59 protein-coding genes and 1 pseudogene (1 of these 60 only partly in view) are annotated in these 55,839 nt (G+C 70.1%); 24 read left to right on the top strand and 36 right to left on the bottom strand.

The genetic code is table 11. From position 1 onward, the window contains the following. Positions 1-313 precede the first annotated feature (313 nt). Entirely contained in the window at positions 314-1,105 is a 792-nt protein-coding gene (locus tag ACIBJH_RS33855) for a phosphatase PAP2 family protein (RefSeq protein ID WP_399120725.1), read from the bottom strand. 276 nt (positions 1,106-1,381) lie between these two features. Between ACIBJH_RS33855 and ACIBJH_RS33860 the strand changes: the two genes are divergently transcribed. The 6 genes from ACIBJH_RS33860 (at position 1,382) to ACIBJH_RS33885 (ending at position 6,259) form a co-directional block, all read left to right on the top strand. Continuing rightward, complete coding sequence (locus ACIBJH_RS33860) at positions 1,382-1,639, top strand: hypothetical protein (protein ID WP_399120726.1); 258 nt, start codon at positions 1,382-1,384, stop codon at positions 1,637-1,639. Between the two features lie 115 nt (positions 1,640-1,754). Further along, entirely contained in the window at positions 1,755-2,672 is a 918-nt protein-coding gene (locus ACIBJH_RS33865; RefSeq protein WP_399120727.1) for a TIGR03619 family F420-dependent LLM class oxidoreductase, read from the top strand. A gap of 8 nt (positions 2,673-2,680) precedes the next feature. Beyond that, positions 2,681-3,349 carry a hemerythrin domain-containing protein gene (locus tag ACIBJH_RS33870; RefSeq protein ID WP_399120728.1) on the top strand — a complete coding sequence of 223 codons (669 nt, stop codon included), beginning with the start codon at positions 2,681-2,683 and terminating at the stop codon, positions 3,347-3,349. A gap of 174 nt (positions 3,350-3,523) precedes the next feature. Continuing rightward, positions 3,524-3,886, top strand: coding sequence for a bifunctional 3-phenylpropionate/cinnamic acid dioxygenase ferredoxin subunit (locus ACIBJH_RS33875; RefSeq protein WP_019069625.1), 363 nt, complete (start codon positions 3,524-3,526; stop codon positions 3,884-3,886). Further along, positions 3,883-5,052, top strand: a complete 1,170-nt coding sequence (locus ACIBJH_RS33880; protein WP_399120729.1) for an NAD(P)/FAD-dependent oxidoreductase — start codon at positions 3,883-3,885, stop codon at positions 5,050-5,052. The genes ACIBJH_RS33875 and ACIBJH_RS33880 overlap by 4 nt, the downstream gene beginning before the upstream one ends. Positions 5,053-5,128: 76 nt before the next feature. Further along, the gene (locus tag ACIBJH_RS33885) at positions 5,129-6,259 is read left to right on the top strand and encodes an aromatic ring-hydroxylating dioxygenase subunit alpha (protein WP_399120730.1); all 1,131 of its coding nucleotides are present in this window, start codon (positions 5,129-5,131) and stop codon (positions 6,257-6,259) included. A 37-nt stretch (positions 6,260-6,296) separates the two neighbouring features. On the opposite strand, the gene ACIBJH_RS33890 is transcribed toward ACIBJH_RS33885, so the two are convergent. From ACIBJH_RS33890 to ACIBJH_RS33920, 7 genes are all read right to left on the bottom strand, one after another. Beyond that, positions 6,297-7,043, bottom strand: a complete 747-nt coding sequence (locus ACIBJH_RS33890; RefSeq protein WP_399120990.1) for an IclR family transcriptional regulator — start codon at positions 7,041-7,043, stop codon at positions 6,297-6,299. A 265-nt stretch (positions 7,044-7,308) separates the two neighbouring features. Then, positions 7,309-8,334, bottom strand: a complete 1,026-nt coding sequence (locus ACIBJH_RS33895; protein ID WP_399120732.1) for an amidohydrolase family protein — start codon at positions 8,332-8,334, stop codon at positions 7,309-7,311. Between the two features lie 302 nt (positions 8,335-8,636). Beyond that, a complete protein-coding gene (dctA, locus tag ACIBJH_RS33900; RefSeq protein WP_399120733.1) occupies positions 8,637-9,941 on the bottom strand; it encodes a C4-dicarboxylate transporter DctA in 1,305 nt (434 codons plus the stop codon). 80 nt (positions 9,942-10,021) lie between these two features. Further along, the gene (locus tag ACIBJH_RS33905) at positions 10,022-10,918 is read right to left on the bottom strand and encodes a hypothetical protein (protein ID WP_399120734.1); all 897 of its coding nucleotides are present in this window, start codon (positions 10,916-10,918) and stop codon (positions 10,022-10,024) included. Continuing rightward, entirely contained in the window at positions 10,911-11,777 is an 867-nt protein-coding gene (locus ACIBJH_RS33910) for an amidohydrolase family protein (protein WP_399120735.1), read from the bottom strand. The genes ACIBJH_RS33905 and ACIBJH_RS33910 overlap by 8 nt, the downstream gene beginning before the upstream one ends. Positions 11,778-12,115: 338 nt before the next feature. Further along, complete coding sequence (locus tag ACIBJH_RS33915; protein WP_399120736.1) at positions 12,116-12,745, bottom strand: GntR family transcriptional regulator; 630 nt, start codon at positions 12,743-12,745, stop codon at positions 12,116-12,118. 248 nt (positions 12,746-12,993) lie between these two features. Continuing rightward, on the bottom strand, positions 12,994-13,602 hold the full coding sequence (locus ACIBJH_RS33920) for a TetR/AcrR family transcriptional regulator (RefSeq protein WP_399120738.1): 609 nt from the start codon (positions 13,600-13,602) through the stop codon (positions 12,994-12,996). A gap of 103 nt (positions 13,603-13,705) precedes the next feature. Between ACIBJH_RS33920 and ACIBJH_RS33925 the strand changes: the two are divergent. Both ACIBJH_RS33925 and ACIBJH_RS33930 read left to right on the top strand, forming a co-directional pair. Beyond that, positions 13,706-14,452 (top strand): annotated as a pseudogene (locus ACIBJH_RS33925) (SDR family NAD(P)-dependent oxidoreductase). Positions 14,453-15,147: 695 nt separating this feature from the next. Next, positions 15,148-15,912 carry a hypothetical protein gene (locus ACIBJH_RS33930; protein WP_399120739.1) on the top strand — a complete coding sequence of 255 codons (765 nt, stop codon included), beginning with the start codon at positions 15,148-15,150 and terminating at the stop codon, positions 15,910-15,912. A gap of 21 nt (positions 15,913-15,933) precedes the next feature. On the opposite strand, the gene ACIBJH_RS33935 is transcribed toward ACIBJH_RS33930, so the two are convergent. The 3 genes from ACIBJH_RS33935 to ACIBJH_RS33945 all read right to left on the bottom strand — a co-directional run bounded on the left by ACIBJH_RS33935 (position 15,934) and on the right by ACIBJH_RS33945 (position 20,281). Next, the gene (locus ACIBJH_RS33935) at positions 15,934-18,993 is read right to left on the bottom strand and encodes a M48 family metalloprotease (protein ID WP_399120740.1); all 3,060 of its coding nucleotides are present in this window, start codon (positions 18,991-18,993) and stop codon (positions 15,934-15,936) included. Further along, positions 18,990-19,541: a hypothetical protein gene (locus ACIBJH_RS33940; protein ID WP_399120741.1), complete on the bottom strand. Its 552-nt coding sequence runs from the start codon at positions 19,539-19,541 to the stop codon at positions 18,990-18,992. The genes ACIBJH_RS33935 and ACIBJH_RS33940 overlap by 4 nt, the downstream gene beginning before the upstream one ends. A 164-nt stretch (positions 19,542-19,705) precedes the next feature. Continuing rightward, positions 19,706-20,281 carry an EF-hand domain-containing protein gene (locus tag ACIBJH_RS33945; RefSeq protein WP_399120742.1) on the bottom strand — a complete coding sequence of 192 codons (576 nt, stop codon included), beginning with the start codon at positions 20,279-20,281 and terminating at the stop codon, positions 19,706-19,708. A 184-nt stretch (positions 20,282-20,465) separates the two neighbouring features. On the opposite strand from ACIBJH_RS33945, the gene ACIBJH_RS33950 reads away from it, so the two are divergent. Next, the gene (locus ACIBJH_RS33950) at positions 20,466-21,365 is read left to right on the top strand and encodes an NAD-dependent protein deacetylase (protein ID WP_399120743.1); all 900 of its coding nucleotides are present in this window, start codon (positions 20,466-20,468) and stop codon (positions 21,363-21,365) included. A gap of 64 nt (positions 21,366-21,429) precedes the next feature. On the opposite strand, the gene ACIBJH_RS33955 is transcribed toward ACIBJH_RS33950, so the two are convergent. The 3 genes from ACIBJH_RS33955 to ACIBJH_RS33965 all read right to left on the bottom strand — a co-directional run bounded on the left by ACIBJH_RS33955 (position 21,430) and on the right by ACIBJH_RS33965 (position 23,421). Further along, complete coding sequence (locus ACIBJH_RS33955; protein WP_399120744.1) at positions 21,430-22,245, bottom strand: SAM-dependent methyltransferase; 816 nt, start codon at positions 22,243-22,245, stop codon at positions 21,430-21,432. A gap of 62 nt (positions 22,246-22,307) precedes the next feature. After that, a complete protein-coding gene (locus ACIBJH_RS33960; protein ID WP_399120745.1) occupies positions 22,308-22,544 on the bottom strand; it encodes a DUF397 domain-containing protein in 237 nt (78 codons plus the stop codon). Between the two features lies 1 nt (position 22,545). Next, the gene (locus ACIBJH_RS33965; RefSeq protein WP_399120746.1) at positions 22,546-23,421 is read right to left on the bottom strand and encodes a helix-turn-helix domain-containing protein; all 876 of its coding nucleotides are present in this window, start codon (positions 23,419-23,421) and stop codon (positions 22,546-22,548) included. Between the two features lie 488 nt (positions 23,422-23,909). On the opposite strand from ACIBJH_RS33965, the gene ACIBJH_RS33970 reads away from it, so the two are divergent. From ACIBJH_RS33970 to ACIBJH_RS34010, 9 genes are all read left to right on the top strand, one after another. Continuing rightward, positions 23,910-24,272, top strand: a complete 363-nt coding sequence (locus tag ACIBJH_RS33970) for an ATP-binding protein (RefSeq protein ID WP_399120747.1) — start codon at positions 23,910-23,912, stop codon at positions 24,270-24,272. A gap of 56 nt (positions 24,273-24,328) precedes the next feature. Next, on the top strand, positions 24,329-24,814 hold the full coding sequence (locus ACIBJH_RS33975) for a hypothetical protein (protein ID WP_399120748.1): 486 nt from the start codon (positions 24,329-24,331) through the stop codon (positions 24,812-24,814). A 22-nt stretch (positions 24,815-24,836) separates the two neighbouring features. Further along, on the top strand, positions 24,837-25,130 hold the full coding sequence (locus ACIBJH_RS33980; RefSeq protein WP_399120749.1) for a hypothetical protein: 294 nt from the start codon (positions 24,837-24,839) through the stop codon (positions 25,128-25,130). A 41-nt stretch (positions 25,131-25,171) separates the two neighbouring features. Next, complete coding sequence (locus ACIBJH_RS33985) at positions 25,172-25,510, top strand: hypothetical protein (RefSeq protein ID WP_399120750.1); 339 nt, start codon at positions 25,172-25,174, stop codon at positions 25,508-25,510. A gap of 87 nt (positions 25,511-25,597) precedes the next feature. Continuing rightward, the gene (locus tag ACIBJH_RS33990) at positions 25,598-26,272 is read left to right on the top strand and encodes a hypothetical protein (RefSeq protein ID WP_399120751.1); all 675 of its coding nucleotides are present in this window, start codon (positions 25,598-25,600) and stop codon (positions 26,270-26,272) included. Between the two features lie 27 nt (positions 26,273-26,299). Beyond that, complete coding sequence (locus tag ACIBJH_RS33995; RefSeq protein ID WP_399120752.1) at positions 26,300-26,785, top strand: acyl-CoA dehydrogenase family protein; 486 nt, start codon at positions 26,300-26,302, stop codon at positions 26,783-26,785. After that, positions 26,778-27,524: a phosphotransferase family protein gene (locus ACIBJH_RS34000; protein WP_399120753.1), complete on the top strand. Its 747-nt coding sequence runs from the start codon at positions 26,778-26,780 to the stop codon at positions 27,522-27,524. Before ACIBJH_RS33995 ends, ACIBJH_RS34000 begins: the two co-directional genes overlap by 8 nt. Positions 27,525-27,669: 145 nt before the next feature. Further along, positions 27,670-28,056: a hypothetical protein gene (locus ACIBJH_RS34005; RefSeq protein ID WP_399120754.1), complete on the top strand. Its 387-nt coding sequence runs from the start codon at positions 27,670-27,672 to the stop codon at positions 28,054-28,056. A gap of 51 nt (positions 28,057-28,107) precedes the next feature. Next, positions 28,108-28,713, top strand: coding sequence for a dihydrofolate reductase family protein (locus ACIBJH_RS34010; protein WP_399120755.1), 606 nt, complete (start codon positions 28,108-28,110; stop codon positions 28,711-28,713). Here the strand turns inward: ACIBJH_RS34010 and ACIBJH_RS34015 are convergent. Beyond that, positions 28,710-29,021: a hypothetical protein gene (locus ACIBJH_RS34015; protein ID WP_399120756.1), complete on the bottom strand. Its 312-nt coding sequence runs from the start codon at positions 29,019-29,021 to the stop codon at positions 28,710-28,712. The genes ACIBJH_RS34010 and ACIBJH_RS34015 overlap by 4 nt on opposite strands. A 9-nt stretch (positions 29,022-29,030) precedes the next feature. Here ACIBJH_RS34015 and ACIBJH_RS34020 point away from each other — a divergent pair, with 9 nt between their 5' ends. Both ACIBJH_RS34020 and ACIBJH_RS34025 read left to right on the top strand, forming a co-directional pair. After that, entirely contained in the window at positions 29,031-29,459 is a 429-nt protein-coding gene (locus ACIBJH_RS34020; protein ID WP_399120757.1) for a hypothetical protein, read from the top strand. Between the two features lie 78 nt (positions 29,460-29,537). Further along, on the top strand, positions 29,538-31,490 hold the full coding sequence (locus ACIBJH_RS34025; RefSeq protein ID WP_399120758.1) for a potassium transporter Kup: 1,953 nt from the start codon (positions 29,538-29,540) through the stop codon (positions 31,488-31,490). A gap of 8 nt (positions 31,491-31,498) precedes the next feature. On the opposite strand, the gene ACIBJH_RS34030 is transcribed toward ACIBJH_RS34025, so the two are convergent. After that, on the bottom strand, positions 31,499-32,119 hold the full coding sequence (locus ACIBJH_RS34030) for an FHA domain-containing protein (RefSeq protein WP_399120759.1): 621 nt from the start codon (positions 32,117-32,119) through the stop codon (positions 31,499-31,501). 351 nt (positions 32,120-32,470) lie between these two features. On the opposite strand from ACIBJH_RS34030, the gene ACIBJH_RS34035 reads away from it, so the two are divergent. Continuing rightward, on the top strand, positions 32,471-33,883 hold the full coding sequence (locus tag ACIBJH_RS34035; protein ID WP_399120760.1) for a hypothetical protein: 1,413 nt from the start codon (positions 32,471-32,473) through the stop codon (positions 33,881-33,883). Positions 33,884-33,920: 37 nt separating this feature from the next. On the opposite strand, the gene ACIBJH_RS34040 is transcribed toward ACIBJH_RS34035, so the two are convergent. After that, positions 33,921-34,754, bottom strand: coding sequence for an alpha/beta fold hydrolase (locus tag ACIBJH_RS34040; RefSeq protein WP_399120761.1), 834 nt, complete (start codon positions 34,752-34,754; stop codon positions 33,921-33,923). A gap of 57 nt (positions 34,755-34,811) precedes the next feature. After that, positions 34,812-35,477, bottom strand: coding sequence for a DUF4097 family beta strand repeat-containing protein (locus ACIBJH_RS34045; protein ID WP_399120762.1), 666 nt, complete (start codon positions 35,475-35,477; stop codon positions 34,812-34,814). Between the two features lie 245 nt (positions 35,478-35,722). Between ACIBJH_RS34045 and ACIBJH_RS34050 the strand changes: the two genes are divergently transcribed. Beyond that, positions 35,723-36,484, top strand: coding sequence for a MarR family transcriptional regulator (locus ACIBJH_RS34050; RefSeq protein ID WP_399120763.1), 762 nt, complete (start codon positions 35,723-35,725; stop codon positions 36,482-36,484). Positions 36,485-36,506: 22 nt separating this feature from the next. On the opposite strand, the gene ACIBJH_RS34055 is transcribed toward ACIBJH_RS34050, so the two are convergent. The 11 genes from ACIBJH_RS34055 to ACIBJH_RS34105 form a co-directional block, all read right to left on the bottom strand. After that, on the bottom strand, positions 36,507-37,457 hold the full coding sequence (locus ACIBJH_RS34055; RefSeq protein WP_399120764.1) for an alpha/beta hydrolase: 951 nt from the start codon (positions 37,455-37,457) through the stop codon (positions 36,507-36,509). A 73-nt stretch (positions 37,458-37,530) separates the two neighbouring features. Then, positions 37,531-38,253 (bottom strand): cation transporter, encoded by a 723-nt coding sequence (locus tag ACIBJH_RS34060; RefSeq protein ID WP_399120765.1) that lies wholly within the window; start codon positions 38,251-38,253, stop codon positions 37,531-37,533. Continuing rightward, positions 38,253-38,588 carry an ArsR/SmtB family transcription factor gene (locus tag ACIBJH_RS34065; protein WP_399120766.1) on the bottom strand — a complete coding sequence of 112 codons (336 nt, stop codon included), beginning with the start codon at positions 38,586-38,588 and terminating at the stop codon, positions 38,253-38,255. The genes ACIBJH_RS34060 and ACIBJH_RS34065 overlap by 1 nt, the downstream gene beginning before the upstream one ends. A gap of 76 nt (positions 38,589-38,664) precedes the next feature. Beyond that, positions 38,665-39,693, bottom strand: coding sequence for a cation diffusion facilitator family transporter (locus ACIBJH_RS34070; RefSeq protein ID WP_399120767.1), 1,029 nt, complete (start codon positions 39,691-39,693; stop codon positions 38,665-38,667). Positions 39,694-39,865: 172 nt separating this feature from the next. After that, on the bottom strand, positions 39,866-40,510 hold the full coding sequence (locus tag ACIBJH_RS34075) for a hypothetical protein (RefSeq protein ID WP_399120768.1): 645 nt from the start codon (positions 40,508-40,510) through the stop codon (positions 39,866-39,868). Between the two features lie 60 nt (positions 40,511-40,570). Beyond that, positions 40,571-41,269, bottom strand: a complete 699-nt coding sequence (locus ACIBJH_RS34080) for a maleylpyruvate isomerase family mycothiol-dependent enzyme (protein ID WP_399120770.1) — start codon at positions 41,267-41,269, stop codon at positions 40,571-40,573. A gap of 5 nt (positions 41,270-41,274) precedes the next feature. Beyond that, complete coding sequence (locus ACIBJH_RS34085) at positions 41,275-42,105, bottom strand: fumarylacetoacetate hydrolase family protein (RefSeq protein WP_399120771.1); 831 nt, start codon at positions 42,103-42,105, stop codon at positions 41,275-41,277. Continuing rightward, positions 42,102-43,217: a cupin domain-containing protein gene (locus ACIBJH_RS34090; protein ID WP_399120772.1), complete on the bottom strand. Its 1,116-nt coding sequence runs from the start codon at positions 43,215-43,217 to the stop codon at positions 42,102-42,104. Before ACIBJH_RS34090 ends, ACIBJH_RS34085 begins: the two co-directional genes overlap by 4 nt. Positions 43,218-43,330: 113 nt before the next feature. Then, positions 43,331-43,765, bottom strand: coding sequence for an ester cyclase (locus ACIBJH_RS34095; RefSeq protein ID WP_399120773.1), 435 nt, complete (start codon positions 43,763-43,765; stop codon positions 43,331-43,333). A gap of 59 nt (positions 43,766-43,824) precedes the next feature. Continuing rightward, a complete protein-coding gene (locus ACIBJH_RS34100; protein ID WP_399120775.1) occupies positions 43,825-44,595 on the bottom strand; it encodes an SDR family NAD(P)-dependent oxidoreductase in 771 nt (256 codons plus the stop codon). A gap of 674 nt (positions 44,596-45,269) precedes the next feature. Continuing rightward, complete coding sequence (locus ACIBJH_RS34105) at positions 45,270-45,728, bottom strand: MarR family winged helix-turn-helix transcriptional regulator (RefSeq protein WP_399120776.1); 459 nt, start codon at positions 45,726-45,728, stop codon at positions 45,270-45,272. A gap of 313 nt (positions 45,729-46,041) precedes the next feature. Here ACIBJH_RS34105 and ACIBJH_RS34110 point away from each other — a divergent pair, with 313 nt between their 5' ends. Together ACIBJH_RS34110 and ACIBJH_RS34115 are read left to right on the top strand one after the other, a co-directional pair. Beyond that, the gene (locus ACIBJH_RS34110) at positions 46,042-46,974 is read left to right on the top strand and encodes an NADP-dependent oxidoreductase (RefSeq protein ID WP_399120777.1); all 933 of its coding nucleotides are present in this window, start codon (positions 46,042-46,044) and stop codon (positions 46,972-46,974) included. A gap of 51 nt (positions 46,975-47,025) precedes the next feature. Beyond that, positions 47,026-47,790, top strand: a complete 765-nt coding sequence (locus tag ACIBJH_RS34115) for an SDR family NAD(P)-dependent oxidoreductase (RefSeq protein ID WP_399120779.1) — start codon at positions 47,026-47,028, stop codon at positions 47,788-47,790. 125 nt (positions 47,791-47,915) lie between these two features. Here ACIBJH_RS34115 and ACIBJH_RS34120 read toward each other — a convergent pair whose 3' ends face one another. The 7 genes from ACIBJH_RS34120 to xylB all read right to left on the bottom strand — a co-directional run. Next, a complete protein-coding gene (locus ACIBJH_RS34120) occupies positions 47,916-49,439 on the bottom strand; it encodes an aldehyde dehydrogenase family protein (RefSeq protein WP_399120780.1) in 1,524 nt (507 codons plus the stop codon). Between the two features lie 134 nt (positions 49,440-49,573). Further along, positions 49,574-50,851: a GAF domain-containing protein gene (locus tag ACIBJH_RS34125; protein ID WP_399120991.1), complete on the bottom strand. Its 1,278-nt coding sequence runs from the start codon at positions 50,849-50,851 to the stop codon at positions 49,574-49,576. Between the two features lie 162 nt (positions 50,852-51,013). Next, positions 51,014-51,613, bottom strand: coding sequence for an N-acetylmuramoyl-L-alanine amidase (locus ACIBJH_RS34130; RefSeq protein WP_399120781.1), 600 nt, complete (start codon positions 51,611-51,613; stop codon positions 51,014-51,016). Positions 51,614-51,632: 19 nt separating this feature from the next. Next, complete coding sequence (locus ACIBJH_RS34135) at positions 51,633-52,646, bottom strand: acetamidase/formamidase family protein (RefSeq protein WP_399120782.1); 1,014 nt, start codon at positions 52,644-52,646, stop codon at positions 51,633-51,635. After that, on the bottom strand, positions 52,643-54,127 hold the full coding sequence (locus ACIBJH_RS34140) for an APC family permease (RefSeq protein WP_399120783.1): 1,485 nt from the start codon (positions 54,125-54,127) through the stop codon (positions 52,643-52,645). Before ACIBJH_RS34140 ends, ACIBJH_RS34135 begins: the two co-directional genes overlap by 4 nt. A 187-nt stretch (positions 54,128-54,314) precedes the next feature. Further along, entirely contained in the window at positions 54,315-55,565 is a 1,251-nt protein-coding gene (locus ACIBJH_RS34145) for an ROK family protein (RefSeq protein ID WP_399120784.1), read from the bottom strand. A 42-nt stretch (positions 55,566-55,607) separates the two neighbouring features. Next, positions 55,608-55,839, bottom strand: the 3' portion of a protein-coding gene (gene xylB, locus ACIBJH_RS34150) for a xylulokinase (protein ID WP_399120785.1). Its footprint extends 1,214 nt past the window's final position; 232 of the gene's 1,446 nt are visible here — the last part of the coding sequence; its start codon lies off the right edge, out of view — the gene reads right to left on this strand; it ends in the stop codon at positions 55,608-55,610.

Consider the following 55,839-nt stretch of genomic DNA (forward strand, 5'->3'; position numbering starts at 1 on the left):
GGTGGGGCGGTTGTTGTGCTGCCGGGCGGGGGTGAGCCGGTGTGCTGTCGCCTGGCGGTCGGTGAAGCTGGTGTGCTGCCGCTTGGTGTGAGGTGGGGCGGTTGTTGTGCTGCCGGGCGGGGGTGAGCCGGTGTGCTGTCGCCTGGCGGTCGGTGAAGCTGGTGTGCTGCCGCTTGGTGTGAGGTGAGGCTGCTGTTCCGCTGCCGGGCGGTCGGTGAAGCCGGTGTCCTGCCGCCCGGCGTAGGGCGAACCTGCTGTTCCGCCGCCCGGCGTGGGGCGGAGCCGCTGTGGTGCCGCCTGGCGTGAGGTGACGTCAGCGGGGTGTGCGCCGACCGGCGGCGGCCGTCCGGCCGGGTGACCGACGGCCTGGCCGTCCGGTCGACCGATCGCCCAGCCGGTCGGCCGTCCGGTCGACCAGCCACGCGGACGCCGGGATCACCGCCAGCGCGGTGCACCAGCCGCCGAGGGCGTCGGTCGGATAGTGCGCGCCCAGCCCGACCTCCGCCCAGCCCATGATCGTGCCGGCCAGCAGCCCCGCCGCGAGCACGAGTGACGTACCGGCCGTCCTGCCGAGGCCGAGCCGGTCCGTCGCCAACAGCGCCGCCATCAGCGCGAGCGCGGTGGCGAAGGCGGTGTGCCCGCTCGGGTAGGACAGGTTGCCGGGGCCGTGAATGGTCCGCCCCACCACATGCTTGAGCAACGTGGTCGTCCCCACGGTCGCACCGGCGCCGACCAGGACGAGCACCGCCGCACGGCGTTGCCGCACCAGCAGGCAGCCCGCCACGCAGGCCACGATCACCATCGCCGATCCCGCCGGTTCGCCCAAGAAGTCCAGAACCAGGGCGACTTGGCGCCACGGCGGACCCACACTGTCCGACGTCGGAGGGAAGATCCAGCTGTCCACCGCGCCGGGCGCGCTGTGCCCGGCGTACAGGATCCCGAGCGCGCCGACCACCAGCGCGGCGAGGACCGCGATCACGGCGAGCGGGGGGCGCAGCGACGGGGGCAGCACCCCACGCGCCGCGAACTCGCCCGGGCCGGCTTCCAGGTCCTCTCCTGCCGCACGATCCAACGCGAGCCCCCTCGTGTCCCCTTTGCGAGCCATCAGCACCCTAACTCCTGGGCATCGAGGACGCGCAGATGAGGGGGTGCGGGCCGCTAGAATCCGCCAGGTGGCAACGGCGGTGGAGGGGTACGAGTTCGGGCTGCTGGGGTCGTTGAGCGGTCGCCATGACGGGCGTCCACTGGATCTGGGGAGTCCGCTGCAGCGCGCGGTCCTGGTCCGGCTTCTGCTCGCGGAAGGGCGGCAGTGCGGTCTCGACGACCTCATCGACGCGCTGTGGGAGGAGTCGCCCGGCAACGCGGTGCGCTCGGTGCAGACGTGCTCTTCGTGTCCACCCGGCTGCTGTCGGTCGTGCTCGTGGACCAGGGGCGCGGCGCGGAGGCCGTCGAGTTCTTCGCCGAGTCGGAGGCCGTCGGCGGCGCGCCGGACGACCCGAACAGCCCGGCCCACTTCCTTGACGAGGTGGCCCGCCTGTTCACCGCGCTGAGTTCGGACCGGGCCGAGGTCGACATCTCCGCGGCAGAGCATGTGTACGAGGTGAGCGTCCGGCTGCGGAAGGAAGCGGCGGGGCGCTGAGCCTGTTCGCCCGCCGGGTCGACGCCGCTTTCACCCGCCGTCGACCGGACGTCGATCCGTGTTCGGCACGGTGATCGAGAACGGATCGCACCAGCTTCTCGAACAGGTGACACATATGCTCAAGATCGGACTGGGAGCTCCCCAGTACGGGTTGTTCACGGACCCGGCCACCCTCTCCGGGTTCGCCGCCGCCGTCGAAGAGATCGGCTTCGACAGCCTGTGGGTGGGCGACCGGGCCCTCGTACCGACGCGGCCCAAGGACGCGTATCCCGGCGGGGGCCCCGTACCGGAGGAGTACCGCACCTTCCTCGACCCCGTCGTGACTCTGTCCTTCCTGGCCCACGCCACCCGACGGCTGCGCCTGGGGACCAGCACGCTCAACGCACCCTTCTACTCCCCGCTTCTCCTGGCCCGCGCACTGGTGTCCGTCGACATCCTCAGCGGGGGACGGCTCGACGTCGGGTTCGGGCTCGGCTGGTCGTCCGACGAGTACGGGGCCATCGGGGTGCCGTGGCCGGGACGCGGAGCCCGGCTGGAGGAGATCCTGGACGTCCTGGAACACGTCTGGTCCGGCTCCCCGGCCGAGTACAAGGGGAAGCTGTGGACGATCCCGAGCGCGCACATCGAGACCCTCCCGGTGCAGCGCCCCCGCCCGCCGGTCCTCCTGGGCGGTTTCACCCCGGCCACGCTGGAACGCATCGGCCGGCGTGCGGACGGCTGGGCCGGAGTCGCCCTCCCGGTGCCCCAACTCGCCTACGTCATCAGCCAGATCCGGGGGATCGCGGAGGCGGCCGGACGTGATCCCGACGCCCTGCGCACCGTCGTCCGGGTCAACCCCGTGGTGACGGCCAAGGCCGCACCGGACGACGCCGTTCCGCGCCGGGGAACGGTCGTCCAGGTCTCGGACTACCTGCTCGCCGCCCACGCGGCGGGCGCCGACGAGGTCCTCGTCGACCTGCAGCAGACCGCGCGGAGCGCCGAAGAGCTGACGGACCTGGCACACCGTTTCCACGAGCAGCTGAGCAAGGGTTAGGGAGCACCATGTCCGACACAGTCACCTCGAAACCGGATGTCCACGACATGGTCGTGGTGCACCGCACGTTCCGGCAGCCCTGCGCGGAGCTGCCGGACCTGGTGCGCGGGCTGCGGCCCGGTGACACCGGGCGGGCCGCGCTGGTCGTCGACGCGGTGCGGTTCATGCTCATGGGCCTGGAAGCCCACCACACCAGCGAGGACGAGTACCTCTGGCCCCTGCTCACGGCCCGGACGGGGGTGCGGGCCGAGGCGGTCGCCCGCATGGAGGAACAGCACCACCGCCTCGAAGAACTGGTCACGGACGTGCGGGGCGCGCTGGACGCACTGGCCGCCGACCCCCGGCCGTCCCTCGCCGAGCAGGTGGCGGATCAACTCACCGAACTGGGCGCGGTGTTGACCGCGCACATGGACGAGGAGGAGAACACCATCCTGCCGTTGGCGGCCGAGTATCTGAGCGTCGCCGAATGGGAGGAACTCGGCGAGATCAGCCTGGCGAAGCTGGACAAGAAGCATCTGCTGCGATCCTTCAGCGCGCTGATGGCCGTGGCGACCCCCGAAGAGCAGCGAACGCTCCTCACCAAGGCCCCGGCACCCGCCCCTCTCCTCTGGCGCCTGTCCGGCCGCCGCTCCCACGCCCGCTGGGAGGCCCGCCTGCGCGCAGGGAACGGGGGCTGAGCGGCCGGGGACCGATGTCGGTGCGGAGTTTCTTATTGTGCGGCGTGTTGCGTGAGAGGCAACGTCGGATCCGGGGTTCACCTGTCCTCTGGATGCCTTGACAAGGGTTTGGGGGCGCCCTCAAACTGACGTTGCGCTTACCGCAATCCGTTTCGCTATACGCACCGAGGTGTCATGATGATTCCCGCGTGCCTTCTCGTGGATCTGCCGCGAGGCGAGGCCTACCGGCTCGACATCGATCCGCCGGTTTCGGTGTTCCACACCGACGACGGCGAGGTCTTCGCCATCGACGACACGTGCACTCACCAGGACGCCTCGCTCGCCGACGGCTGGCTGGAGGGCTGCGAGGTGGAATGCCCGCTGCACGCATCGAAGTTCGATCTGCGGACCGGCGCGGTGGACGCCCCGCCGGCCAAGCGCCCGGTGCGTACCCACGAGGTTCTCGTCCAGGACGGCATGATCTACGTCGTGCCGTCCACGGACGCCCCGAACCTGCCGCCCTGCGTCGCGTCCCGGCTCGCCGGCGGACCCGCGTGAGGACCGTGGCCGTGGTCGGCGCCTCGCTGGCCGGGCTGTCGGCGGCACGCTCGCTGCGCAAACAGGGCTACGACGGACGGCTCGTCGTCATCGGCGACGAACCCCATCGCCCGTACGACAGGCCGCCGTTGTCCAAGGAGTTCCTCGCGGGCACCCTCGGCGAGGCCGATCTCGCGCTGGAGTCGGACGACGAGGACCTGCGCGCCGAGTGGCTGCTCGGCGCCCGTGCCGTCGCCCTCCGAGTCGACGGCGCGGAACGGGTGTTGACCCTCGACGACGGCCGGGAGGTCCGGGCCGACGGCGTCGTCCTCGCGACCGGCGCGGTGGCGCGGAACCTGCCGGGCACCGACGGCCTGGCCGGCGTGCACACCCTGCGCACCCTGGACGACGCCCGCGCCCTGCGCGACGAACTCGCCCTGGGCGGACGGCTGGTGGTGATCGGCGGCGGCTTCATCGGCGCCGAGGTCGCCTCCACCGCGTACGCCCTCGGACTCGACGTCACGGTGATCGAAGCGGCACCGACCCCCCTCGCGGGACCCCTCGGCGAGACCATGGGCGGCGTCGTCTCCGCCCTCCACGAGGCCCACGGCGTACGGCTGTTGTGCGGTGTCGGGGTGAAAGGGCTGAGCGGCGAGGCCCGCGTCGACGCGGTGCTGCTGGCGGACGGGCGCACCGTCCCCGCCGACATCGTCGTCGTGGGTGTCGGTGCCCGCCCGTGCGTCGACTGGCTCGAAGGCTCCGGCGTCGAGCTGGACAACGGCGTCAAGTGCGGCGCGGACGGCCGTACCAGCCTCGCCGGCGTGGTCGCCGTAGGAGACTGTGCCAACTGGTACGACCCGCGGGCGGGTTCGCACCGTCGGGTCGAGCACTGGACCGGGGCGCGGGAGCGGCCCGACGCGGCGGTGGCCGCGCTGCTGTCATGGGGGGCGGCGGAGCCCGGGGTGCCCCGGCCGCCGTACTTCTGGTCGGACCAGTACGGCGTGAAGATCCAGTTCGCCGGTCACGCCGCCGGTGCCGACAGTGTGACCGTCGAGGAGGGCGCCCCGGGCGACCGGAGTTTCCTCGCCGTCTACCGGTGTGCCGGGCAGCCGGTCGCCGTGCTCGCGATGGACCAGCCGCGACTGTTCATGCGGTGGCGCAAACAGCTTGCCGCCACGGTGAGTTGACCGTAACTACGCCGTCCGGAGTCGTTCGTCCCGGCGCGTGACCGACCGATCCACGACGTTCTCCGAGGAGTGCACTGTGACCTCGACCAGCCTGCCGGACAGCCTGATCGCCACCCTGCCCGGCTCCTCCTACACGGACCCGGCAGTCTTCGCCCAGGAACAGGAACGCATCTTCGAGACGATGTGGTTCTGCGCCGTGCGCTCCTCCGAACTCGCCAGACCGGGCGCCTTCCGGACCGTGGACGTGGGCCGCGAGAGCATCCTGATCACCCGGGCCCGCGACAACTCCATACGCGCCTACTTCAACGTCTGCCGGCACCGCGGCGCCAAGCTCTGCACCGAGGAGACCGGCGAGGTCAAGCGCGCCTTCCAATGCCCGTACCACGCCTGGACGTACGACCTGAACGGCAAGCTGGTCGCGGCGCCGAACCTGACGAAGATGCCCGATGTCGGCCGTACCGAATTCGGACTGGTGAGCGTCGCCGTCCGCGAATGGCTCGGCTATGTGTGGGTCAACCTGGCGGAGAACCCGCCGTCCTTCGACGAGGACGTCATCGGCGAGGTCGTCACCCGGCTCGGCGACGTGGAGTCGCTTGAGCACTACGACACCGACCACCTCTCGGTGGGCCGGCGCATCGTCTACGACGTCAAGGCCAACTGGAAGCTCATCATCGAGAACTTCATGGAGTGCTACCACTGCGCCACGATCCACCCCGAACTCACCGAAGTACTCCCGGAGTTCGCCGACGGCTACGCCGCCCAGTACTACGTCGGCCACGGCGCGGAGTTCGGCGAGGAGGTGCAGGGCTTCACCGTGGACGGGTCGGAAGGGCTCGACCGCATACCCGGCGTGAGCGAGGACCAGGACCGCCGCTACTACGCGATCACCATCAAGCCGCAGGTGTTCATCAACCTCGTCCCCGACCATGTGATCTTCCACCGGATGTACCCGGTGGCCGTCGACCGCACGATCGTCGAGTGCGACTGGCTCTACCTCCCGCACGTCGTCGAGAGCGGCAAGGACGTCAGCCGGTCCGTGGAACTCTTCGACCGCGTCAACCGCCAGGACTTCGAGGCGTGTGAGCGCACGCAGCCCGGAATGAGCTCACGGATGTACGCCAAGGGCGGGGTGCTGGTGCCCAGCGAGCATCACATCGGCGCGTTCCACGACTGGGTGAACGAGCGCCTGGGGGGTCCGCAGGGGTGAGGCAGCCCGTGGGGCCGGCCGGGGTGACCTGGGCTGCTCAGCCCAGGTAGCCCATGCGGTGGCTGATCTCCTCGGCGCCCTTGACCAGGATCGGGGCGAGTTCGTGCAGCCGCTCCTCGGTGAACCGGTAGGCCGGTCCCGAGGCGCTGACCGCCGCGATGACCTCGCCGTCCCGGTTGCGCACCGGAGCGGCCACGGCGTGCAGCCCGACCTCCAACTCCTCCAGCGTCCAGGCGTATCCGCGCTCCCGGGCCTCGGCGAGGTTCTTCTCCAGCTTCGTCTTCGAGGTGATGGTCTGTGGGGTCACCTTCTTCAGACCGGCCTCCGACAGCAGCGCGGCGCGCTCCTTCGCGGGCAGGTGCGCCAGCAGGACCTTGCCGCTGGACGTGGCGTGCAACGGGGTGAGTTCACCGACCCAGTTGTGCGCGGTGACGGCGCCTGGGCCGCGGACCTCGTACAGATTGATCGCGTACTGCTCCTGCATCACCGCGATGTTGACCGTCTCGCCGATGTCCTCGGCGAGCCGCTCGCAGACCGGGCGGCCCTGCTGGGTGATGTCGATCCGCCCGGTGACCGCACCGGCCAGCCGCACGATCCCGAAGCCGAGCCGGTACTTGCCGCGCTCACCCGCCTGCTCCACGAGCCCCCGCGCCTCCAGCGCGCCGAGCAGCCGGAACGCGGTCGACTTGTGCACGTCGATCTCACCGGCGACCTCGCTCACCCCGGCCTCGCCGCGCTGGGCGAGAATCTCCAGCACGCTGATCGCACGGTCCACGGACTGCACCCCGCCGGACTGCGAACCTGTCGTTTCAGTATCTGGACTGTAGTTGCTCACAGCGAAACTATACGCGTAGTACGCTACAAGGTGTTTACTGTGGGGACTCTGACCAGGTCTTTTGGGTTGGTAGTTGCTGATTCGAGGGCCGCAGGGCGCACCCGTTTCCACCTGCGAGTTCCCGGAAGTTCCGGCGAAAATGTGCACTGATTGTGCGCTGGGCCCGGGTGGAGGGCCTTCGATCCCGACGCCTGGATGCGACGACTGCGACCGCTCAGCGCCCCTGGATTCCGAGGAGCGTGTCGAGGCGGGGGTAGACGGTGCGCGCGTTGTGCTCCTGCACGGCGGCCAATTCGTCGGCGGGCAACTTGGCTGCGTGTGTGTAGCGGCGGGTGTCGTCGAAGTGGTGGCCGGTGCAGGGGTCGATGTCCCGGACCGCGCCGATCATCTCCGAGGCGAAGAGGATGTTCTTCGTGGGGATGACGTCGAGGAGGAGATCGATGCCGGGCTGGTGGTAGACGCAGGTGTCGAAGTAGACGTTGTCGAGGAGGTGTTCTTCGAGTGGGGGTTTGCCGAGGGCCATGGCCAGTCCGCGGAAGCGGCCCCAGTGGTAGGGGACGGCGCCGCCGCCGTGCGGGATGATCAGGCGGAGGGTGGGGAAGTCCGTGAAGAGGTCGCCCTGGAGGAGTTGCATGAACGCCGTGGTGTCGGCGTTGAGGTAGTGGGCGCCGGTGGTGTGGAAGGCGGGGTTGACGCTGGTGCTGACGTGGACCATCGCCGGGATGTCGTACTCGACCATCTTTTCGTAGAGCGGGTACCAGGAGCGATCGGTGAGGGGTGGGGCGTTCCAGTGGCCGCCTGAGGGGTCCGGGTTGAGGTTGAGGGCGATGGCGCCGAACTCCTCCACGCAGCGGGTCAGTTCGGGTATGCAGGTGACGGGGTCGATGCCCGGGGACTGCGGGAGCATGGCGGCGGGGACGAAGCGCTCGGGGTAGAGGGCGGCCACCCGGTGACAGAGCTCGTTGCAGATCGCGGCCCATGCGGCGGAGGTCTGGAAATCCCCGACGTGGTGGGCCATGAAGGACGCGCGGGGTGAGAAGACCGTGACGTCGATGCCGCGCTCGTCCATGAGGCGCAGCTGGTTGGACTCGACGCTCTCGCGCAGCTCGTCGTCGGAGACGCGGAGGTCGGCGGGGGAGGGGGCGGCCGCGGGGTCGGTGAGCGAGGCGATCTGCCGGTTGCGCCAACTCTCCAGCGCGGGCGGGGCGGTGGTGTAGTGCCCGTGACAGTCGATGATCATGGTTTTCCCTCTCGCGGAAGCCTCGTCGGTGCCGACGGGCGTTCGGTCGTCATTGCCGGAAATATCGTCAAGGGTTTGTGGCCGGGGGTGTGCGCCGCCCATCTCCTCCGTCGCCGGGGCGCCCGGCGCCGGTGATGTGCGGGCCCAGGAATCCGTCTCGCCACATGCGCCATCAGGTGGTTGTGGCTACGGGCGACGGTGTGTGGCCGGACACCCGTGTCTGTCCCGCGCCTGACGTCCCCGCCCGGCACCGAGGTTGCCCCGGCCGCCTCGGCTTGGTCCCTTTCGTTCGCGGGGGCAGGTCAGGCAGCTGTCTGGTAACCGGCATCCAGCTCCGCGTGCAGCCGATCCCGGTCGATGGCGTTCTCCCATTTCCCGACCACGAGTGTCGCCACGCAGTTGCCGGCGACGTTGGTGAAGACGAAGGCGGCCGACAGGATGCTGTGGATACCCAGCACCAGGGCGATGCTGTCCACCGGGATCTTGTGTGTCGTGCTCAGGGTCAGTGCGAGCACGGCGATCGCGGATCCCGACACCCCCGCACCGCCCTTGGACGTGAGCAGCAGGACGAGCAGGAGACCGACCTGTGCCTGCCATCCCAGATCACTGCCGGTGGCTTGGGCCAGGAAGACGCTGACCGAGGCGAAGTACAGACACGTTCCGTCGTGATTGAAGCTGTACGCGGTGGGAAGCACCAGACCCACCACGGGCTCGTCCACTCCAAGTCTCTTGAGCTTGGAGGTGAGTTGTGGGAAGACGCTCTCCGACGAACTGGTACCGAGCACGAGGAACAGCTCCGCGCGGAAGTACCGCAACAGCTTGAACAGGCTGATGCCCGCGTACCGCGACACCGGCCACAGCACCAGGACGAAGAAGAGCAGGACGATCAGGTAGAAGACGCCGATCAGTTTCCCGAGCGAGGTCAGTGTGCCCAGTCCGTACTTGGACACGGTGAAGGCGATGGCGCCGAAAGCCGCGAGCGGTGCGATGCGCATGACCTTGCGGATGATCCAGAACAGCGTCTGCTGGACGTTGCCGACGATGTCCAGCACAGGTTGCGCCCGATCGCCGAGAGAGGCCAGACCGCAGGCGAACAGGACGGAGAACACCAGGACTTGAAGGATGTCTCCCTCGGCGAACGCCTGCACCGCGGAGGTCGGCACCAGGCTGACGAGGAAGTCGTCGAAGCCCTCCGACTTCGCGGGTGCGGTGTCGGCCGCCGCGTGCAGTGACGACGGGTCTATGTGCATACCCGCACCAGGGCGGAGCACGTTGACCACGACGAGCCCGATGACGAGGGCGATCGTCGTGATCACCTCGAAGTACACGAGCGCACGCACCGCGATACGGCCGACCTTGCCGAGATCACGGACACTGGCGATGCCGTGGGTGACCGTGCAGAAGATGATGAGGCCGACCACCATCTGGATGAGGTGGATGAAGATGTCGCCGAGGAACTGGAGGTGGTGTCCGACGGACGGGGCGAAATTGCCCACCACGACGCCCAGCGCGACTCCGGCGAGCACTTGGAAGGCGAGGTCCTGGTAGAAGCGGCGGGGCGGCTCGACCGGTTGTACAGGCACGGCCGTGGATGTTGCTTCACTCATCGTCGATTCCAGTTTCGTCGTTGAAAGACTGGCGGGAAGACCACTCAGGGAGAAACGGTCGGAGAGTCAGGGACTCGGGCTCAGACGGCGTCGCTGCCGAGAACGCTCCTTGCCGGTTCGAAGATCTCCTCCGGCGTGAGATTTCTGCGGAGCAGCCCCTGTTCCAGACAGGCCCCCACGATGTGTTCGATCGGCTCACGCAGGAGGTCGAAGCCGAAGAGGGCCGGGGAAGGTCCGGCATCGGGGCGCTCGACGGCCGCATCGGCCCTGAGCAGAAGGCGATAGGCCTCTCGGACCGCCTGCGGGTCCCGACGGCAGACCGACGCACCGGCGACGACCATGTGGTTGACGGGCAGGTAGCCGTGTTGGTGCCACCACCGCTCGTCACGCGCGTCGGCGTCGGGGACGACGCGGACGAACTCCTCACTCTCGGGGAGGTCGTTGCCGAGCACTGCGGCGTCGATCCGGCCCTCGCGCAACAGGTCGGGCAGGCCGGCCCGACCGCTCTCGCGCCTGACGAAGCCGGGGTCCGTGTACTGGGCCACGTGGGGTTCGTCGTGGGTGATCCAGCGGATGTCGCGTGCCGCCAGACCGAAGTCCTCGGCGAGGTGTGCGCGTACCCACATTCCGGTGGTCTGGGTGTACGAACGCACACCGACCCGCGTGCCCGCCAGCTGTGCCGGTGTGACCGGTCGTGCGGCGTGGGCGATGAGACACCCCCGCTGGAAGCGCGCGGCCACCACGGCCGGCAACAGGACCACGGGACGGCCGTAGGCGATGGCCTGCAAGGCGGTCACGACGGCCAACTCGCAGAGGTCGTAGGCCTCTTCGCGCACCATGGGCGCGAAGGCCCGGTGGACCGGTACGACGTCGCTGAACGACAGAGTGACCCGCTCGCCACGGATTTCGCCGCTCTTCAGCTTCGCGGTATGAGGATGATCGGCGAGAACGGTGCGCAGGACGGAGGGCTCAGGCATGTGCTTCGCCCGTCGTCGCCAGGGCGGGATAGAACGCGAGGGCCGTGCCGCCGAAGATCGACCTCAGGTCGTCGTCGCAGAGGCCGGTCAGCGCGCCCCGGGCTTTGGCGAGGATGCCGGAGAGACTCCCTTCCGCCGCAGGGAAGTTGGAGCCCCACGCGATACGTCCGGCGCCGTACGAAGCCAGCAGGTTCGCCAGGAAGGCCTCGCTCGTGGACTTGCCGACCTCGGCGGCGTCCAAGGCGCGATGGGTGAGTTTCAGGTGGACGCCGGGGTGGTGCGCCAACTCGAACAGTTCCCTCGACAGGCGGTAGGGGGGACCGTCGGACAGATCGGGGCGCGCGCAGTGGTCGAGCAGTACCCGCACACGGGGAAAACGCTCCAGCAGGTTCCGGAGTGCAGGCAGACCCTGGATCGTCATCTGCAGACACACGGGAATGTCGTTCTTCTCCGCATAGGCCCATGTGGGATACGAGCGTTCATCGCCCAGCCAGTCCGCCTGGCCAGGCATCGTGGTCCCGGTGGTGAACAGGCGGAAGCCGGACAGCCCCTGCTCCTGGCACTTCTCCATCTCCGCTGTGGCGTCGTCGGCCAGGGCGTCGATCGAGTAGACCCCGACGAACCGGTCCGGGTGGGTCCGCACGGCTTCGGCGACGTATCGGTTGTCGTGCCCGTAGACCGTCGAGGCCTGTACCACCACGGCTCTTGAGACACCCGCCTCGTCAAGTGCGCGCACCAGACCGTCGATGTCCACGGGGTGGGCCTGTGACCACGCGGACTGTCGCCCCCCGACAGGGGCGTGGGGATAGCGCGTGCTGTCCGACGAGATGACGTGCGTGTGCGTGTCCACGATCTGCACCAGGTCTCCCAAGGGTTCTCGGATGGACGCCGGTCGCTCGGCACGTTGGCCGGAACCTGCACACCGACTGAAGTCCAGGCGGACAAGATTGTCAACAATTTTATCCCATCATTTTTGCAGTGATCGGAAATGGGCGCTGTCGACCGGGTGTTGGGCAGGGGGCGTCGGGGAGAGGCGAAGCGGGTGGCCGCGCTTCGGGGGTGGTCGGCCGCGTTCTTTTCGTGCGATGACTCCGCAGGGCGCATCCCCGCGTGAGCCCCGCCGGTCAGGGGCGGCGCCCGCTGCCCGGCCGGAGGCGGCCGTCCGACCGGACAGGACCGCTTCCCCTACGCGTCAGCTCACAGGGGCGACGGATCGCGCGGCCCAGTCGTGCGCAACTCGTCGATTACGCTGGCCAGTTGGGCCTCGGCGGCGGCGTCGGCGGCGTCGGCGTCACCGGCGACGACGGCGTCGATGATGGACAGGAGCTGGGGCAGCGACTGCTGCGGACGCCCGGGCCGCATCGCGAGGCGGAACTGGAAGCGCACCATCTGTGTGTTGAGGCGCTCCAGTTGACGCTTGGCGACCACCTGGCCGCTGAACTCGATGATGAGGTCGTGCAGTCTTCGGTTGAGCGCCGAGTAGGTCTCGGGGAGGTTCTCGGCGACCGCCGCACGCAACTGCGTGCCGACCTCGGTGAGTTCGGCACGCTGTGCCTCGCTCGCACGCTCGGCCGCCCTGCGGGCGCACACCCGCTCCAGCGCGGAGCGGCACTCGGTGATCTGGATGGCCTCCTCGACCGAGATCATCCTGACCCGCGCCCCACGGTTGCGCACGATCTCCACCAGGTCGTCGGAGGCGAGGTCGAGCAGCGCTTCCCGTACGGAGCTCCGGGTCACCCCGAGTTCGTCGGCCAGGTCCTGCACGACAAGCCGCTGCCCCGGCACAAGGTCACCGACCCGCAAGGCGTGGCGGACGTGCGTGCTCACATGGCTCCGAGCGGCCGCCCCTTGGATGCGCGTGCTGGTCACCGGCTGTCGCTCTCTCCCGCGCGCGGACGTGCGCCGCCCTGTGCTCACAGGTTTCGGATCAGATCGCTGATTTTATCACCGGAGATATTGTCGGCGATCATGGGTGGTGGTGGAGCGGGTTCGTGGATGTCGCCACCCGTCGAACGCTCCGAGACCCTCAAGACCATCGGTGGGCCTGGAGGATCCTGGTGGGTCACAGGGCAGGTTCAGGCGGGTGGCCAGTTGTGGAGGGCGGCGTCCGCGACCCGTTGGAGTTCGTCGCGGGTGGCGCCCGTGGCCGCCTGGACCGCGATGCCGTTCGCCATCGTCATGAGGTAGTGGGCGAGGGCGTCCGGATCGGTGCCGGCGGGCAGGTCGTCTTCGTCGATGGCTCGCTGGAAGCGGTCGCGAAGCCGCGCTCGGCCGTCGTTGCGCCACGCGGCGAGCTCGTCGGCCACGCTCTGTCCGAGGTGGCCCGCGGCCAGGAAGCCCTGGACGCCGAGGCATCCGGCCGGACAGCCGGCCAGGGTGGAGGCGTGAACGGAGCCGGTGAGGTGGGCGGCGGCCACCTCACGGGCGGTGGGCTCCTGCAGTGCGCGGATGCTGTAGGAGGCGGGCCCCTCGGCGTAGTGGTGCAGGGCCTTTCGGAAGAGGTCTTCTTTGTTGCCGAAGGCCGCGTACAGGCTGGTCTTGGTGATTCCCATGGCCCGGGTCAGGTCGGTGAGGCTGACGCCGGCGTAGCCGTGTTCCCAGAAGACGACCATGGCCCGTCGCAGTGCCTCATCGATGTCGAACCCTCGCGGCCGGCCGATCGGTGCCCTGCTCGTTGCTTCCACGCTCCGGATCGTACCCCTTCTGTTCCGACCGGACCAGAAGTGCTACGGTCCCGTTCCGTTCTGTTCCGTTCGGAACAGAACAGAAATGTGGAGAGGTCACGTCATGGGAACGCTCGAAGGCAAGACGGCTGTCGTCACAGGCGGAGGCACACGGGGGATCGGCCGGGACCGCCGCACGGCCGGCGGCCGAGGGGGCGCACGTGTTCATCACCGGCCGACGCGAGGCGGAACTGAAGGACGCGGTCGAGTCCATCGGCTCCGCGGTCACCGCGGTGCCGGGCGACATCACCGACTCGGCCGATCTGGACCGGCTGTACGACACGGTGCGCGAGCAGGGGCGGGGCCTGGACGTACTGTTCGCCAACGCGGCCACGGCCTCGTTCGCGACGCTGGAGCAGACCACTTCCGAGGATTTCGACCGCATCTTCGCGGTGAACGTCAAGGGCACGCTCCTCACCGTGCAGAAGGCTCTCCCTCTTCTCAACGACGGCGCCTCGGTCATCCTGAACGCCTCCACGGCCGCCGACCACGGCGCACCGGCTTCGGTGCCTACGCGGCGTCCAAGGCCGCCGTCCGGTCCTTCGCGCGGACCTGGGCCAACGAACTCAGCAGCCGGGGAATTCGTGTCAACGCGATCTCACCCGGGCCCATCGACACCTCCGGTATCACCGAACTCGTCGGCGAGGAGAACTCGGCCGCCTTCAAGGCGGGCATCGGTTCGAAGCTCGCCATCGGCCGGATCGGACGCCCGGAGGAGGTCGCCGCCGCGGTCGCCTTCCTCGCCTCTGCGGACAGCAGCTACATGATGGGCGCCAACCTGTACGTGGACGGCGGCGAGAACCAGATCTGACGCGACTACGCGACTACGCGACTACGCGACTACGCGACTACGCGACTGGGTGGCGCCGGTGCCGGAGTCGACGAGCCCGTGATGGTTCGTCTTGCCGACGTCCAGGCCCAGGAAGACGTCTATCCCGTCGTTGTCGTTCAAGCCGTCCTCCCGAACGGGGGTGTGCGGTGCTGGCCGGGGCGTTGGCGTCGTGCGCGCATCCACGTTATGCAGACCTGCCGCCCGCGTACTGCCGGGCGTTGCGCCAGGCCGGGCGGTAGTCGCACCTCTCATCAGCGTCTCCAACGGCGCCTCTCGGACCCGGTGACACCACCCCCCAGGTCATCGGTTCGACAGGGGGGAACAGTCATGCCGGGCCCGGAGGCCAGCGGCCCTGTTGCAGGACCGCAGAAAACATAACGGGGGAATCCTGGCAGGGGTCCGCAGCCTGGAGCCGAGCACGCGAGAATCGCCGCGGGCGCGCTCGCGGCCCTGGGGGACAGCGGGCTCCCGGTGCTGGTCGTGCAACTCAACACAACCAGGAACCCTCCTACGACCCCGCACGACCCGACACAACGAAATCCCGGGACGGCGTTCAACTCCGCCCCGGGATTCTCTGTCCCCGGCGTCATCAAGATCCCAGTTGACGATCTCCGTGCCGTGGGTAGCGGAAAAGCGCTCGCCCTGCGGGGTCGGGGCGGCAATGATCCGCACTTGTGACGACCCCGAAGCATCCTCTGATCCGGGCAGCTGCCCTCAACAACGCCGAGTGGTGCGCGGTGATGTGCCGATCGCACGGTGTGGCGGGTGAGTTCGGGCTGCAGGCCTGGGTCGCCCCGGAACGCACTCCGTTGTACTACCCCGACGCCGTGACGCTGGAGCCGGGCGCCGATCCAGACGCGCTGCTGAACCGGATCGACACCACCGCGCCCGGCGCTTCCGTCAAGGACAGCTTCGCCGACCTCGACCTGATCGAGGCCGGCTTTCACGTGCTGTTCGAGGCGCAGTGGATCCACCGCCCGGCGAGTGCGCCCGCCATCGCCTCGGATCTGACCTGGGCCGTGGTGGGTGATCCGGAGGCGCTGGGCGCCTGGGCACTCGCCTGGGACAACGGGAACGGCAACGCCGCCCTCTTCCGCCCCGAACTGCTCGACGACCCGACCACCTTCGTCCTCGCCGGTCGGGCCCCCGGCGGTCGGCTGGTCGCCGGGGCCGTGGCCGGCCGCAGCGACCAGGTGGTCGGAATCTCCAACGTCTTCGCCGTGGACGGCGACCCGGACGTGGCCTGGCCTGTCGTCCTGGACGCCGTGCGCCGGTTGTTTCCCGCTCTGCCCGTCGTCGGCTATGAGCACGGCGACGGCCTGGCGGTCGCCGTGCGTCATGGCTTCGAGCCGATCGGTCCGCTGCGGATCTGGCTGCGTGGCGATGCTCCCGCCGTAAGAAGGACAGTGGATCCACAACTCAACTGTTCCAGTGGGTGAGTGGCCGACGTTCGGCCGTGGTCAGTTCGGTTCCGAGGGCAGTCGGGTGAGTGTCAACTCGTAGGGGAAGTCGGTCGTTTGGGACGCCGGCGTCAGATGAACGGCTCTGCCTGCGCAGCGGTAGCGATCGGGGGAGAAGGACGCGGTGCGCTTCTCGCGGACGACGTAGGTCTCGCCCACGCGGAGACTGAGTTCGCCGGGGCGGCGTAGGGCCGAACCGTAGTAGCCGATCTTGCCGTTTGCCGTGCGGTACCGGGTGGTGACGCTGCCGCTCGTTCGAAGAACCACGGGGCGGCCGTGGAGAGTCGCCGTCTCCGAGACGCCCTTGCCGTCGTCGATGATCAGGGTGCCGTCGGGCCGGAACGTCCAGGTGCCGCCCTCGCCGGTCAGCCACACGTTGCTTCCGTCGACGCGTATACGTTGCCTGGCCGGAGACGCACGCCAGCTTCCGAGGAGACAGGGGTCGTTCCTCCGGACTGATGAGCCTGAGGTGTCCTGGCCATTCAAGGGGGGCTGTGCGACAACCGCGGGGGCTGCAGGTCGCCAGAGGAGGTAGTCCTGGGGGATCCCCGCAGCCGCGCCCGCGAGCGGAAGCGCCGCCAGGAGTCCGAGCATCGGCGGCAGGAGCGTCGGGCGGCGGGTGTTCCCGCGTGCCGTGTCCGTCCCACCCTCCGACGGTCCTCGACGGTGTCCGGACAGTGCCGCGACCGCCGCGCCGAGCAGCCCGGCGGGTACCGCGGCGACCACTCCCCAGGCGACGACCTCGTGCAGATGGAAGGCCGCGTCGGCATCGGGCAGGAACTCCCTCGCGCCGCAGACGTCCGGAGCGACGCCGGTGACGGCGACGCACCGAGATGTCCCATGGCTGACGTAGAAGCCCAGAGTGCCCAGGACGGCGGTCACGGTCACGGCCAGCGGAACCAGCACGGGGCGCAGCCCGCGGCAGACGAGAGCGGTCCCCGCCGCCGCTGCCGCCTGGAGCAGGGCGGTGACCGCCAGGTAGGTGCTCGCGTGCACGACGGAGAACGGCAGGGTCCCGAGGACGGCCGACGGGTCGCCGATCCGGCGGACCTCGGGCGGCAGTGCGCCCCGGGCGGCGAAGGGCAGGGCGATTCCGGCCGCGACCGCCCCGAGGCCCGCGACCGCGCCGACCGTCAGAGCTCTGCCGATGTCTTCGGCCCCGGCGAGGGACCCGTGCCGGCGGCGGGCCAGCAGTAGCGGGATCGCCCAGACGAGGACGAGTCCTACGGGCAGGAAGGGGGTGGCACGGATGTAGGTGAGCGGGACGTAGAAGTAGGCGTCGGCGAGGTCGTCGGTGAGCGCGGTGTACCAGCCGATCGTCCGGCCCACGGCCGGTACCGCGTGCAGGGGCGTCCTCGTGAGGTCGGCCGGGTGCAGCTGACCGCTGCTCCACAGGGCCAGGAGCGGCCCCCAGACGGCTCCGGCGGTGGCGACGATCGCGCGTGGACGCGGCCCATGTGTCACGCCCGGCCCCTCCGGGGAAACCTGGCGGTGCACCGACCGTGTCCACAGTGCGAGTGGGAGCAGGATCGCCAGCTGGACGAGACCGATCAGCGCGTACTGGCCGAGGGTCGGGTTGAGCGCCGTCAGGTCGGCCGTTCCCAGCGAGATCTTCCCGCTGCACACCATGCCGCCCGTGAGCGCGGCCGGCAGAACGACGACGTCCCACCGGGAACGGGCCGCCTCCGGGGCAACCGGCGTGCGGCGGCCGGCCGTTGCGACCAGTGCCGAGGCCAGCGTCGACGTGACGACGACACCGACGGGCAGCGCGAGCAGCGTCAGGCCCACCGTGACGAAGCGCCCCGTGAGATTCCCCGTCAGCAGTACGAGATTGTGGAGGGCCAGGCCGGCCAGGAGTCCGATGCCGGCCATCTCCCAGGCGCCGGTGCGCAGCAGCCGTACGGGATCGAGCATCGCCGCCACCCGTCGACCGGGACTGGGATGGGTTCCGGTATGAGCTGCCCAGCGCGACCAACCGGCCGGAACCCGCCTCCACACCGCACGCGCGCACGGCGGCCAGGGCAGGCCGGTGACCATCCGGGGGAGGGAGCCGCGGGTGAAGCCCCAGGAGTGGGCGACCGCGTCGGCGTGCAGTTCGCGTGCGCGCAGGATCATGTTCCTGGCCAGGTAGGCGGTGATGCTCAGTACCACCAGGGCGACCAGTCGGTACGTCAGCTTCTGCCCGCCGCCCGGCAGGCCGTCCGCGCCGCCGGCCTCCAGCAGCGCGCGGGGATGCACGGACAGCAGCACACAGGGTATGAGCGCCGTCGCGACGAAGGACCACCAGAGCGAGACCGTCAGATAGGTGCGGCCGACATCGCGATGGCGATGGTGGGCCAGTTCGTGTCCGACGACGGCGCGGAAGCCCTCCCGGTCCAGGTCGTAGCGGACCAGCAGCCCCACGTCGAGACAGATCCGGGGACGGCCCGGCAGACCGTACGCCCGGCCGCCCGTCGTGGTCGCGTAGGGATCGACAAGCCAGAGGGGAAGCCGGGACAGCCCGGTCGCGCGGGCCAGGGAGTCCAGTTCCGCCAGGACGTCGGCGTTCTCCTCCCCGGTCAGCCGGACCTTCCTGGACCACCGCGGCAGACGAACGCTCCCGGCCGGGCGCCACCGCGGGCCGGACCCCACGCGCGAGGCCGGCCGCCGCTTGAGCCGCGGCCACCAGGGGTGGAGCGCGTACAGAAGGACGGCGACGGCCGCTTCGACCATGAGCCCGATCGCGATGCAGCCGGCCTCGTGCAGGAAGTACGGTCGCTCGCACGCGTTGGCCATCGTGATCTGTGCGTTCAGGCGGTCGCTCTGCTCCGCGATCCAGGCGGTCGCCGGATCGATCCGGGCCAAGCAGGGACCGACCCGGTCCCGGGAAAGGCGCTCGGAGGACGGCAGCGCGGCGCACACCACACTCAACGCCACGACACTGGACGCCAGCACCGCGCCCACCAGGACCGCGAACCGCAGGTCCGTCCTGGCCCGCAGCAGCCGTTCCGGCACCGTGGCGGGACCGGTCGGGACCGCGCGGCGAGGCATGCCTTCGAAGACCCCGACACGTTCGGTCACCGCGGCGGCTCCCCGGTCAGCCCGTCACCCACCACCGCCGCGGCCATGAGCTCCGCTCTGTCCTGTGGCATGCCACCGTGGCGAACCAGCGTGCGCAGCACGATCCGCCGTACCTCGCGCCACTGTTCGGGATCCAGCCGTACCGCCTCGGTCGGTTCTTCCGCCGAGCCGGCATCCGGCGCTCCCTCCTCCGCGGAGCCGTCGGCGGCCGGGCGGGCGAACATCCTGCGGAGCAGACCCCGTGACGCGCCGACCGCCCTGTCGCCCAGATACGCCCCCACAGCGGATGCCGCGGCCAGGAACACGGGGGTCAGCAACGGCTCCACATCCGGCCCGCCGAACCCGAGAGGCCCGCTTCCGCGCGCCTCGGTGCCGGGCGCCAGCGCCTGCTGCGGATCACTGAAGTAGGCCGCGCACAGCATGGCGAACGCCCGGCGTTCGGCGGCGACCCGTTCCGGTGCCACATCGGCGGCCCGATCGAGCATTCCCCGTGCGGCTTCCGCCACGTCCGCCGCTTCGGAGTCGTACACATGACGCGATGTCTTCACGCCGCCCCCCAGACCAGAGTCATCACGAGATGCCGCAGACGCGTCCCTGACACGCGGGCCGTCCGCTCAGCTCTTTCGATGCCCGACCGTAGGGGAATTGCGAGAGAGTGCCGTGAATATTGGTAAATGGGGAGTGATGTGCCTCGTGGTGATGTACGGGGTTCTCACCCGGCGCCGATCGGGCCGCACATCAGGTTGCCGGGTTCGGTGGGGTCGTCGCTGATCCAGAACTGGGTCCACAGCGCGGCGAACTCGGGGCGGCTGAGGTAGCCGTCGGCGTCGTGGTCGAGCCGGTCGAAGGCGCCGCCGGTCTCCACGGGCCGTCCGTGCCAGGTGTCGACGAGACGCTGGTGCTCGCCGCGGGAGATGCGTCCATCGGCGTTCTCGTCGACCGCGTCGAAGATGGTGTCGGCGGTGGCGGTGACGGCTTCGGGGATGGTCGGCAGCAGGTCCACCATGGCGAGGAGGTCGGCGAGGTCGATCCGGCCGTCCCGGTCCGTGTCCACGCTCTCCGCCAGCTGCTGCCACCAGCCCTTCAGTACGCCGTCCACGCGAGCCGCCAGTTCCGATCCCTCTCTCACGCGCGGCAGCCGGCCCCAGCGGTCCGCAAGGGCCACGAAGTCCGCCTCCTCCAGATAGCCGTTGCCGTCCGCGTCGAACGCCTCGAACATGGCCCGGAGCTTGGTCCGCCGGAACTCGCTGGACATCACATGTCTCCCCACTCGCAGTACTGGGGACATGCTTTCCGCGGCCGGCCGCCGCGCAACGGCGCTCGCGCTCACCGCGGCGGGTGTCCGCGCGCCCGCGCGCCCGCGCGCCCGCCCGGTGCGCCGAGTGCCGGTTTGCCCGCGGGGGATGGCGGACCATGCCCGGGCAAGCGTCCGTGCCCGCCGGGGGCCGCCGCCGATTCCGTACCCTGGCGGCATGCGCATGCGCCCCACCCTGAGCTGGACCCCCGCGGCGGCGGACCTGCTGCCGGGCACCACCGACCTGGAGCCGGTCGTCGACGCGCTGAGCACCGGCGGTGTGCTGGTGCTCAGCGGTGCGGGCATCTCCACGGAGTCGGGCATCCCCGACTACCGGGGCGAGGGCGGGAGCCTGAGCCGGCACACCCCGATGACCTACCAGGACTTCACCGGAAGCGCGCAGGCGCGGCGCCGGTACTGGGCGCGCAGCCACCTGGGTTGGCGCACCTTCGGGCGGGCCCGCCCCAACGCGGGACACCTGGCGGTGGCCGCCTTCGCCCGGGACGACCGCGTCTCGGGTGTGATCACCCAGAACGTGGACGGTCTGCACCAGGCCGCCGGGAGCGAGGGCGTCGTGGAACTCCACGGCAGTCTGGACCGGGTCGTGTGCCTCTCCTGCCGTGCCGTCAGCCCGCGCCGCGAACTCGCCCGGCGCCTGGAGGCCGAGAACCCGGGCTTCGACCCGGTAGCCGCCGGGATCAACCCGGACGGTGACGCGGACCTCTCCGACGCGCAGGTCGGGAACTTCCGTGTCGTGCCGTGCGTCGACTGTGGGGGCGTCCTCAAGCCGGACGTGGTGTTCTTCGGCGAGTCGGTTCCGCCGCGGCGCGTCGAGCACTGTCGGCGGCTGGTCCGCGAGTCGACCGCGCTGCTGGTCCTCGGCTCGTCCCTGACGGTGATGTCCGGGCTGCGGTTCGTCCGTCAGGCGTCCCAGGAGGGCAAGCCGGTGCTGATCGTCAACCGGGACCCCACCCGGGGCGACCCGCACGCCGGCGCCCGGATCGCGCTGCCGCTGGGAACGGCCCTGACGACCGTCGCCGACCGGCTCGGCATCCCGGTCGGCGGGCCGCCGGGCTGAGGAACAGCCAGTTGGGGCCGGTGTGCCGGGAACGGCCGTGCGGCCGGCCCCGGCACCGAGAGGGTCACGGCTTGCGCGCGACCGCCCCGTACATCGCGATGTCCTCGTCGCGGATGTTCTGCTCGCCCGTGCCGTCCGGGTGCCACTTGTGGACCTGGACGATGCCGGGTTCGACCAGCTCAAGACCCTCGAAGAACTCGTGGGCCTCGCCGATGGTGCGCAGCCGCATCGGCATGTCGCGGGCCGCGTACTCGCGGGCGACGCGCCCCACCTCCTGCGGCGCGAACTCGGCGGTGCCGATCGACATCGCGAGGTAACTGCCCGAGGGGAGGGGCTCCAGCAGGCGCCGTACGACGCCCACCGCGTCGTCCGCGTCGAGCATGAAGTGCACGATGGCGATCACCGTCAGCGCCACCGGCCGGGAGAGGTCCAGGGTCTCGCGCAGCTCCGGCGCGTCGAGGATCGTGGACGGGTCACGGAAGTCGGCCTCGATGTACGACGTCCTGCCCTCGGCCGTGCTGGAGAGCAGACCCTGGGACAGGGTGAGGACGATGGGGTCGTTGTCGACGTAGACCACCCGTGACTCGGGCGCCACCTGCTGGGCGATCTCGTGCAGGTTCGGGGAGGTGGGGATCCCGGTGCCGACGTCCAGGAACTGGCGTACGCCCGCCTCCTCGGCGAGCCAGCGCACGGCCCGGTTCATCCAGTCCCGGTTGGCGCGCATGTGGATCGGGAGCGCGGGCCACTCCCGGGACATGGCGTCGCCCGCCTCCTTGTCGGCGGGGTAGTAGTCCTTCCCGCCCATGATGTAGTCGTAGATCCGCGCGGAGTGCGCGTGCTCGGTGTCGATGCGGTCGGCCGGCCATCCGTTGTCGGGCAACGCCGTGTCTCCCATGCGAGTTGTGGAGGTTCGGGATCAACGCTCAGTAAAACAAGGGCAGTTCAGAGGAGGAAGTCGGCGTCCCCCGCCTTCACGCCCGCCACGAAGCTCGTCATCTCGCGGGGCGTGAAAACCAGCGCCGGGCCGTCGGGGTCGGTCGACTGACGTACGGCGACGCGTCCGTCGGCGAGCTTCTTCACTTCCACACAGGCGCCACCGGCGTCGTCGCTCCACGGCTTGGTCCAGCCGCGTGCGCCCAGGTTCCGGGACGGTATGCCGTTGCGTATGTGGTGGTGCACGTCAGAGCTCCTTGCGAATCGCACCGAGGAGGGCCTCGGTCTTGCGGGCGGGCGCCGCCTGGGCGCCCAGCCGGTCCAGGGCCTCGCGGTACACCACGACGTCGTCGCTCTTGTCCAGGTAGACAGCGCCCACCAGGCCGTTGAGATAGACGACGTCGGGCAGCTCGGGTGCCCGGAACCGGAAGAGGTGGAACGCCCCGGCCCGCATGGCCGGGTGCGGGCCGTTGGCGAACGGCATGATCTGCAGCGTCACGTGGGGCAGCCGGTTGACCTCGATCAGGTGGTCGACCTGGGCGCGCATCACCGCGGCACCCCCGACCGGCCACCTCAGCACCGTCTCGTCCATCACGACCCACACCCGCGGTGGCGCCTCGCGGGTCAGCAGTTCCTGGCGGCGCATGCGCAGGGCGACCCGGCGCTCCGTGGCCTCGGTGGGGGCGTGCGGGTTGCCCGCGCCGAGCAGGGCCCGCGCGTACTCCTCGGTCTGCAACAGTCCGTGGACGAACTCGTTCTCGTAGGCGCGGACCTGCAACGCCGCCTGTTCCAGGCTCAGATACGCGGCGAACCAGTCCGGCATGACGTCGCGGTACGTGTGCCACCAGCCGCGCTTGCTGGCCTCGCGGACCGACTTCAGGAAGGTGTCGATCTCCTGACGGTCCGTCACACCGTAGACCTGCAGCAGTTTTTCGGCGTCCGCCAGGCGCAGCCGGGCCACCTTGGCGGCTTCCATCCGGCGGATCGTGGAGTGGCTGACCCCGATGGCCGCGCCCGCCTCCTCGTACGTGAGCCCCGCGCGGGTCCGCAGTTCCTCCAGCTGGCGGCCGAGGATCATGCGCAGGACGGAGGGGACTCCGCCCCAGTCGGTCTCTGCGGTCACGGTCTACCTCCCTTGCGCCTCCAGCTCCGGGCGGCAGTCTGGCAGGGTTTCGCTCTTCACAGACTCTTTCGATCACTTCCTGGCGGAAGCAGCATGCACTTCGCGACATGCAATTTTCAACTTGTTGGTTGCGATGCGTTGTTGGCAGGTGTCACAGTAAGCACGTCGTCACAGCTCATCGAAGAGCGAGACGGCGCAGCCCAGTTGGGGGAAAGGGCTGCGACCTGCGTTGGCCCGGCCGGGGCGCCAACCGCGCCTCGTGCGCGGCCGGTCGGCTCGACACCGGCACCGCCCAGGGTGCGAAGGCACACGAAAGGCGTACGGCGATGGCTCCGCCCTCTTTCCCCCAGCCGCTGGACCGACCTCCCGGAGGCGGGCGTCCTGGCCGACTCCCTGGGCCCCAAGGCCCCGGCCGGCTCGCCTCCGGGAACCAACACCCCCGCCACAGCCACCTGTTCGGCCTGCCGGCGACCCCGGCGTCGGTCGGTGTGGCCCGCAGAACCGTGGACGAACTGCTCATCGCGTGGGGCGTCCGCGAAGCCGTCCGGGACAACGCTGTCGTCGTGACCTCCGAACTCGTCACCAACGCGCTCACGCACTCCGCGAGCGACTGGATCGTCTGCGAGGTACGGATCGCGGACGGAGTCCTCCGGATCGAGGTCGAGGACCAGAACCGCGGTTCCACCCTCCCGGTACCCGGCCGGCCCGGCCCCGACGACCAGGGCGGGCGCGGTCTCCTGCTCGTCACCGCGCTCAGCGCCGACTGGGGCACGGCGGACGTCCCGCACCGGTCCGGACGGATCGTCTGGGCCGAACTGGCCACGGAAGCGGGCAGACCCGCCCCGCCCTGACGTCCGCCCGAGCTTCCCCGCCCGGCCCATCCCCACACCCGGCCGAAGGGTCCCCCATGTACCGATCACGCAGCCGCGACCCCATCCCGTCCCCCTCGGCGCCCGGCTCCCCTCCGCCCCCGCATCCCGCCGAGCCACCGACGCACGACCGCACCCGCTTCGGACGCCTGGTGATCCCCGCACCGTTACGCGCGAGCCTCGGATACGACGCCGTGGGCATGCCCCGGGAACACGGGGAACGCATCCTGGACCGTCTGCAGCGCGTCGGCTGTATCTTCGCCGACGCCCGGCGCTGGTGGTGGATCGTGCCCGCCGGTTCGCACATCGGCGTCATCTGGCCGCCGTCCATCAGCTACGCGATCGGCGCCCGGGTGGCCGACCCCTCCTGGACGAGCACCCGCCCGAAACCGGGCCGGGAGCATCCCCGGCTGATCCATTCCCCCGAGACCGGGCAGCCCTACACCCCGCCGATACCCCTGTACTTCCTCACCTGCCGCGTCGCCGGCAGCCCTCCGCTCTGGTCCCTGGACGCGGCCAACTGACCTGCCGGACAGGGAGGCGCACATGCAGACGGACCTGGTCGGTCGTCTGGAAGAGGCGGCAGACCGCTTCGTGGTCCCCCTGCGTATGAACGAGGGGTTCGACGAGCAGGCGCTCCTCAAGCTGGGAGAGGAGATCGACCGCTGCGGAACGGGATGGCGGGAAGCCACCCACGTACCGAAGCGCGCGGCGTTGATCCTCGCCGAACTCCACCCGGCGATCGAGGCCTGCGCCTGGCTGTACGAAGAGGACGTGCGCCAGCGGATCCAGGAGGCGGGAGTGATGGTGTCCGAGGCGGTGATCGCCGCTCTGGACTGATCGCCTTTCTCTCTTAGGGTGGCTCGATGAGACTCCGAGGCGTGTTACTCGTGCTGTTCCTGCTGCCGCTGCTGTGGGGGGCCTTGTCGCTGTTGAGGGCCGGCGCGGCGCACGGCGCTCCCGACTGTCCGGGGCTCCAACTGGACGCGGAGGGCGAGAGTTCCCCGGGGCCCATGCGCAAGAGCGACCGCTGCGCGCTCTCCTACGACACAGCCACCGGCCGCTCGACCGGCACGAGCACGTACGACCAGCTGAAGTTCGCCCAGGAGGTGAAGCGCCGGAGCCTGAGGCGCGAGGGCGCGGTGTTCGTCCTGTACGGAGCCGCGGGGATGGGCATCACGTTCGCCGTGACCCGCAAGCGCGTGGACGGCGGTCGATAGGGCGGCTCCGGCCGCGGGTCGACGCTCGCGTCAAAACGAAGTGATCGGGCTGCTCGGTCGCCGTTACTCTGCCCGCGGAGGTCGCCCGTGGGGATGTCGTTGCTGTACGAGGTGCTGGAACCGCTGCCGGACGCCGAGAGCGCTCTGCGTCGTGCCCGTGAACTCCTGAGGGACTTCGCCGTCTGGGCGGACGACCCGGACATTCCGGTGATCGGCCAGGTCGTCACGGCGGAGCAGTACGCTCACGCGCTCAACTTCTTTCGCGAGGGCCGGTTCATGACCCGGGCCGGCAGGCGCTTTCCGGAGACGGGCCTGGAGGACTTCTGGACGCGGCTGCACGCGCTGGGCGTGCCGCGTGGCGAGAATCCGTACGGGGTGGAGGTGGAGCTGACACCCGAGCTTGAGGGGCTATGGCCGCTTCCCCCGGACATATGTCTGGAACCGTGGCGGGACGCCTGGCCGCCACTCGTGCTCTCCCGCCTTGAGGAGAACTGCAGGGAAGCCGACATCGACGCCCTGGTCGCGGACGTCGGCCCGCTCTCCTTCGACGTGGGCTGGTACGCAGCGCTGCGCGGACTGCCCCACAGCAAGCTGTGCGGTGTCCAACTGTGCCTCAACAGCGTCTGGACCTCCCAGAGTTCCGATCCGGCGCAGGGCACGCACGGTGTCTACCTCTCCATCGGGACCAGGAACCGGGACGTGCAGGAGGAGTGGCTCGCCGCCACCGGCCTGGCTCTCGGCGAGCCGCTGCTGGGCTGGTAGCCGTCAGTCCTCGTGGGGACGCGGAACATGGTCGTCCGGGCCTCGACCGGACACGCCGTCGCCGCCTGCGAGATCGCCCTCACCTACGCGGGGCGCCGCACCCAGTTCGGCAGGCCGATCGCCAGGACCCAGCTCGTCCAGGCCAAGCTCGTCGAGAGGCCGGGCGAGGTCAGCGCGATGCAGCTGTACTGCATACGCCTCGGCCGCCTCATCGACGAAGGGACCATGACGGAGACGATGGCCGCGTCGGCCAAGTACTTCTGCAGCGTCAAGGCACGCCATGTCCGCCGGCTCGCCCGCGACGTCCTCGGCGGCAACGGCATCACCCTGGACTTCCATGTCATCCGCCATCTGTGCGACGTGGAAGCGCTGGTCACCTACGAGGGCACGGCCGAGATCCAGACCCTCGTCGTCGGACGGCAGGTGACCGGCCACAGAGCCTTCGCGTGCGCCCTCGCGAAAACCCCGGCGACGTCGGCGATCGTCCCCGGGATACTGGGCGCCCATGGATGAGGTCGAAGTCGTCGTCGCCCACTCCGAGCGCACCACCCTGCGCGTCGGTGACATGTTCCTGAAGGTGGACGCCGATCAGTCGCGCATCGACAACGAGGTCGAGGCGCTGTCCCTCGTGCCGGTCCCGACCCCGCGGGTCCTGTGGCACGAACCGCATGTGCTCGCGCTCGCCGCACTCCCGGGGGCGACGCTCGGGCGCCTGGGCGGACCGGTGACCGGGTCGCCGACGGCGTGGGCCGCGGCGGGCGCCGCCATCCGGAAACTGCACGAAGCGCCCCTGCCGCCCCGACCCGGCGGGGCCGGCCGGAGCGTCGACGCGCTGACGGCGGAACTCGACACCGAGTGCGAGTCCCTCGTGACGAACGGCGTCCTGCCCGCCGACCTGGTCACCCGCAACCGCGAGGTCGCCGAGGCCGCGCTCCGGCCGTGGACCCCGGCGTTCACCCACGGCGACCTGCAGATCGCGCACGTCTTCCTCGACGGCGACGAGGTCACCGGCATCATCGACTGGTCCGAGGCGGGCCGGGGCGATCCCCTGTACGACCTCGCAACGTTCACGCTCGGACACGAGGAGCACCTCGCCGACCTCCTCGCCGGCTACGGCACCGACGTCGACCTCGACGTGATCCGCGCGTGGTGGTCGGTGCGCAGCCTGCTGGTGGTCCGCTGGCTGACCGAACACGGCTTCGACCCGTTCGAGCCGGGCTGCGAGGTCGACGTACTGAGATCCCGGATGTGAGTTCGCGCCGGCCCTCCCGACAAGGGCCCGGGCGGGAGCGACGTTCTCCTCGATGCGCTTCGGGCCGCGTGTGCCGGGGAGGTGCACGATGTTCTCGCCGCGGGTGAGCAGCCGGGCCAGGGCCGGTCGGGAGACGGTGATGCCCTTGAGTACGGCCAGGTCGGAGCGGCGGTCGACGGCCTCGGTGTTCTTCTCGAAGTTGCCCGAGGCCCAGCGCGGGTCCGAGTCGCGCATGTCGGAGGGACGCCACCCGCCACAAGGTCGAGCAGCTCCGCACGCCCAGGACGCCGGACACCTCGATCCGGCCTGGGACCCCGTCGACATCCTCGTCTTCGTCAACCAGATCGCCATGGCCTGGTCCGGCCGGCTCGACCTCGTGGACGCCGCCGCCGACCAGGCCCGTGACCCTTCCCCGGCCGCCCGGCGCGCAGCCGTCGTCACGGCAGTCCAGCGGCTCTTTCCCGTCGGCGCCTCGGGCGGCAGCGGGACCCAGGTCCTCTCGGCGGCCTTGTCGTCGGTCGTGCACCGATGAGTCTTAGGCGGTTGCGCGGTCTACCCGTCGACGAGACGAAGGGAGCGCACCATGCGCGAGATCATCGTTTGCACGTTCCTGACGCTGGACGGCGTCATGCAGGCGCCGGGCGGCCGGGCCGAGGACGCCGAGAGCGGCTTCGAGCACGGCGGCTGGCAGAAACCGGTGTCCGACGACGAGGTCGGCGCGGCCGTCGGCGGCTGGTACGAGCACTCCGACGCGATGCTGCTGGGCCGCAAGACGTACGACATCTTCGCGTCGTACTGGCCGACCGCCGATCCGGCCAACCCGTTCACCGACCGGATGAACAGCATGCACAAGTACGTGGCGTCCCGGACCCTGACGTCCGTCGAGTGGCAGAACTCCACGCTGCTGGAGGGCGACATCGTCGATGCCGTACGCGAGTTGAAGGCGTCCGACGGCGGCTCCATCAATGTCGTCGGCAGCGGCGACCTCGCCCAGACCCTCATGCGGCACGGCCTCGTCGACGAGTACCGGCTGACCATCCACCCGGTGATCATCGGCACCGGCAAGCGACTGTTCGCCGACGGAACGATCCCCACCGCGCTGGAGCCGGTCAGCGTCTCCACGACGAAGAGCGGGACCGTCGTCGGTGTCTACCGGACGAACGGCAGGCCCAGTTACGACAGCTACTAGGACGGAGCGCGGCGCGGGCCAGGTGATTTACGTCTGCGAATCGATGAGGAGTCGTGCCGCGCTCTCGTCTGTCGTAGCCGATCGGCGCCCATGCTGACCGTCGGTCCGCTGAGGTCCCCGCCCAGCGGGGTGCCGTCCTCGGAGAGCGGCATCGAGCAGACCTCCGCCGCGATGTCCTCGTGCCGCAGCGAGGCCGGCATCGCGGGCGTCGGTGCCGCGTGGAAATGCGAGCCCTCCGGGTCCCAACTGCCGATCGCCACCGCGGCCTTGGTGATGGAGGCCTGATCGACGAGATCAGCGCCTGGCAAGTCGACCGCGTGACCTTCCCGTTCGAGTCCTGTCCCGACCCCGCGGCCGTGGCCGACACCGCCGAACGGATCCGTGCCTCGGGCGCCGCCGCCTGGCTCGCGGTCGCGCCGGCGACGGAACTGGCCGCCGTCCGGCCGTACTTCGAGCTGCTCGACGGACTCCTGGTCATGCTGATCGAACCCGGCAGCACCGGCACCGCCGACCTGACCCTGACGGCCAAGGCCGAGCAGACCCGCCCCGTACTCCCGGCCGGCGTCGACGGAGGTGTCGACGCCGGCAACCTCGCGGCATGCCTCCGAGCGGGCGCGGACTACGTCGTCTCCGGCCGCGCACTGCTCTCCGCCGGCGACCTCGCGCCGTCACCGGACGCCCGACCCGTCGACGCGGCCTCGTACGCCGACACGATGCGAGGTGGAGCGGGCCACACCTGCGGGTGATCGCGCCGGGGCATCGGTAGTGTCCGCTCCGACGCACCGGGCCCGGCCGCACCGCGGTCCGCGAGGAGGAGGATCACCATGGCCGATGGCCGGCAGGGGGCCGAGGCGGACCCGTCGGGGACTCAGCACGGGAGCGCTCGGGACGCGGTACGGCTCGCGGTGGTGATCGGCGCTCTCGGCGTCGTCTTCGGTGACATCGGGACCAGCCCGATCTACACCCTCCAGACCGTGTTCAGCCCGAGCGACCCGCATCCGGTTCCGGTCAGCACCCAGAACGTGTACGGGGTGGTGTCGCTGGTGTTCTGGTCGGTGGTCGTCATCGTCACGGTCACCTATGTGCTGCTGGCGATGCGCGCCGACAACGAGGGCGAGGGCGGCATCATGGCGCTGATCACCCTGCTGCGACGGTGGAGTTCACAACGGGGCGGACGAACCGCCCTCGTCCTGACCGGACTTGGCATCTTCGGCGCCTCGCTCTTCTTCGGCGACAGCATGATCACGCCGGCGATCTCGGTGCTGTCGGCGGTCGAGGGGCTCAAGGTCGTCGAACCGTCGCTGGACGACGCGGTCGTGCCGATCACCGCGGTGATCATCGTGGTGCTGTTCCTGGTGCAGCGGCGCGGAACCGCCGCGGTGGGCCGGGTGTTCGGGCCGATCATGATCCTCTGGTTCACGGCCATCGGCGCGTGCGGTGTCGTCGGCATCGTCGATCATCCGGCCATCCTCCGCGCGCTGTGGCCGAGTTACGCGCTGGGCTTCCTGTTCGGTCACTTCGGCACCGCCTTCTTCGCGCTCGCCGCGGTCGTGCTCGCGGTCACCGGCGCGGAGGCCCTCTACGCGGACATGGGGCACTTCGGCCGCCGGGCCATCACCCGTGCCTGGCTGTTCCTGGTCTTCCCCGCCTGCATCCTGAGCTACTTCGGCCAGGGCGCGCTGATCCTCGACGACCCGGACAACATCAGCAGCCCGTTCTTCCTCCTCGTGCCCCACTGGGGACGGTGGCCGATGGTCCTGCTCGCCACGGCGGCCACGGTCATCGCCTCCCAGGCCGTGATCACCGGCGCCTACTCGGTCGTCTCCCAGGCGGCCCAGCTCGGCTATCTGCCGAGGCTGCGGATCGCGCACACCTCCGAGTCCACCATCGGCCAGATCTACGTCCCCTGGATCAACTGGCTGCTGATGGTCTCCGTCCTCACCCTGGTCTTCGCCTTCCGCAGCTCCACGGCGCTGGCCTTCGCCTTCGGCATGGCGGTCACCGGCACCATCACCATCACCACCCTGCTGTTCTTCTACGTCGCCCGCGCGAAATGGGGCACTCCCGTCTGGCTCATCGTCACCGGCGCGACCCTGCTGCTCTCCGTCGACCTGCTGTTCGTGGCCGCCAACCTGACCAAGCTCGTCCACGGCGCGTGGCTGCCGCTGCTGATCGGCCTCACCGCGTTCACCGTCATGACGACCTGGCAGCGCGGCCGTCAACTCGTCACCGCCGAACGAGCGGACCACGAAGGGTCCCTGCACGAGTTCGTCGACCAACTCCGCAACGGGGAACGGCCGGTGCTCCAGGTCCCCGGCACGGCGGTGTTCCTCAACCGGGGCAAGCGGACGGCACCGCTCGCCATGCGGGCCAACGTGGAACGCAACCATGTGCGGCACGAACAGGTCGTGATCCTCTCCATCGAGACCGAACCCGTACCCCGCGTCCCGCTCGACCGGCGGATCGTCGTCGACGGCCTCGGCTACGCCGACGACGGCATCGTCCACGTCACCGCCCGGTTCGGCTACATGGAGACACCGGACGTGCCCGGCACGCTGACGCTCCTCGAACCGGCCGACACGGAAGGGCCGTTGCTGCTCGACGACGCGTCGTACTTCCTCTCGACGATCGAGCTCCGGCGCGGTCCGGCACCGACGATGGCGCCCTGGCGCAAACGGCTGTTCATCGCCACCTCCCACATCACGGCCGACGCCGCCGAGCACTTCGGACTGCCCCGCGACCGCACGGTCATCATGGGCTGGCACATCGAGGTGTAGCGGCGGGGTCAGTCCCGGTGGACGGTGATCGTCGTCCAGAGTCCGACGTGGACGCGGTCACCGTCCTTCAACGGCACCGGCACATAGGGCGGGACGGAGTCGTCGGCGTCGTTCACCGTGGTGCCGTTGGTGGAGCCCTTGTCGACGAGGGACCAGGTGAAGTCCGGTTGCCGGACGAGGAGCGCGTGTTCGTGGGAGACGCCCGGGTCCCCGGGGCCGCTCTCCAGGTCGATCGAAGGGATCTCGCCCGTGGACCGGTGGCGACGGCCGATCGTGATCACGCCGCGGGTGAGCGGGACGTGGAGGTCGGGGGAGTGGGTGGGGACGTACAGTCCCTGGTCCTCGGGCTCGCTGCGGGCCATCACCCTGGCGAAGTAGTCGTGGTCGACACGGACGATCGCGGTCCAGGTCGCCTCGGTCGCGCCGCGGCCGGTCCGGGTGACGAAGTCGTAGCGGCAGCCCTCGCAGAACCGGGCGAGGTCCGCGCGGGGCGACCCGCAGTCGGGACAGAGTTCGGCGGCGGACGGCGCGGGCGCCGCGAGCGGCGTGGGCGCGACGGACATGCGGTGGCCGCACACCTCGCACCAGTCGTCGGTCTCGGAACGGTGACCATTCGGGCAGTTCGACATGCCGTTCATTGTCTCTTCGCCCCGCTGATCGGAGCCGGTGCAGACCGACGAGACCGGTCAGCGGCCCGGGAGGCGATGCCGTCAAGGTCCCGTCAAGCACACCTGAGAACGCGTCAGGAGGGTGTCAACGCGCGTCATTCCAGGCCGCTTCCGGACCCAGACTGATCGACACGAGGGACGGACGACCGTCCGTGGCGTGGCAGGGGAGGGACCGTGACCATCACGGCCGGAACAACGCGGAGACCTCGGCCCGAGGTTGCCGCGCCCCCGCAGGGGAAAGCGGTCGTCCCACCGGAGGGCGCTCCCGATCCTCGGCCGGGCGCCCCGGGGAACCGCCTCCGGCACCGGACCGTGGCCGCGCGGGCCGCTCTGCGCAGCCGCTACTGGGCCCATGTGCCCGCCCGGCTGCGCCTTCTGCGCGCGGCCACGGTCCTGCTCGCCGCCGCCCTGATCGTGCTTCTCACGCTGGCCGGTCTCGCCGCGTCCGGCACCTGGAACACCGTGACCGGCCGCGACGCGCCCCGCACCACCAGCGCCGCAGACCTCGAACTCGCCCTCAACGACATGGACGCGCAGGTCGCCAACCTCCTCCTCGCCAACGGCGACGCGGGCCGGGAACGGCTGCGGACGCCGTACGAGAAGGCGGTCGGGTTCTACGGCGACGCCCGGGACGGGATCGGGCACGATCTGCGGACCCTCGCCGTGGCGGCGCAGGGCGACCGCGCCGACGAGAAGACCGTCGAGTCCCTCACCGACTCCTTCGCCGAGTACCAGGAACTCGTGGGCCGTTCCCTGGAGAACGACGACCGCACCGGCGGCAAGACGTCCGCGCTCGCCGACTACCGGCGGGCGACGGATCTGCTGCGGCACCAACTCCTCCCCGAGGCAAGGGACTTGGTGAACTCCAACAACTCGGTCTTCAACTCGGAGTACAGGGCGGCCAGTTCCACCCTCTCCGCCGAGCTCTTCGCCGTCGTCACGCTCGGCGTGCTGCTGCTCGCCGTACTCGGCCTGCTGCAGTGGTACCTGTCCCGCCGGTTCCAACGGACCCTGAACGCAGGCATGTTGGCCGCCACCGCCTGCACGCTCCTCGCCGTCCTCCTCGGCACCCAACTGCTCTCCGCCACCGCGGAGAACCTGCGCGGCGCCCGCCGCGACGCCTTCGACTCCGTCGTCGCGCTCTCCAGGGCCCGAGCGATCGCCTACGACGCCAACGCCGACGAGAGCCGCTACCTCCTGGACCCGCCGCGCCGTGACCAATACGCGGGGTCGTTCCTCGCCAAGTCCCAGGAGCTGTACGGCCTGAAGGGCGCGACCCTCACGACGTACGACGCGCGACTCGCCGCCACCTGGCAGGCGTACCGGACCGACCACCACGACCTCCGCTTCACCGGCGAGTTCCGGCGCGAGCTGGACAACATCACCTTCGGCGGCGAACGGGCCGCGGCCGAGAGGACCGTCGAGACGTACGCCGTCTACCAGCGCGACGACCGCCGGATCCGGGCGCTGCTGGCGGCCGGAAAGGAGCGCGAGGCCGTGGAGTTCTGCATGGGCTGGGAGCCGGGCACGTCGAACGCGCACTTCGAAGCCTGGATGGACGCGCTGGACAAGGTGACCGCCATCAACGAACGGCACTTCGACGCGTTCGCCGACGCCGGCCGCTCGGACGTCACCGGGCCATTGCCCTGGGCGCTCGGCGCCCTCCTTGCCGCGGCCGCACTCACCGTCCTCGGACTGAGGCCACGCTTCGCCGAGTTCCGGTGAGGTGCGCGAGCGGGGGCGCCCCGGAGACTCGTGCTCGTCACCGCCGGTCGCGGTCGAGAGCGGCGACCTCGCGTACGGCGTCGGCGACGGCCGGGGCGTCCTTCTTGAGGATCGCCCCGTGATTGCTGGCGACCTTCGCGCTGATCTTGATGTGGGCGTTGCGGGCGACCACACCGTCCAGGCTGGCCCGGATCTGTTCCTGCTCGTCGCCCTTGCTGCCGAGGGACGTCCCCGAAGCGACCACATAGCGCGCCGGGACGGTGATGCTGTCCAGGACGGGGCCCAACTCCCGCTCCCGGGCGATCCTGCCCAGCTCGATGTTGCTCTCCGCCAGCTGCCCGGCGTTCATGCGTGGGGTCAGGCCCGTCGGGCGCAGCAGCGGCATGAACAGGTTCAGCCGCCGGAAGGTCTTCCGGATCCGCTGCTCCATGGCCTCGTCCAGCCAGTCGTGCGGCTGCGCGCCGTCGACCAGGACCGCGCCCAGGGCGCGTTCGGGATTGCGGGCGGCCCAGTGCGCGGCGACGAACGCCCCGTAGGACCAGCCCACCACCAGCGCCCGTTCCACGCCCCGGGCCGCGAGGACGGCGTCGACATCCCGGACGGCTGCCTCGAAGGAGTAGTCCGCGGAACGCTTCGACTTCCTGCCGCGGGCCCGCTCGTCGTAGGTGATGTGCCGCCACTCCGGGCCCAGTTCGGCGATGACCCGCCCCCAGTAACCCTGGGTGGCGAACTGGCCGTTGAGGTAGACCACGGGGATTCCGCCACCACCGGTGTCGGTGACGGCCAGGGCCGTGTCGTCGACCGGCACCATGCCGGTCCACGTCGAACCGGTCGAGGAAGTGCTGGTCGAGGAAGTGCCGTTCTTCGTCATGTTCTGTTCCTCCTGGTCGCGTGAGGGCTGCTGGTACGGCTTCCGGCTCGTGGTGCTTCAGAGGCTGCGGGCAGTGATGTCGCCGCGGGAGGTGGTGGCGCGGATGTCGAGCGCGGTGGTGCCGTCGTTCTTGAGGGAGTTGCCGACGCGGCCGTAGCCGGTGTCGGCGTCGAGGGCGGCCGAGACACCGGCGGCGGCGCCGACCGAGATGTCACCGGACTCGGTGCGCAGGACGACCGTGCCGCGCACGGCCTCGGCGATCCGGATGTCGCCCCTCGCGGTGCTGATCTCGGCGGGGCCGCCCAGCCGGCCGACCTCGACGTCGCCGTCGACCGCGGTGAGGCGGACGCCCGTGGCCTCGTCGATCTTGATCCGGCGGTACGCGCCCTCGAAGGCGAGGTCACCGAGACGTCCGACGCCACGCAGCTCGGCACCGGCGGCCGTGCCCTCGATACGGGAGCCGGCGGGCAGCTGGACCGTGACCTCCAGGGATCCGGAGGGGCCGAAGAGCTTGTTGTCGGGGGCCGGGGTCGTGATGCGCAGAACGCCGTCGGCGTAGGCGACCTGCGTCCGCTCGGCGGTCTTGGTGTCGCGGTCCTTGGACGGGTCGGCGGGCAGGACCTCGACGGTGGTGTCGGCGCGGTCCGCGGCGATGAACCGGACGCGTCCGGCGGGGATGTCCAGGACGACGGAGATCGGGGCGGTGGTGTCGAACTTCTGCATCGTGCACTCCGGGTGTCGGTGTCGGTTCGTTGTTTCTGACACCGGAAACGCTACGTTGCCTTTCTTGATTAGGCAACGCACTTGTTGCACCCGATCTATATATCTGCAGGTCAAAGGATAGATATCGTTGCAACGGACTGGGGGATAATGCAACGATGGTCAAGTCATCCATTGCAATGGATGGAAAGTGAACGCTATGGTGAGGCGATCAGGGACCGTCACGAAGGATCACCGAGGAGACCGCGATGCCGGGAGGCAGGCTCACCCAGCAGGAACGTCAGCAGATCGCGCTGGGACTGGCCGACAGCCTCCCCTACGCCGAGATCGCCCGCCGCCTCGACCGTCCGACCTCGACGGTCACGCGCGAGGTGCTGCGCAACGGCGGCCCCACCATCTACCGCGCCGACCTGGCCCACCGCGCCACCGAACGCCGCGCCCACCGGCGCAAACACACCCCACACCCGGGGCAGGGGACGCCGGTACAGGACCGCGGGCGCGACGACGAGGCCGTGCGCGAGTACGAGGAGGCGTTCACCACTCTCCTGATGCAACAGGGCCTTCCCAAGATGTCGGCTCGCGTACTGACCTGCCTCTTCATCGCCGACGCGGGGAGCCTCACCGCGTCCGAACTCGTCCAGCGCCTCCAGGTCAGCGCGGCGTCCGTCTCCAAGGCGATCGCGTTCCTCGAAGAGCAGGGCCTCGTCAGCCGGTCACGCGACGACCGCCGCCGCGAGCGCTACTACGTCGACGACGACGTCTGGTACCAGTCGACCATCGCCAGCGCCCGCGGCACCGCCCAGGTCGCCGCGATCGCCCGCCGGGGCGTCGGTGTCCTCGGCCGCGACAGCCCGGCCGCCGCCCGCCTGGAGAACATCGCCCGCTTCAGCGACTTCATCAGCGAGAGCATCCTCCGCGCGGCGGAGCAGGTCCGCGAAGTCCTTTACACGAAACCCGAAACCCGGGACGACACGGGTGACCCCACCGCAGCCGACGCGGATCGCGGATAGGCAGTCACCGCCGGACGAGACGTCAGCGGAAGCGGACGTCGTCGAGCAGGTCGGTGACGTCCGCGAAAACCCGCTCTCCCGCTGCCGCGGCGGCCGGCGAGAGGGTGTCGAGGGTGAGGAATCCGTGGACCGTCCCGGCCTCGCACCGGTGTCTGACGGGAACGCCCGCGGCGGCCAGCCGGGCGGCGTACGCGTCGCCCTCGTCCCGAAGCGGATCGTGCTCGGCGGTGACGACAAGGGCGGGCGGCAGCCCGCCGAGGTCGACGGCGTGCAGCGGGCTGACCTCGGGGTCGGCGCGCCGGGACGGATCGGGGACCCATTGCTCGGCGCCCCACGCCACGTCGTCGGTCGTCAGGCCCCAGCCCGTGCCCTTCGACCGGGTGCTGGGACAGGAGAGCGTCAGATCGGTGTTGGGGTACAGCAGAACCTGGGCGGCCGGCAGCGGTCCGCCCTCGTCGCGCAGGCGCAGACAGGCGAGCGCGGCGAGATTGCCGCCGGAACTGTCACCCATGACGACGACCGGGCCCGCGCCCCCGGGAACTCCACCCGCCGCCGCCCACCGGATGGCGTGCACGCAGTCGTCGACAGCTGCCGGCCACGGGTGCTCCGGAGCCCGCCGGAAGTCGACGCTCAGCACGGCCGTCCCGGCACCGAGCGCCAGTCGCCGGCACGCCCGGTCGTGCGACTCCAGATCGCCGATCGTCCACATCCCGCCATGCAGGAACACCACAAGCGGCCCACCCGTCGCCGAGGGCCGGTAGAGGCGGGCCCCCACGCCGGCCGAGCCGACCGTCAGATCCTCGACGTGGGCGATCTCGGGCCCCGGCGGCCGGGCTTCGGCACGGAGCCGCTGCGCGCGGCGCAACTCCGCCGCGCCCACGACCCGGGCGGGAGGTCCGGGATCCCGCCGAACTGCCCTGACGAAAGCGGTCAGTTCGGCATCGGCGAGCGGAGCGTCGATCAGTTCGGCCATGCGGGCCAGGATGCCATCTTGATCCGTACGACCCCTCGACCGCGTCGGGCCGTGGTCCGCCGCCGGGTCCTGGTCAGGCACAGCACGCGCAGCCCGGCCGGCAGCCGCACGGATCCGCCTCGGCCTCAACGGGCAGTGCTGCGGCGGAAGTCGGAGCGCAGCACCCCTTGCCCTGCCAGGCGTCGCGGCCCTCCTTGACCGCGACGGCCGCGATCACCAGGGCGGCTGCCGGGTCGGCCCAGGACCAGCCGAGGACGGCGTTGGCGACCAGGCCGGTCAGCAGCACCGCCGAAAGGTAGGTGCACAACAGGGTCTGCTTCGAGTCGGCGACGGCCGACGCCGAACCCAGTTCGCGCCCGGCCCGGCGCTGGGCGGCGGACAGGAACGGCATCACCGCGAGCGAAACGGCGGCGAGGGCGATACCGACGAACGAACGGTCCGCCTCGCCGGCCCCGACGAAGGCACGTACCGACTCCACTGCCACGTAGACCGCGAGGGCGAAGAACGAGAGGGCGATGATCCGCAGCGCCCGCGCCTCCCGGGCCTCGCGCACCGCGTGGTCGGCCGGGGAGAACTGCCAGGCGACCGCCGCCGCCGAGGACACCTCCACCACGGAGTCGAGTCCGAAGCCGATGAGCGCGCTGGACGACGCGGCGGTCCCGGCGGCCAGGGCGACGACCGCCTCGACGAGGTTGTACGCGATGGTCGCGCCCACCAACAGCCGTATGCGGCCGGCCAGTTGCTCGCGGCGGACCGGGGACGGGCTCGGCGGGGTCAGGGGTGCCCCGGTGCTCATCAGCAGCAGCCCTTCGTGTCGGCGTCCGGGCAGGTGCGGTCGCTCTCCACCGCCAGCACCGCCGTGCGCAGGTCCTGCAGGGCGTGACCGAGGCGGGGATCGGCGAGTTCGTAGCGGGTACGGCGGCCGACCGGCACGGCGACGACGAGACCGCAGTCGCGCAGACACGCCAGGTGGTTGGAGAGCCGGGTCCGGGAGATGCCCAACTCCTCCGCCAGATCGGAGGGGTGGGCCGGGGCCTCGCGCAGGGCGAGCAGCAGACGGCAGCGGATCGGGTCGGCGAGGGCACGGCCGAAACGGGCCAGCACCTCGACCTCGGAGGCGAGGCTCAGCATACGGCGACGGTACAGGAGATCCTGAATTCAGGAAATCCTGTACTGGTGACTGGTCGTGCGGTCAGTGGTCGGTCGGTCAGTGGTCGTGCGGGCCGGGTCGGTGGACGGGACCGTGGGCGTCGTCGCAGTGCGCGTCCCGGTCGTCGTCTGCGGCACTGGTGATCTGCAGCAGGTCCGGGGCGTCCTCGCCCAGATGGTCGACCTGCAGCGTGGCATGGCTGATGCGGTAGTCCTCCAGAAGCATCTTCTGCAGGCCGCGGCGCACGGCGTGGCAGTCGCCGCCCGGCTCGACCAGGACGTGGGCGGAGAGGGCGCTCTGGCCGGAGGTGATCGTCCAGACGTGCAGGTCGTGCACCTCGACCACGGTGCCCTGCGCGGCCAGGCGGTCGCCGACGGCGTCGGGGTCGATCCCGGCGGGCGCGGCTTCGAGGAAGATCCGTCCGGAGTCGCGGACCAGCCCGTAGCCGGCCTTCAGCATCAGGACGACGACGAGCAGGGAGGCGATCGCGTCCGCGCGGGCGAAGCCGGTGGTGAGGACGACGGCTCCGGCGACGGCGGTGGCGATGAAGCCGAACAGGTCGGTGAGGATGTGCTGGTAGGTGCCCTCGACGTTCAGCGAGGTGCGGTTGGCCCTGGAGATGCACCAGGTGGCCACCAGGTTGACCGCCACTCCGACCAGGGCGGTGACCAGGACCAGGCCGCCGGTGACCTCCGGCGGCGAGACGAGGCGACGTACCGCCTCGTAGGCCAGCCACACCGAAAGGAGCAGCAGGGTCAGGCCGTTGGCCTGCGCGGACAGGATCTCCACGCGCTTGAGGCCGTAGGTGAAGTGCCCCTTCGCCGGGCGGGCCGCCAGTCGCATCGCGACCAGTGCCAGCACGATGGAGGCGACGTCGGTGAGCATGTGCGCGGCGTCCGAGATCAGCGCCAGCGAGTTGGCCGCCACCCCGACCACGACCTCGGCGAGCATGAACACACTGATCAGCACCAGGGCGATCGTCAGCCAGCGCCGGTCGGCGTCCGCGGACACCCCGTGGGAGTGGCCGGAGTGACCGCCGCCGTCGTGGTCGTGGCCGCCGTGCTCGTGGTCGTGATGGTCGGACACGGGAGCTCCCAGGGTCGCGGTCTTGCGTCGGCGGAGGGCAAGTCAACCGCGTCCCGGAGGGTTTCACCAAAGCCTGCAATGAGCACCGTTACCACTGTCACCTGCGGCGATGCCGGAACCGCCTCAGCGGCAGCCGACGTACGCCGCGCACGAGGGCGCTGATGACGGACGACTAACTGGAGCCTGCGAGGGTGGCGCGGTCGAGGAGCGGGGCGAGTTCGATGCGGGCCTGCTCGGGCGTGACCACGTCGACAGGGGCGAGCTTCTCGTATGTGTAGCTTGCGGGATCGACGTAGATGCGCTCGCCGATGAGCTTGGCGTCATCGGTGTAGGCGAACATCTGGAAGATGTGATAGTTCATCAGGTAATGGGCGTCGGGGTCCGCGTCCACGTCGTGGTCGTGCAGGTGGGTGCCGGGAACGACGTGCGCCCAGTAGGCCTCGGTGGTGACGCCGAAGTCCTCGACGCACATGTTCATCGTGCGGGCGCCCATGACGTTGATCCGCGACTCGTACGTCTCGCGGTAGAAGTTCTCCACCTCCTCCTTGCCGTTCAGGACCAGGGTGGTGCCGCGGTCGCCGACCCGGTACATGGGCTCGTGGATGGTGAGTTCGGGGACGATGATCTGGTCCCAGTAGCCGGAGACCTCCAGCAGGAGGTGACGCAGGTAGTTCTTGAGGATCGCGCGGTGCAGAGGTTTCTCGGTCTGTTCGAGGTACTTCTCCACACCCAGAGGCCAGTGTGTGACGTCGAACTTTCGGGGGATGTCCAGGAGCGTCATGGCGTCCTGGGTGGGGATGGACGGACGAGGGGCCATCGGGAAACTCCGTTCGGGGGGAGGGGGAGGAGGAAGGGCAAGGGGGGATGGCCCGGAGGGTCAGAGCCAGGGCCGCAGCTGCGGAAGGGGCGAGCCGTCCGCAGTACGCACGCCGTCAGGCGTACGCCGGGTCAGCCACCGCGCGAGATCGGCGGCCGTGCCTTCGACGCGGGCCGGTCGCCCCGCCGCGCCATCGGCGCGGTCGGTTGCTCGCACGGCCAGGTCGGGGACCCTCATGGCCTGGTGCTTCGTCACCGCCTCCGCGATCAGACGGTCGAGCACGGCGGGAGGGAAGTCGGCGAAACCGCCCCCGGCACCGAGGTCAAGGGCGTGGATCCACACCTCCCGCGTGCGCATCCAGGGCAGCTCCTCGGCCGGAACCGTACGCCCCTGACCAGTGACGACCATGGCGCTCCAGGCGAGGTCGTCCAGGGCGTAGAGGGCGTCGGACAGCGCGTCCTGCTCGTCGCGGACGAAGCGCCGCAGATGCCGTCCGTCCCACTGGGCTCCCTCGGCGATCTCCTCGGCACGCGCGGTGGGGCTGGGGTACATCGGGGTTTCCTGCCCGGCGCGCGCCCATCGGACCAGTCGGCCCACCGCTCGGGCGTTGAAGCCGAGATGGGCGATCACGTGCTTGCGTGTCCAGCCCGGAAGGCTGCTGGGCTCGGTCAGCCGGTCGTCCGCCAGCCTGCCGAGGTGGGCGGCGAAGTAGTCGAAGCCCGCGGTCATCCACTTCAGCGGTTCATCGGGACGGGCCATGCGGCTCACCTGGATCCTTCCGCCTTGCGCACCGCTGTCACGGTCCTGCCGATGCCCTCGATCGTGGTGACGAGGGTCTGACCCGGCTGGAGGTAGCGCTGAGGGGACCGGGCGTGGCCCACGCCACCAGTGGTGCCGGTGGCGATGACATCGCCGGGGTTCAGCGTCAGGATCGTGGAGATGTAGGCGATCAGCTCCGCGGGGCCGAACAGAAGGTCCGAGATCTTCGAGGCCTGCATTACCTCGCCGTCCACTTCGCTGCTGATGGCGGCGTCCGCGGGAACCTCGTCGGGGGTGACCAGATGGGGGCCGAAGGGGGCCGTGGCCTCGAAGATCTTCCCCTGGAGCCATTCCTTGGTACGGAACTGCCAGTCACGCATCGAGACGTCGTTCAGAACGCTGTAGCCGGCGATCGCCCGCCGGGCGGTCTGCTCATCGGCATGACGAACCGTGGCACCGACGACGACTGCCAGCTCCGCCTCCCAGTCCACGGCGTCCGACTCCGCGGGCAGGACCAGGTCGTCGTCGGCACCGATCAGCACCTCGGGAAACTTCGCGAACAGCGTCGGATAGACCGGCATCTCGCGGCCCATCTCCTTGATGTGGGACCGGTAGTTCAGGCCCACCGCGATGATTTTGCCGGGCCGGGGAACCACGGGCGCGTACCGCAGGCCCCGCAGTGCGTGCCTCGGACCGTGCGCGGCTGCCGCGACCGACGGCCAGTCCGCTTGCGCCAGCAGAACACCGACATCGGCGTGGCCGCACTCCACCGCGCCGTCCGCGTCGATCCGAACCGCCCGGGTCCCGTGGGGCGTACGAATGGTTGCAAGCCTCATGCGCCGACCCCCGTCCCGCTCGCCCGCCGGTACTGGTGCAGAGCCTCGAAGACGGGCGCGTCACTGAAGCGGAACAGGTCCAGCTGCTCCTCCGCGCGCAGTTCGAAAAGCGCCCAGGAGGGGACCACGAACACATCCCCCTGCTCGACGCCGTGCTCCACGCCGCCGATCATCGCGGTGCCGCGGCCGGTGAAGACCTGCCAGACGCTCGACCCCACTTCCTGGTGGGCTGCCGTGACCGTTCCCCCGCGCAGACGATGGAAGTCGGCCCGGATCGTGGGAAGCGCGTCGCCGCCGGTGGTCGGGTTGGTGAAGCGCACAGCGGCGTGGCCGGCCTCCACCGTGCCCGGGTGGCCCTCGTCCTCCAGCGCCAGCTGCTCGGTCAGCGCCCGGTCGGTGTGCTCCCACCGGTACGCGGCGATCGGAGAGCTGGGGCGTCGGCCCAGCAGGGCCACCGGCTGCAGGCCGGGATGGGCCCACAGGCGTTCGGCACGGGATCGCTCGGGGGTGGAGGTGTCCGTCAGTTCGTCCGGACCGAACTCGAAGAAGCCCGTGTCGTTCTGGTGGGCCATCGGGATGTCGAGGCCGTCGAGACAGGCCATCGGCCCGTTCGTCACATTCTGGTGGCCGTGGAAGTTCCATCCCGGTGTCAGGAGGAAGTCGCCCCGGCGCATCGCGACCGGGTCACCGTTCACCACGGTCCACACGCCTTCGCCTTCCAGGATGAAGCGGAAGGCGTTCTGCGTGTGCCGGTGTTCCGGCGCCACCTCGTGCGGGCCCAGGTACTGGATGGCCGCCCACAGAGTAGGAGTGGCGAAAGGCATGCCTCCGAGACCCGGATTGGCCAGTGCGATGGCCCGTCGCTCACCGCCCCGGCCCACGGGCACCAGATCGCCCGACCGCTGGGCCAGCGGGTACAGCTCACTCCACTTCCACCGGTACGGCACCGCGCGGGGCGTGGGCCGGTGTGGCATCAGGTCGTCGATCTGCGTCCACAGGGGAATCATGTGGGCCGCGCCGAACTGCTCGTACAGCGCCTTGAGTTCCTGCTCATCACCGGATTCACCGGATTCACCGGATTCCGCGGGCGGAACGGTCGTATGTGCAGTCATGATCTTCGTGCTCCGTTTGTCTCGCTGCGTTCTGCTCGGCCACTGCGGTGGGAGCGGCCGCAAGTGCTCAGCCGGAGAGGGTGCCGCACGGCTGCGGCCGCTCGCGGCGTGGCTCAGTTCGCCGGCGGCCAGGCGCCGATCTGCTCCAGCAGGGAGAAGAGGTTCGCCACACCCCAGTGCTCGGTGATCCTGCCGTCGACCACACGCATGGCGTCCACGGTCTCGAAATGGATCTCCCGCCCGGTCGCCGGGGCACCGAAGATCTCGCCCTTGTGAGTTCCGTGGTACGTCTTGTAGGTCGTCACGAGATTTCCGTCGGCCGCCTGCCAGTGGATCACGGCATGGAAGTCGGGGAACGCCTCTCGCAGGACGTGGTAAAGCTCTTTCGCACCGGCCTTGTCGGGAGTACGGCCCGGCTGCGGAGTGTGGTCCAGGAAGTCGTCGGCGAACAACTCGTCGAAAAGCTCGAAATCGCCGCCGCCCTGCACCTCCTCGGTGTTGCGTCGTACGACTGCCTTGGCGGCTTCGCTCACATCGATGCTGCTCATGGGGGACCTTCCGTGAAGAGATTGTCGAGAGGAGAGACCGATCGCTTTTCCATCACTTTTCAGATGACCGAGGTCAGACCGCCGTCGACGACGAGAGCGGTACCGCTGACGTAACTGGACAGATCAGAACCGAGGTAGGCGACCGCGTCGCCGATCTCCGACGGCCTGCCGATGCGGCGCAGAGGCGTGCGCTCGGCGAACTTCTCCGCGGCGGCGGCGACGTCCGGTGTGGTGCGCAGGAGATGGGTGTCGATCGTGCCCGGGCAGACGGCGTTGACCCGGATCCCGTCCGGACCGAGGGCGTCGGCGAGGGCCTTGGCCATCAGCACCACACCGCCCTTGCTGGTGGAGTAGGCGACGGTGAAACCGGCGCCGACGATGCCGCCCATGCTTCCCATCAGCACGATGCTTCCGGCTCTGCCGGCGGCCTTCATCCGGCGCGCCGCCGCCTGCGCGCCGAACAGCACCCCGTCGAGGTTGACGGCCATCAGCCGGTGGAAGTCCTCCTCCGACACGTCGGCGCCGTCCGACCGCAGCGTGATGCCCGCGTTGCACACCATCACATCGACCCCGCCGAACTCGCTCGCGGCCTCGATCAGGGCGTCGACCTGAACCCGTTGGGTGACGTCGGTGCGGACGAAGCCCGCGGGAACGCCGAGACCCTCGATCTCCTGCACGGCCGGGGTGCCGCCCTCCAGGGGTGTCTCGGTGAGATCGGCGATGACGACCGCCTTCGCTCCGTGCTGCGCGGCCGAGACCGCGATTGCCCGGCCGATACCGCTTGCCGCGCCCGTGACGACGACGACCTTTCCGGCGAGAATGTCACTCATTTTGTGTCACTCATTTTGCCTGTCCGATCCAATGTGGTTTCGGATTTTCTGCAACGAGATGGCCCGCTTCCGTAACCGGCACTGCGGAAGTCGGGGAATTCGGGAAGTCGACCCGATGTGGCTTCCGGAGTCACGCTCCTTCGCCTCTCGATCGATCATCACCTTGTTGATGCATCAACAAGATAGTAGCGACGAGATGCTGTCACGTCAACAACTCGTCCGGCGTCCGCGCGTGAATTCCTGCCCGCTGCTCAGAGCCTGCTTGAACGGCCCGAAGGCGTGCTCAAGATCGAAACTGCGGAGGAACGCCTGTCGGCGCAGGTCGACCTTGCGGGAGTCCAGTGCGACTCGGATGCCGGGGTCGCCTGGTTTGCGGAGAAGGAGGAGGGGCGGCCGGCGCTGAACCTATCGGCGTCGCGGCCCCGACCCGGACGCGCCGTAACAGCGGCCCCGACCCGGACGCGCCGTAACAGCGGCTCCGGGCCGGTCGGGGCGTCAGGCCACAGTCGGTTGTTCACGTCGACGGGGACTGCGATCTGCCTGTCGACGTCGACCGCAGCTGCCACCGCGAGAAGTTCGGCCCTGCCCGTGCGGTCACCGCTGAGCGGGCGCGCGCCTGGAACTCGCCCCCACCTGGACCGCACCACTCTCGACAGGCTCAGGTGCAGCCCGCTTCAGTCTTCGGCCAGGGTGTCCAGGATGCGATCGAAGAGGATGCCGAGCGCTTTGACCTCGTCCTTGGACAACGGGTCGAAGAAGTACTTGCGGACGACATCGACATGGCGCGGGGCGGCCTCGACGATGGCTGCGCGCCCGGCGTCCGTGAGACGGATCATCGACCCGCGGGCATCGTCCTCGCATGCCTCCCTTGCGACCAGTCCGCGCTGCTCCATCCGCCGGACCTGGTGCGAGAGCCGACTGCGCTCCCAGCCCACCTCCAGGCCGAGGTCGCGGGCTCGCAGTACGCTCCCGGGTGCTTCCGAGAGCGGGGCGAGCAGCGCGTAGTCGGCGCCGGAGAGGCCTGAGTCCCGTGCGAGCTGTCGGTCCTGCGCCGCCTGCAGCTCACGCTTCAGGTCTCGGTACTTCCGCCAGACGAGAGCTTCCTGTTCGTCGAGCCAGCGTGTCTCACCCATGAATCGGATTTTAGCAGCAATGTTGATGGGTCATCTATTTTTCGAGCCCCGGGGGATCTGGGTCTCGCACGGCGACTCCCGACGCGCTCGATGACCTGTTGCGGGCTGTGGTCGGCGGGTGGGCAGCGGGCTCCCGGGTGGCTGCTCCTTGTGTTGATTCATCGATATGTCGCTACAAGGGGTGTGCATCGCGTTGAAGGTGGTGCAGTAGCAGATTTGGTTGACACGTCAATGAAGAGAGGTAATGTGGACGTGTCAGCAAAGAATTGCGGCTTCCGTCCCGTGGAGTCGCGGACCCGCAAGGAGGACCGTCATGAAGGCTCTCGTCGCCCGCGCCTACGAACCGGTCGAGGATCTTGAGATCACCGACGTCCCCAAGCCCGCCCCCGGATCCGGCCAGCTCCTGGTCCGCACCGAGGCCGCAGCTCTCAACGCGGTGGATCTCGTCCTGGTGACCGGCGCGATGAAGGAGGCGTTCGCCATCGAGCATCCCTTCGTTCCCGGCGTCGACGTGAGCGGTGTGGTCGAGGCGGTGGGCGAGGGTGTCACCCGTTTCGCGATCGGCGACCGGGTCATCGCCTGGAACGGCATCCCCTCCGGTGCGCTCGCCGAGTACGTTCTGGTGCAGGCCGCACCGTCGGCGGCCCTGCGTCCGGCCGCGCTCGACGCCGCGCACGGTGCGGCCCTGCCCACCGCGGCTCTGACGGCGGCCGCGCTGGTCGACGCCGCCAAGGTGCAGCCCGGCGATGCCGTTCTCGTGGTCGGCGCATCCGGCGGAGTCGGCTCGTTCACGGTGCAACTGGCCAAGGCGGCAGGCGCCAGAGTGCTGGCCACCGGCCGCGCCGACGAGCACGATTACCTGCTGCGCCTGGGCGCCGAAGCGGCCGTTGACTACCGCGGCGCCGATGTCACGCAGGCCGCGCTCGACTGGTCGCCCGGCGGGACCGACGTGGTGATCGACCTCGTTCACGCGGGCCCGGCACTCGCCTCGTCGGCCGACGCCACCAAGCCGGGCGGTCGTGTGGTCTCTCCGCTCGGCGGCCCCGAGGCCTTCGACCGGGGCGTCACCGCCGTCTACACCGGCACCCGGACCCCGGAGGGCCTGCTCGACGACCTCGCCGCCCGAGCCGCCGACGGACAACTCCAGGTGGAGATCAGCGCGACCTACCCGTTCGCCGACGCTCCGCAGGCTTTGGCCGACTACGCGGCCAAGCACCTGCGCGGCAAGGTCGTCATCACCTTCTGAGTGCCCGTCATGGAGACGGGTGGACCCAACGGCCAGGCAGGAAGTCACCTCATGTCCGAGCAGTTGCTGGACTTCACCGGGAAAGTCGTTCTCATCACCGGCGCCGCCACCGGCATCGGCCGCGCCACCGCCCTCGCCTTCGCGGCCCAAGGGGCCACCGTGGTCATCGGGGACGTGGACAAGCGCAGTGAGGAAACGGTCGGGGCCATCGAGGACGCCGGAGGCACCGCACTTTTCGTGCCCACCGACGTCACCGTGGCCGAGCAGGTCGAGCGGCTCGTGCGCACGGCGGTCGACAGGTTCGGCGGCCTCCATGTGGCGTTCAACAACGCCGGCGTGCTGCCGCCGATGGCGCCGTTGCTGGAACAGAGCGAGGCGGACTGGGACCGGACGATCGCGGTCGACCTCAAGGGCCTGTTCCTGTCCATGAAGTACGAGATCGCCCACATGGTCACCGCCGGCGGAGGGGCGATCATCAACACGGCGTCGATCGCCGGCGTCATAGCCGACCCCGCCATGTCGCCCTATGTGGCGGCCAAGCACGGCGTTGTCGGCCTCAGCAAGGCCGCCGCAGTGGACTACGCCACCGCGGGCATCCGAGTCAATGCCCTCGCCCCCGGGCTCGTGCACACCCCCATGACCCAGGCCTGGCTCGACGACCCGCAGATGCGGGCGACCGTCACCGCCGCCTCTCAACTGGGCCGCCCCGCCGAGCCGGAGGAGATCGTCGGTATGGTCCTCTACCTGGCGTCCCCGCTTGCTTCCTTCACCACCGGCGGTGTGTTCGTGGTCGACGGAGGCCAGACCACGCGTTGACGGGTCCTCAAGCGGCCGCGGGCGGTCGGTGCGCACGCCCGCTCGGTCGGCCGGTCCGCTGTCCTCGGCACCGTGAAGGGTGCCTGCCGGGAGTTCTCCCAGGTCAGGCACCCTTTCATTTGAGCCTAGAAGAAGCCGAGCTTCTTCGGCGAGTAGCTCACCAATAGGTTCTTGGTCTGCTGGTAGTGGTCCAGCATCATCTTGTGGTTCTCACGGCCGATACCGGACTGCTTGTAGCCGCCGAACGCCGCGTGCGCCGGGTACGCGTGGTAGCAGTTCGTCCATACCCGGCCCGCCTGGATCGCCCGGCCCGCGCGGTACGCCGTGTTGATGTCCCTGGTCCACACACCGGCGCCGAGACCGTACAGCGTGTCGTTCGCGACCTTGATCGCGTCGTCGAAGTCGTCGAACGACGTCACCGAGACCACCGGCCCGAAGATCTCCTCCTGGAAGATCCGCATCCGGTTGTCGCCCTCGAAGATCGTCGGCTGGACGTAGTAGCCGCCCTTCAACTCGCCGTCGTAGTCGATGCGTTCGCCACCCGTGAGGACCTTCGCGCCCTCCTGCCGGCCGATGTCCAGGTAGGAGAGGATCTTCTCCAGCTGGTCGTTGGAGGCCTGGGCACCGATCATCGTGTCGGTGTCGAGGGGGTGCCCCGGCTTGATCAACTCCGTGCGGGCGACAGCCGCCTGGAGGAAGTCGGCGTAGTGGCCGCGCTGGACGAGCGCCCGGGACGGGCAGGTGCACACCTCGCCCTGGTTGAGCGCGAACATCGTGAAGCCTTCGAGCGCCTTGTCGAGGAAGTCGTCGTTCGCCGACGACACGTCGTCGAAGAAGATGTTCGGCGACTTGCCGCCCAGTTCCAGCGTGACCGGCTTGATGTTCTCCGAGGCGTACTGCATGATCAACCGCCCCGTGGTGGTCTCGCCGGTGAAGGCGACCTTCGCCACACGGGGGCTGGACGCGAGCGGCTTGCCCGCCTCCACACCGAAACCGTTGACGATGTTCACCACACCCGGCGGCAACAGGTCCGCGATCAGGCTCATCCAGTAGTGGATGGACGCCGGAGTCTGCTCGGCGGGCTTGATGACGACCGCGTTGCCCGCCGCGAGCGCCGGGGCCAGCTTCCAAGTCGCCATCAGGATGGGGAAGTTCCACGGGATGATCTGCGCCACGACCCCGAGCGGCTCGTGGAAGTGGTACGCCACCGTGTCGTCGTCGACCTCGCCCAGCGAACCCTCCTGTGCCCGGATCGCCCCCGCGAAGTAGCGGAAGTGGTCGATGGCCAGCGGGATGTCGGCGGCGAGGGTCTCGCGGACCGGCTTGCCGTTCTCCCAGCTCTCCGCGACCGCGAGGGTCTCCAGGTTCGCTTCCATCCGGTCGGCGATCTTGAGCAGGATGTCGGAACGCTCGGTCACCGAGCTGCGCCCCCAGCCCGGCGCGGCGGCGTGCGCCGCGTCCAGTGCCCGCTCCACGTCCTCCGCGGTGCCGCGCGCGATCTCCGTGAACGGCTGCCCGTTCACCGGGGACGGGTTCTCGAAGTACTGCCCGCGAGCCGGCGGCACGTACTCGCCGCCGATGAAGTGGTCGTAGCGCGCCTGGTAGGAGACGATCGCGCCCTCGGTGCCGGGTGCCGTGTAACGGGTCATGCTGGTGTGCCTCCCGGAGCAGTGCTGCCCGCCGTTGGGCAGCTCTCGGCGCGAGGCTAGGGAGCGGGACGTTGCATGTACGTTGCGGCGCCTCCCGTGAGGTACGTCGGCCGAGTCAGGTCAGCTGAGTCACGTCAGCGGCCCGTCCCGCGGGACCAAGTACCCGGCGCCGCCAACTCCGACTCCAGGGCCGCGAGCCGGGAACGCACCGGTGCCGTCGGACGTATCGCCGCCAGCGCCCGCCAGACGTCGAGGTCGTCCTCGCCCCACGGCGCGTGTGCCCAGTCGGCCAGCAGGTCCGGGTCGCGGCGGGCGATCAACGCCGTACGGAGGCCGTCCGCCAGTCGTGCCCTGAGCCGTACCACCGCCGGAGCCTGCGAACCCGGCAGCAGCGGACCCGTGTACGCCCTCGCGGCTCCCGTGACGGCACCTCCTTCGAGCCGCCGTTCGACGATCGCCACATCGGACTCGACCGGCAGCGTGAGCCGGTAGGGACGCGAGGCGAGCAGACCCGGTCCCAACAGCCTGCGCAGCCGGGCCAGTTCGGCCCGCAGCGTCACCGGCGGCACCGACTCGTCCTCGTACAGCGCGCACAGCAGCTCGTCGCCGGTCAGCCCCTCGGGATGCCGGGCCAGCATCACCAGAATCTCGCTGTGCCGACGACTCAGCCTCATCTTCCGTCCGTCGATGCACAGTTGGGCCTCGTCCCGGCCGAGCGCGGACAGTTCGGGTCCGTCCACCGACGTCTGTTCCGGGGCGAGCAGCGCCAACTGTGACTCGGCGGCGCGCGCCACCGCCTGCACGAACCCCAGGCTGTGCGGATGTGCCAGCCCGTTCCCACCGGTGATGTCCACGGCACCGAGCACCCGCCCGGTGCGCGGATCGTGCACCGGAGCCGCCGCACACGTCCACGGCTGCACCCGCCGGATGAAGTGCTCGGCCGCGAACACCTGCACCGGCCGGTCCACGGCGACGGCCGTACCCGGCGCGTTCGTCCCGACCGCACTCTCCGACCAGCGCGCACCCGGCACGAAGTTCATCCGCCCGGCCTTCCGCCGGGTCGCCGGATGCCCCTCGACCCACAACAGCCTGCCCTGCGCGTCGCACACCGCGAGCAGATGCTCGCCGTCCGCAGCGAACGTGCCCATCAACTCCCGGATCAGCGGCATCACCCGCGCCAGCGGATGCTGCGCGCGATAGGCGCCCAGGTCGCCGTCCGTGAGCTCGACGTTCGCCGTGCCCTCGGGACCGACACCGGCACGAGCCGAACGCCGCCAGGAATCCGCCACCACCGAGCGCACCGGCTGCGGCACCGTGCCCGCCACGGCGAACGTCTCGTGCGCCCGGCGCAGCACCCGCACCCGCTCGGCAGGGTCGGCCCCCGGTTCCAGGGCCACCCATGGATCGGTCAACTCGGCCTCCCAGGAAGGCGACACGGCGTCGCGAGTACCGCGATACAGCGGTGACACGCCCGCGATACGGCGGGGAAACGCCTGCGGACATCGTCACTCCGGGGAAGGGTACGGACAACCGTTTCGACCGGGCCGGTCCGAACGCGGCACATCCCGGTCGGATCAGGCTGAAGTGACCAGCCTTATGTAGCGGGTCCAGTCCCACTTCGGCCCCGGATCGGTGTGGTCGGTGCCCGGTACCTCGTAGTGCCCGATGATGTGGGAACGGTCCTTGGGGAGCCCGTACTTCGCGCAGAGCGCCGCCGTGAGCCTGGCCGACTGCTCGTAGAGCGCGTCGGTGAAGTACGAGGGCTGATCCACCCAGCCCTCGTGCTCGATGCCGATGCTGCGGGTGTTGTAGTCCCAATTCCCCGCGTGCCAGGCGATGTTGGCCTCCCGGACGCACTGCGCCACATGCCCGTCGGCCGACCGCACGAGGTAGTGCGCGGACACCTTCTTCTTCGGATTCTGGAAGATGGACAGCGTCGAGGCGTACGTCTCCTGGGTGACGTGGACGACCACGTAGTCGACGGGATAGCTGCCGGGGCGGCTGGACGCCGTGTAGTTGGAGGAGGTCGCCGGCTGCCATTCTGCCGACGGATAGTCGACGGCCTGCGGCCGTGCGTCGGCCTGTGGGGCGGGGAGTAACGCGTAGGGGACGGCGGCGAGGGCGGCGCCCTTCAGGAGCCATCGCCTGCTCGGGAGCGGTGTTGCCCGTTCCATGGTCGGGTCGCCTTTCGGTTCAGTGGCGGAGGGCCGCCGCGGTCTCACGCAACCGCTCGTGCAGCCCTCGGTGAGTCTCGCGCGCGGGCAGCCACTCTTTGCGGATCTTGGCCACGCAGGTGTAGTTGGTGTCGCACACGTTGGCCAACGGCGATTCGACGGCCTGGGTCGCGAATTGATAAGCGTCCAGTTCACTGAACCCGTAGTCCCGCACCAGCCAGCGCACCAGGTCGAGCTGCGAGATCCGGAACGCGTCCTCCAACGGGCGTGCCGAACCCGTCGAGATGATGTGCGTGTCCGACTCGATGCGCGGCCAGGGCGTGGCGACGCCCTTGAGCAGCTCCACGATCACCACGGTGTTCATCGCGCACTCGACCGCGACACCACAGGTCTCGCCCTCGCCCTGCCGGGCGTGCCCGTCACCGAGGCTGAGGAGCGCGCCCTCGACGTTGACCCCGAGATAGCAGGTGACCCCGGCCCGCATCTCGGGCGTGTCCATGTTCCCGCCGTGCGCGTCGGGCACCAGCGCCGACCGCACCTCCAGATTGGCGGGGGCCACGCCCACCGTTCCGTGCATCGGGTCCATGGGCAGCTCGATTTCGATGTCGCTGTCCCGCGCGCGGAACAACGCCGTGCGGCGGGTGCGGTCCAACTGCCAGATCCAGACGGTCTCCGGAAGCGGCGGCTGCAGTGTCGCCGTCGTGTGCGTAGACGTCAGCGCGCCGAAGAGGGGGACGGTGGTCGAGGCGGCCCAGTCGCGGGCCGGTTCGATCGACACGAAGTGCACGGCGACGGTGTCGCCAGGCTCCGCGCCCTCCACATGGAAGGGGCCGGTCTGCGGGTTGAGGAACGGAAACTCGCACACCTCGGACACCAGGTCCTTCTCGGACCGCACCCGCCCGGCGAAGCAGTCCTCCGTGTACAGGTCGAGAACCGTGCCGGGCGCGATGCGCGCCACGGGCGGCGCGCCGCCGAACGTCCAGGCGTACTCGCCCGGTTCGGGCCGCACCGTCAGGATCCGGGGGTCGTTCATGGCTGCACTGCTCCGTTCTGAGAAGGACCGCCGGCGGCGGGTTCGTCGAGATGGACACGGGCGGTCTCGGCTATTCGCTCGGGGTGACGCCGTAGCAGAACCAGCAGCACTACGACCCCTGCCGCCATCCAGACGCCGACGACCGGTCCGGCGTACGAGACGGGTGCGGTCAGCTCGGTGACGAAGTCGAAGACCGGGAGGCCCGCCGCGGTGAGCAGGGCCGGGACGAATGCCACGATCCCGAGGAGTGGCACCAGCAGGTGGCGTACCGGCTTGAGCAACTCGCGTCTGCGGCGCAGGAAGTAGCCCGCACAGGCCAGGTTCACGACGATGTAGACGCCGATGACGACCGTGACGATCACCGTGGCCAGCAGGAGGAACGCGGTCACCGGGTCGTAGCCGAGGCCGAGGCCCAGTACGGCGCCCACCGCGACGACGGTCTGCACGGCGATTCCGGCGACGGGGGAGCGGTGGCGGGGGTGCAGCGTCGCGAGGACGCGGGGGAGTATCCGGATGCGGGCCAGGGCGAAGGCGGTGCGGGTCGAGACGGTGGCGCACGCATTGGCGTTGGCGATCGTCGAGTTGACCACGGCCAGGAACACCAGCACCCAGAACAGCCCGAACGACGCGCGGGCCACCCCCTCCCAGGACGCGGCGCCGGAGGCCCCGAATCCGCTGAAGCGGTCCGGGCCGTAGTACACCGTCATGGCGTAGGTCGTCAGCACGTAGAAGAGGCCGATGCCGAGGGCCGCGCCGAGCACCGCGCGGTGCATCGTCCGGCGCGGGTCCCGGGTCTCCTCGGCGAGCGGTGCCGCGGCCTCGAATCCGGCGAACGCGAGCACCGTGTAGACCGAGCCGGCGAAGACTCCGCCCAGGCCCGAGTAGTCCTTCGCGGTGTGCGAAGTGCCGAAGACGGACAGGGTGTTGGCGCTGCCGGCCTTGCCGATCAGCCACAGGGCGAACACCAGGAAGACGAGAATCTCGAAGACCCCGAGGACCGTGCCGAAGCGGGCGGAGTCGCGTGCTCCGAACCAGCCGGCCGCCGTGATTATCGCCGCGCCCGCGAGCGCCCACGGCCACCACAGGTTCTCCGGATACGAGGACCACTCCTGGTGCAGGGTGCCCGCCGTGGTGAAGCCGAGTTGGAGGAGCAGCAGTGGTGGGACCAGTGCCTCCACGAAGACATAGCCCCAGCCGACCAGGAAGCCGACGGTCGGGTGCAGTCCCTGTGCCGCGTATGTGGCGACCGAACCGGCGGCGGGCAACTCCCGGGCCAGCTCCGCCACGCAGGACGCGGTGAACAGGCAGGCCACCAGCGCGATCAGCACCGACAGCGGCAGACTGCCGCCCGCGAAGGCCGCGCCCGACGGGATCGACGCGGCGACCGCGGCGGCCGGCGCCATCGCGGTGACGCTCTGGAAGAGAACCTCGCGCAGGCCGACGGCATCCCGTCGCAGCCCCTGAACTGTCTCCGCCGACACGTGAATCCCCCCTGTCCGCCCTCACCTGTCCGCCGTTCTCACGTCACGACGGCTGCGCCTCGCGTGAATCACGGTACGGGGCTTGCGGGTTGGGCAGTAGGGCGTGGCGTGCTTCCGTGGACGACGGAGGATCTGTGGAAAACCCGGCCACCCGAACGAGCGAAGGCCGAGTGAAGTCCGTTGTGTTTCAGGCCTGTTCGGCCACGATGTCCACAGCTCGTTCAGCTCGTTCAGCTCGTTCGGCCACCGTCGCGGGGTCGTCGAGCACGCCCCGCACCACCGAGTGCGCGGCGCCCAGCAGCGGACCCTCGGGCCCCAGCAGCGACACCGACACCGGGCAGGGCGGGCCCGCAGTGCGCCGCGCCAACTCGGCCTCCAGCGACGGCAGCAGCCAGGGCGCGAGCCCGGACAACGCGCCGCCCAGCACAACCAGTTGAGGGTCGACCAGATTGACCGCACCCGTCAGCGCGATGCCGAGCGCCGTACCGGCGTCGTGCAGGGCACGTCGTACCGCCTCGTCGCCGTCGGCGGCGCGGGTGGCCAGCAGACCGACCCGGTCCCCGCCGGGCTCAAGGCCGGCGGCGCGCAGCACCGCCTCCTCGCCCGCGTACTGTTCGAGACACCCGCGCCCGCCGCACGCGCACTCCGGCCCGTCCGGACGCACCGGCACATGCCCCAACTCGCCGGCGAATCCGCGCGTTCCGCGCAGCAGCCCGCCGTCCACGACGACCGCCGCGCCGATACCGATCTCGGCCGACACATGCAGGAAGTCACGCGGGGTGGTCTCGCCCAGCCAGAGTTCGGCGAGCCCGCCGAAGTTGGCCTCGTTGTCCACAACGGGCGGGAGTTCGGCGGGCAGCAGGGCGCCGAGATCCGTGTCGTGCCAGTCGAGGTTCGGGGCACGGACGACCGTACGGCCGTCGCGGGCCACCAGACCGGGCACGGCGACCGCGAGCCCGGCCGGCCACAGGCCCTCCGCGTCCGCCTCGGCGACGACCTGCCGTACCAGCGCGGTGAGTTCGGCGAGCACCGGCTCGGGGGAACGGCCGCGGTTCACACCGTGCCGCACCGCCCGGGCCCGTATCTCGCCGCGCAGGTCGACCGCGCAGACGGCGAGATGGTCGACCCCGACCTCCGCGCCGATCCCGGCCGGACCGCGCCCGCTGACGGCGAGCGCCGATCCGGGGCGGCCCACCCGGCCGGGCCGCTCGGGGCCCAGCTCTTCGAGGAGCCCCGACCGGATCAGCTCGTCCACCAGCGTGGACACCGCCGCACGGGTCAGCCCGATGCGCGAGGCGACGGCCGCACGCGAGAGCGGACCCTCGGCACTCACCGTGTGCATCACCCGGGCGAGGTTGCGGCGGCGCATGCCCTGCTGGGTGTCGGGCAGGGCACGCCCGGGCCCGGTGGGGTGTGCCTCGTGCAGCGGTGCGGTCATGCCTCCCTCAGTCCTCGATCGGTAGTCCTTGATCGGTGTGCGTCAACGGCCGCTCGGGTCGCGTTCGAGCAGCGGAGCCGCGTCGGAGAGTACCCCGGAGATCCTCGCGAACGTCGCCTCGTCCCGCTCCACGGCGTCCAGCACCGGCCCGGCGGCCGTGTTCCAGCGCCGGGCCACCGCGGCCGGGTCCTCGCCGGTCAGCAGGCCCGCGGCCTGTGCGGCGGCACCCAGCGCGACCAGCTCCTTCGCCTCGGGCACCTGGACGGGACGCCCC

Source organism: Streptomyces sp. NPDC050548 (assembly GCF_044457385.1).
Classification (GTDB): Bacteria; Actinomycetota; Actinomycetes; order Streptomycetales; family Streptomycetaceae; genus Streptomyces.

Coding starts and splice junctions, on each gene's coding strand:
- ACIBJH_RS33855 (WP_399120725.1), bottom strand. CDS start 1,105: ATGGCTCGCAAAGGGGACACGAGGGGGCTCGCGTTGGATCGTGCGGCA.
- ACIBJH_RS33865 (WP_399120727.1), top strand. CDS start 1,755: ATGCTCAAGATCGGACTGGGAGCTCCCCAGTACGGGTTGTTCACGGAC.
- ACIBJH_RS33870 (WP_399120728.1), top strand. CDS start 2,681: ATGTCCGACACAGTCACCTCGAAACCGGATGTCCACGACATGGTCGTG.
- ACIBJH_RS33875 (WP_019069625.1), top strand. CDS start 3,524: ATGATGATTCCCGCGTGCCTTCTCGTGGATCTGCCGCGAGGCGAGGCC.
- ACIBJH_RS33895 (WP_399120732.1), bottom strand. CDS start 8,334: ATGATCATCGACTGTCACGGGCACTACACCACCGCCCCGCCCGCGCTG.
- dctA (WP_399120733.1), bottom strand. CDS start 9,941: ATGAGTGAAGCAACATCCACGGCCGTGCCTGTACAACCGGTCGAGCCG.
- ACIBJH_RS33905 (WP_399120734.1), bottom strand. CDS start 10,918: ATGCCTGAGCCCTCCGTCCTGCGCACCGTTCTCGCCGATCATCCTCAT.
- ACIBJH_RS33945 (WP_399120742.1), bottom strand. CDS start 20,281: ATGTCCCCAGTACTGCGAGTGGGGAGACATGTGATGTCCAGCGAGTTC.
- ACIBJH_RS33950 (WP_399120743.1), top strand. CDS start 20,466: ATGCGCATGCGCCCCACCCTGAGCTGGACCCCCGCGGCGGCGGACCTG.
- ACIBJH_RS33975 (WP_399120748.1), top strand. CDS start 24,329: ATGTACCGATCACGCAGCCGCGACCCCATCCCGTCCCCCTCGGCGCCC.
- ACIBJH_RS33980 (WP_399120749.1), top strand. CDS start 24,837: ATGCAGACGGACCTGGTCGGTCGTCTGGAAGAGGCGGCAGACCGCTTC.
- ACIBJH_RS33995 (WP_399120752.1), top strand. CDS start 26,300: ATGGTCGTCCGGGCCTCGACCGGACACGCCGTCGCCGCCTGCGAGATC.
- ACIBJH_RS34000 (WP_399120753.1), top strand. CDS start 26,778: ATGGATGAGGTCGAAGTCGTCGTCGCCCACTCCGAGCGCACCACCCTG.
- ACIBJH_RS34010 (WP_399120755.1), top strand. CDS start 28,108: ATGCGCGAGATCATCGTTTGCACGTTCCTGACGCTGGACGGCGTCATG.
- ACIBJH_RS34025 (WP_399120758.1), top strand. CDS start 29,538: ATGGCCGATGGCCGGCAGGGGGCCGAGGCGGACCCGTCGGGGACTCAG.
- ACIBJH_RS34030 (WP_399120759.1), bottom strand. CDS start 32,119: ATGTCGAACTGCCCGAATGGTCACCGTTCCGAGACCGACGACTGGTGC.
- ACIBJH_RS34040 (WP_399120761.1), bottom strand. CDS start 34,754: ATGACGAAGAACGGCACTTCCTCGACCAGCACTTCCTCGACCGGTTCG.
- ACIBJH_RS34045 (WP_399120762.1), bottom strand. CDS start 35,477: ATGCAGAAGTTCGACACCACCGCCCCGATCTCCGTCGTCCTGGACATC.
- ACIBJH_RS34050 (WP_399120763.1), top strand. CDS start 35,723: ATGCCGGGAGGCAGGCTCACCCAGCAGGAACGTCAGCAGATCGCGCTG.
- ACIBJH_RS34055 (WP_399120764.1), bottom strand. CDS start 37,457: ATGGCCGAACTGATCGACGCTCCGCTCGCCGATGCCGAACTGACCGCT.
- ACIBJH_RS34060 (WP_399120765.1), bottom strand. CDS start 38,253: ATGAGCACCGGGGCACCCCTGACCCCGCCGAGCCCGTCCCCGGTCCGC.
- ACIBJH_RS34065 (WP_399120766.1), bottom strand. CDS start 38,588: ATGCTGAGCCTCGCCTCCGAGGTCGAGGTGCTGGCCCGTTTCGGCCGT.
- ACIBJH_RS34075 (WP_399120768.1), bottom strand. CDS start 40,510: ATGGCCCCTCGTCCGTCCATCCCCACCCAGGACGCCATGACGCTCCTG.
- ACIBJH_RS34080 (WP_399120770.1), bottom strand. CDS start 41,269: ATGGCCCGTCCCGATGAACCGCTGAAGTGGATGACCGCGGGCTTCGAC.
- ACIBJH_RS34085 (WP_399120771.1), bottom strand. CDS start 42,105: ATGAGGCTTGCAACCATTCGTACGCCCCACGGGACCCGGGCGGTTCGG.
- ACIBJH_RS34090 (WP_399120772.1), bottom strand. CDS start 43,217: ATGACTGCACATACGACCGTTCCGCCCGCGGAATCCGGTGAATCCGGT.
- ACIBJH_RS34095 (WP_399120773.1), bottom strand. CDS start 43,765: ATGAGCAGCATCGATGTGAGCGAAGCCGCCAAGGCAGTCGTACGACGC.
- ACIBJH_RS34100 (WP_399120775.1), bottom strand. CDS start 44,595: ATGAGTGACATTCTCGCCGGAAAGGTCGTCGTCGTCACGGGCGCGGCA.
- ACIBJH_RS34105 (WP_399120776.1), bottom strand. CDS start 45,728: ATGGGTGAGACACGCTGGCTCGACGAACAGGAAGCTCTCGTCTGGCGG.
- ACIBJH_RS34110 (WP_399120777.1), top strand. CDS start 46,042: ATGAAGGCTCTCGTCGCCCGCGCCTACGAACCGGTCGAGGATCTTGAG.
- ACIBJH_RS34115 (WP_399120779.1), top strand. CDS start 47,026: ATGTCCGAGCAGTTGCTGGACTTCACCGGGAAAGTCGTTCTCATCACC.
- ACIBJH_RS34120 (WP_399120780.1), bottom strand. CDS start 49,439: ATGACCCGTTACACGGCACCCGGCACCGAGGGCGCGATCGTCTCCTAC.
- ACIBJH_RS34130 (WP_399120781.1), bottom strand. CDS start 51,613: ATGGAACGGGCAACACCGCTCCCGAGCAGGCGATGGCTCCTGAAGGGC.
- ACIBJH_RS34135 (WP_399120782.1), bottom strand. CDS start 52,646: ATGAACGACCCCCGGATCCTGACGGTGCGGCCCGAACCGGGCGAGTAC.
- ACIBJH_RS34145 (WP_399120784.1), bottom strand. CDS start 55,565: ATGACCGCACCGCTGCACGAGGCACACCCCACCGGGCCCGGGCGTGCC.